Here is a 57,531-nt window from a genome sequence, read left to right as displayed (position 1 = left end):
CTAGCGCGTTCGGTAACCGCCCCACGGCGTGGGCTGCGAAGATTGCCAGGCTGAATAGTGCGAGAGTCGCTGTAGAGGCGGCGATCATGGCTGCGCTTCTGCTCGCCGATTTCGGCGAGGGTAGTTGCCGCGCGACTGCATCCAAATCGGATCGAAGATGAATTGCATTTTTGGCCATCCCACGTGGCTCACCAGTTGAAAAAGGGATTTCCGAAAGGCGAGCGCCCGAAAGGCTGGCTGCGTGGGTATGCGTAGCGGAAGTCGCTCCCCGGACTGCGCCGCCGCCGCTTGATGCCGCCTTGCGGCTCGCCGCTCAACAGCACCACGAATTCCGTTCCCTTGCCGGTTTCAGAACTCATCGGCTCGTCGGTGACGATCAGAGAGGATCGCGGCGCAATGCCGGCGATGCGATTCACTGCGTCCTGCGGAATGACGATGCGGTCGAGCGCGGCCTTTGCACTGTCCGGGTCCGTCGGCACCGGCTCAACGCCGCGACCGCTATTCCCGCGCGGCCGGTCCTCTGGCTCAGCCGAGCCGCTTGGCGCACCTCCGCTGCGCAATGAGACGACGCTCCATCGCAAACTGGCGTCGTCGGCCGTGCGCCCGATGGCGGTGAAGACATGCGTGCCGATCGCACGATCGGGGTCTGCGATCGTGACCGGACTTTCAAAGACCGGCTCAAATGCCTGCCGCACATAAAGCCGCTGGGTCTTGCGGCTGATCAACACCGATACCGGCTGGAGTTCGCGCGCGATCTGGCGGGCCGCCTCGGCTGCCGCGGCCCGCGCAGTCTCCGCCGCGGCGGCGGCTTCACGCGCAGAGGTGACGGCATCGAGCCTCAGTTGCAGATCCACGTTGGCGACGTCCCATTGCAGCTGCAGCTCCGCGATTTTGGCGACGGCCTGCGCCTTGGCGTCCTCAGCCTGCTCCTTTGCCTCCGCGGAGATGTCGGAGCCAAGTTTAGTCTCGGCGGCGGCCAACTGTGCCTCGGCTCTGCGCTTCAGATTTTCCGCCGCGCGAACCGGCGTCCTGGCCTGCGTGGCCTCCCGCAAGGCCGTCCCGGCGGCTATTCGCGCCTCGGCTGCTTTCCTCGCCGCCTCTTGCGCCTCCGTGGTCCGGGCGGCGGCCAGGGCGGCCGCACCGGGCTTCGGTTGGAACAGAAGCGGATGGGCGAACTCGACAGGCGCCACATCGCCTGGCGCCACGATCACCCGCATGCCCATCGCGGTCGCGCCGAACAGCTGTTCGGCAAAGTCGAACGGCAGTCTGATACAGCCATGGGACGCCGGACGCCCCGGCAGCACGCCGCCATGGAGGGCGATGCCCGACCAGGTGATGCGTTGCATGTGCGGCATGAAGGCGTCGTCATACAGGTTCGAGTAATGCTCCTCGACTTTCTGGATGACGCTGAAGATCCCTGCGGGTGTCTCGCGTCCCTTCGTGCCGCTCGACACCGGCGCCCGCAGGATCCACCCCGTGGCGTCGTAGACGGTGATCCGCTGGCTGCGAAGCGAAACGATGGCCATGGTCGGCTCGCCGGCGCTGCGCGACTGAATGGACTCGATCGGGCGTTGGCTCTGGCCGCTTCTGGCGGGCGCATCGTTCCCCGCCGCGATCAGCAAGGCCAGACCCGCAACGGCCAGACATGCGGGCCGCAGCCGCTTCTGCCTGCACACTGGATTTACGCAACGAGACGTCATCCGCGTCCCAACTGATCGATCGGGTCAACGCCGGCTTCCACGCAAATACATTCAACGCCATTCGGTCGGACTTGCCAACCTGGAACTGCGTCAGCGCTACTTCGCCGCGTGGCCGCCCTTCGCCCCGCCGACCACGACGCCTGCCGCCTTTTCGATCGGCTTGATGGCAGCGGTAAAATCCGACTCCGCGCCCTCGTCGCGGATGACGACTTCCCACAGGCGCCCGACCGCTTCGGCGACTTCCATCGACAGCCCCAGCGATTTCATCTCCTCCAGCGCCAGCCGCACGTCCTTCACCATCAACCCGGTGGCAAAGCCGAAATCGAAGCTGCGCGGCAGCACGGCACGGGGAAACTTGTCGCGGCTTGCGGTGTTAAGGCCGGAACCGGCGTTGATGACGTCGATCATCACGGCCGGATCGAGCCCCGCCTTGACGCCCATCACCACGGCTTCCGACGTCGCCACCATGGCGGTGGCCGACAGGAAGTTGTTGGCGAGTTTCATGGTCTGCGCCGACCCGGGCTTTTCGCCGATGAAGAACACTTTTCCGATCACGTCGAGCGCGGGTTTTGTCACTTCGAAATCGGCACGCGGGCCGGACACCATCACCGCCAGCGTTCCTTTCTCGGCGCCGCCGACGCCGCCGCTGACGGGGCTGTCGATCTGCACGATGTTGTTCTTCGCCAGCAGGCCGTGAATTCTGGCCGCCATCTGCGAGCCGACGGTGGAGAGATCGACGAAGCGCTTTACCCGCTTGCCCTCGATTACGCCGCCCGAGCCGGTCGCAACGTCGAGCGAGGCCTGCAGCGACGGCAGGCTTGCCAGCACGGTCTCGCAGCGATCGGCAATTTCCTTCGGTGACGATGCGGCCTGCGCGCCGAGCGCTGTGAGTTTGTCGACGGCTTCCTTGCGCGTATCGAATACCGTGAGCTGATGCCTGGCCTCAATCAGGCGGCGCGCCATCGGGAAGCCCATCTTCCCGAGGCCGATAAATCCGATTTCCATGGTGATGTTTCCTCTTGCTCCGTCATTGCTCGCAATGACGGATGAAATGTCGACTGGTCTCTACGCCTTGTCCAATTCCGCAAACACTTCGCGCGCGATGCGAAAGCTGTCGACGCCGGCGGGCACGCCGGCATAGATCGCGACCTGCATGAAGATCTCGCGGATCTCGTCGCGGCTGACGCCGTTGGTCAGTGCGCCCTTGATGTGCGCCTTCAATTCGTGCGGCCGGTTGAGGATCGAGATCATGGCGAGGTTGAGCATGCTGCGCGTCTTGTGCGGCAATTCCTCGCGGCCCCACACCGCGCCCCAGCAATATTCGGTGACCAGTTCCTGGAACGGCTTGTTGAAACTGTCGGCGTTCTTCAGGGCGTTGTTGACATAGGCCTCGCCGAGCACGGCTTTGCGAATTTCCAGGCCCTTGTCGTGTGTCTTCTGGTCCATGAACGCTTTCCTTACGTATTTTTACGGGTTCGAAACCGACGCTACGGGGCTAAAGCCCGGCAGTCACGCCTTCGTGTTATGCGTAATTCCGGGTGTGGGAACCCTCTGGACGCGGGGTGCCTCAATGCCGCCGCCGTGCTAGGGTGATTTGTCGGCAACCCGGAGAATTTTGTTGAACGAAGCCTCCCCCGACCCCACGAAAACCCCGCGCGAGCCGGATGCTGTCGCGCGGCTTCAACTGACGCAGGCCCTGCAACGGGCTCAGTATGCGATTGCGTGGGAGCGCGCCTGGCCGGGCTTCGCCCGGATTTTAAACGTGGTCGGGCTGTTTCTGGTGGCATCCTGGGCCGGATTATGGCTGGCACTGCCATTTCTAGCACGCGCAATCGGCATCGGTCTGTTTATCGTGCTGGCGCTGGCGGCGTTGTACCCGCTTGCGCGGTTTCGCTGGCCGACCCGCGAAGAGGCGTTGAGCAGGCTCGACCGTGGCACCGGCATTCGCCACCGCCCGGCGACCGCGCTGACCGATACGCTCTCAAACAAGGACCCGATCGCGCAGGCGCTGTGGCGGGAACAACGCGAGCGCACGCTGGCCTCGATCAAGCGGATTCGCGCCGGGCTGCCGTCGCCGCGGCTTCCGATCCACGATCCCTGGGCGCTGCGCGCGCTGGTCATGGTGATGCTGGCGGCCGCCTATGTCGCCGCCGGCGACGAGCGCGCGCTGCGGATTGCCGCGGCGTTCGACTGGAACGGCGTGCTGGCGCCGGCCAACGTCCGGGTCGATGCCTGGGTGACCCCGCCGGTCTATACCGGCAAGCCGCCGGTGATTCTGTCCGCCGCCAGGGATGCGGCTTCGCCCGATAGCGGCGCACCGCTGTCGGTGCCGTCAGGCAGTACGCTGCTGGTGCGCTCCAGCGGCGGCACCATCGATGTCGTGGTCGGCGGCGGCGTGACCGAGGTCGCGCCGGGCGAGCAGGCGCCGAAGGGCACCAACGAACGGCACTTCAAGATCACGGGCGACGGCAGCGCGCATGTCCGCGCGCCGTCCGGCCAGCCGCTGTGGCGCTTCGCGGCCACGCCCGACCGCGCGCCGACCATTTCATTGGTCAAGGATCCGGAACGCCAGGCCCGCGGTTCGCTGCAGATGTCCTACAAACTCGAGGACGATTACGGCGTCACCGAAGCCCGCGCGCAATTCGCTGCCCGCAACGCGGATGCGGCCAAGACCTCCGATGCCAAGACTCCCGACGCCAAGACTCCCGATGCCAAGACTCCCGATGCCAAGACCCCCGATGTGAAGGACGGCAAGAACAAGGAGGCCGACAAGGCCGAGCGGCGGCCGCTGTTCGAGCCGCCGCAGTTTCCGCTGGTGCTGCCGAATGCGCGCACCCGCAACGGCGTCGGCCAGACGGCGAAGGATCTTAGCGAAGATCCCTACGCCGGCGCCGACGTGACGCTGACGCTGACTGCCAAGGACGAGGCCGGCAACGAGGGCAAGAGCGAGGCCTTCAACATGCGGCTGCCGGAGCGGCTGTTCACAAAACCGCTGGCGCGCGCCCTGATCGAGCAGCGCCGCATCCTGGCGCTGGACGCCAACCAGAATGCGCAGGTCTATACCGCGCTCGATGCGCTGATGATCGCGCCGGAATTGTTCACGCCGGAGGCGGGACACTATCTCGGCCTCTACAGCGTGTCGCGGCAGCTGGAGGCGGCGCGCACTGACGATTCGCTGCGCGAGGTCGTCGCCAGCCTGTGGGCGCTCGCCGTCACCATCGAGGATGGCAACATCTCTGATGTCGACAAGGCGCTGCGCGCGGCGCAGGAAGCGCTCAAGCAGGCGCTGGAACGCGGCGCCACCGACGAGGAGATCAAGAAGCTCACGGACAATCTGCGCGCCGCGCTGGACAATTTCCTGCGCCAGCTCGTCGAGCAGCAGCGAAACAACCCGCAGCAGCTGGCGCGCCCGCTCGATCCTAACACCAAGATGCTGAGCCAGCAGGATCTCAAGAGCATGCTCGACCGGTTGGAGCGGCTGTCGAAGTCCGGCGACAAGGATGCCGCCAAGCAGCTATTGGAACAGCTGCAGCAGATGCTGGAAAATCTGCAGATGGCGCAGCCCGGCCAGGGCGGCGACGATATGGAGCAGGCGCTGAACGAACTCGGCGACATGATCCGCAAGCAGCAGCAATTGCGCGACAAGACCTACAAGCAGGGCCAGGATTCCAGGCGCGACCGCATGCGCGGCAAGCAGGGAGACAAGCAGGGCGACCAGAGCATGGGCGACCTGCAGCAGGATCAGCAGGGCCTGCGCGATCGGCTCAAGAAATTGCAGGAAGAACTCGCCAAGCGTGGCATGGGGCCGGGCCAGCGCGGCCAGCAAGGCCAACAGGGTCAGCGCGGCGAACGGGGGCAGGGTCAGCAGGGTCAGGGCCAACAGGGTCAAGGCGGCGACCAGGGCGACGGCGAGGACGGGCTCGATCAGGCCGATTCGGCGATGGGCGACGCCACCGGCCGGCTCGGCGAGGGCAATGCCGACGGTGCGGTGGACTCGCAAGGCCGCGCGCTGGACGCGTTGCGCAAGGGTGCCCAGAGCCTGGCGGAAGCCATGCAGCAGGGTGACGGCGACCAGCCGGGCGACGGCCCCGGCAATCCCAGAGGCCGCCAGCAGGGCGCGGCCAACTCGACCGATCCGCTGGGACGGCCGATGCGCCACAACGAATTCAGCGATGATTATACTGTGAAGATCCCCGGCGAGATCGACGTGCAGCGGGTGCGCCGGATCCTCGAAGAACTGCGGCGCCGTCTCGCCGATCCGTCCCGTCCGCAGATCGAACTCGATTACATCGAGCGGCTGTTGAAGGATTATTGAGCGCTCGCGCTGACGTCGTCACCGGGCGCAATTGTCATAATACGCGGGCTTGACCCGCGTATCCATCTTCTTTGCGAAAGCTCTTGTGAAGCGATGGATTGCCGGGTCATAGGCGAGCGGAAGCGACGCCGTCCTTCAGACGGCTACGCCCGGCAATGACGAGCGGAGGCTACCCAGCCTTCCTCGCCGCCAGCGCATCCGCGACCGCGGTACGGATGTCGTGCACCGAGAACGGCTTCGTCACCACGTCGTGCACGATGGCGTTGAGGCCGGAGGCGCGTTCGCGCTGATCGGCGAAGCCTGTCATCAGCAAAATCTTCAGGTCCGGAAAATCGCGCGCCGCCGTCAGCGCCAATGCGATGCCGTCCATCACGGGCATCTGGATGTCGGTCAGCAGCAGGTCGAACGTGCCGCGTTCGCGGGTCAGGATATCGAGCGCTTCGGCGCCGTCCTCGGCGGTGACGGTCTCGTGGCCGTCCATGGCGATCGCACGCGCCACCAGCGAGCGCATGGAATCCTCGTCATCGGCAATCAGCACGCGTGGCATAAAGTCGTCTCTCTCGCCCCAGCGGGATGGGCAGCCTGGTTCAGGCCTGACCGGCCAGATCCCGCTTGTTGAAAAAGCGTACGTCAATATTGCGGCCTTCGGGCGGCGGCGAAGCCAGCCGCGACTTGAAGTAGGCGCGCTCGCCGGGCTTGAGCGCCGGCTGCTCGAGCACCGCGTTCCAGGCGTAGATCTCGGTGCCTTGCTCGTCGCGGACGGAAAAGCGCAGCCGCGGCAATTCGACCGGGTTTTTGGTCTGGCCTATGATCGTGCCTTCGATGACCAGGACCGGCTTGCCGTCCACGGTCTCGTTGCTGACCTTGATGTCCTTGAACGCCAGCCCGCGCAAGTTCACTTCCAGCCCGACCATCTTGTAGAATGTCGCGGTTTGCGGCAGCAGCCGCACGACATCGGCGCGCCAGATCATCAGCGCCAGGATCAGCGCGCCCATCGCGGCGCAGGCGGTCGGCAGGCCAACAGACGGCATAAAGGGGATGCGGGGCAGGGACGGCGGCCGGAAGAGGCGGGCCAGCCGCTGGCGGTGCGTGGTGATCGGGATCTCTTCATGGTCCTGCGCATCCAGCCGGGCGGCCGACGGCCAGTCGCTGTCGCCGCCTGGTGGCGAACCTTCACCCTCGGCCGGCCAGCCGGCCGAAATCGAGGGGCTGTCGACCACCGGGGCGTCCTGCCCCTCTTCCTCGCGCGCCAGCGCCTCCCATTCGGCTGCGGCATCGTTTTCAGCCGGCGGGGCCGATTGTGCCGAAGCTGGCATGGCGGCCGGCATGGCGTCCGCCATTTCGATCGCGTCTTCGGGCCGCGCCAGCCAGGTTTCCTTGCAGCGCGAGCAGCGGACAGTACGTCCTGCGGGTCCCAAGGCGGTCGGATTGATGGCGTAAGATGTTGTACAATGAGGGCAAACGATATGCATGGAGCCCATCTCTACCGTGTCTTTGTCCGGATGCTACATAGCGACCGTTAACGAATCGGAAACCATAACGGTCGCAAAACCGTTTTGTCCGGTTGGTTCCCAAACCAGCGGGCCACGAGCCCAAAGTTCGGGTTCGGGTCCAGGTTCAGGCTCAAGTCCGGGGTTTACGGCCGCGGCCCACACCGAGCAGAGCTCGGCCACTGTCCACGCCGAGCGGAGCTCGGCAACTGCCCACGCCGAGCGGAGCTCGGCAACTGCCCATGCCGAGCGGAGCTCGGCCACGGCTCATGTCGAGCGGAGCTGAGCTTGGTTCGGTTCGAAAATGTCGGTTTGCGGTACGGGCTCGGCCCGGAGATTCTGCGCGACCTTACCTTCCTGATTCCGGCGCATTCCTTCCAGTTTCTCACCGGTCCCTCGGGCGCCGGCAAGACCTCGCTGCTGCGGCTGTTGTTTCTGTCGATTCGGCCGACGCGCGGCCTCGTCAACCTGTTCGGCCAGGACGTCTCGCTGCTCGGCAAGGATCAGGTCGCGAACATGCGCCAGAAGATCGGCATCGTGCTGCAGGATTTTCGCCTGCTCGACCACATGACGACCTATGAGAACGTGGCGCTGCCGTTCCGCGTGATGGGCCGCGAAGAATCCAGCTATCGCCGGGAGGTGATCGACCTGCTGCGGTGGGTCGGCCTCGGCGAGCGGATGGATGCGCTGCCGCCGATCCTGTCGGGCGGCGAGAAGCAGCGCGCCGCGATCGCGCGCGCGGTGATCTCGCGGCCGCAATTGCTATTGGCGGACGAACCGACCGGCAGCGTCGACCCGACGCTCGGCCGGCGCCTGCTGCGGCTGTTCATCGAATTGAACAGGCTGGGCACCGCGGTGATCATCGCGACCCACGACATCACGCTGATGGACCAGTACGAGGCGCGGCGAATGGTGCTGCACCAGGGACGGTTGCACATCTATGAGTAGGATGGGTGACGAGCATGGGCCGCTGGTGGATCTCGGGACGGAGCGCCCGCAGGTGCCGGCGCGCGCGCGCAACATGTCGCCGATCGTGCCGCGGGCGTCGATCTCCGGCCGCGCGCTGGTCGCCGTCGTCGCCATCATGACGTTCCTCGCTTCCATCACCACCGGCACCGTGCTGCTCGTCAGCGCATCGGCTGCGGAATGGCAGTCCGAAGTCGCCAGCGAAATCACCATGCAGGTGCGCCCGCAGGCAGGGCGCGATCTCGAGCGCGACGTGACCGCGGCGGCGGAGGCGATGCGGACGCAGCCCGGCATCGTCCAGGTCAAGCCGTTCAGCAAGGACGAGTCGGCCAGGTTGCTGGAGCCGTGGCTCGGCAGCGGGTTGTCGATCGAGCAGCTCCCGGTGCCGCGGGTCATCGTCGCGCGCGTGCAGCCCGGCACCACGCTCGATCTCGCAGGCCTGCGCTCCAGGGTGACCCAGGTGGCGCCGTCGGCGAGCGTCGACGATCACCGCGCCTGGATCGAGCGCATGCGCTCGATGACCGGCGCGACCGTATTTGCCGGCATCGGCATCCTGGTGCTGGTGATCGCGGCGACGATCATTTCGGTTTCGTTCGCGACCCGCGGCGCGATGGCGGCGAACCGCCCGATCGTCGAGGTGCTGCATTTCGTCGGCGCCGGCGACCGCTATATCGCCAACCATTTCCTGCGGCATTTTCTGAGATTAGGGCTGGAGGGCGGGGTGATCGGCGGCGGCGCTGCAATGCTGGGTTTCGGCTTCTCCGAATCGATCGCCGCCTGGTTCTCGGGCACCCCCGTCGGCGATCAATTCGCGGCGCTGCTGGGGACGTTTTCGCTGCCGCCCTCGGGCTATCTGGCGCTCGCGGTACAGGCGGTGGCGATCGCCGCCATTACCGCCTGGGCCTCGCGGCGAACGCTGTTCGCCACGCTGGATGACATCGATTGACGCAGGGCCGGGACTCCACTTCGTCTGAAAACGTTCTAGAATTGGGCTAAAGTTTTCCAAGTAAAGTGGGGACCGGTTCGCGTCAGGAAAACGCGTCAAATCGGGAATCTGGAGCCGGGTTTCGATTCCATCGAAACGCGGCTCAAGGGAAGAGGATCGCCGGACCAGATGGGTTTGCAGTACGACGACAGCATGCCGAGAGCGCCGGCCGCGCGGCCGCGCGGATGGCTGCGCGCGGTCGTCGTCGGCGCCATGGCGATCCTGTTCGTCGGCGCGGCGGTGGGCTTCATCGCCTTTCTTTCGCAATTGCGCGGCGTCGAAATCAGGCCGGCGCGCAACGCCGACGGGATCGTGGTGTTGACCGGCGGCTCGTCGCGGGTGTCGGACGCGATGGAATTGCTGGCCGGCGGTTACGGCAAGCGGCTGTTGATCTCGGGCGTGCATCCGACCAATGCCCTGAGCGACATTTCGCGCTCGCTGCCCGACAACCAGTCACTGCTGTTGCGTTGTTGCGTCGATCTCGACCGTTCGGCCGTCAATACCAGGAGCAACGCCGCGGAGACGCGGCGCTGGCTCCGCGAGCGCGGCTTCAAGTCGCTGATCGTGGTGACGTCGAACTATCACATGCCGCGCGCCATCCTGGAGTTGTCGCATGCGATGCCCGACGTCACGCTGATTCCGTTCGCGGTGGTCGGCGACCGCTGGCGCGACGAGCCGTGGTGGACCAGCGGTGCGACGCTGCGCCTGTTGCTGTCGGAATACGCGAAATATGTCGCCGCCGAAGTGCGCGTGCGGCTGGCGGATGCAGGTGTCGACCTGGCGCCCGAACTTTCCGATCAGCCCGCGCCGGCGCCGCGCCGGCCGGCGACGGCGCAAGCCAACTGAGCAGGCTTTTGATTGTCGACACATCGCGCCGGCACGCGGTGTCTCCAACCTGCCGCGCAGTGAATCATTCCGGCGTGATCATGAACGCGTCCGTCGGTGCAAACTGAACGGCGTTAGTGAAATCCCGGCAACCTGCACAAGTCGCGAACTGGCGTCGTCTACGCATCAAGCAAGCGGCGTGGACGAATCTGGAACCAGCACGGGTACCCGGGATGACCGCGGTTCCATGTTGTGTCGATCCGGACTCGCCTGTAGGTTGTTTATCTATGGGTTGGCGACTTAAAGCCATGGCGTTCCGGGTGCTCGAAATGCCGGGCGGGAAGCACGCGCACTATTTCCTGCAACGGCATGTGACGCGGACCTGGCCCCGGCCCGCTGCTACACTTGTTTCACTTCAGAATATTGCCCGCCGTGTCCTCGAGGATTATGCGCGACATGTCGGTGGAACCCCGTCGTCGGTGCTCGAAATCGGCGCCGGCCGGGATCTCGCTGTCCCTTTGGCGCTGCGGCGGCTCGGGGTCGCGAAGGTCATAGCCTCGGACGTCGACCGTCTGGCGCGGCTCGACCTGATCCAGCATGCGGCGCGGCGAATCCTCACCGGTGATGTCACGCTGGAAAGCTGGGACCATCTGGAACGTTTTGGCGTCTGCTACCGTGCGCCGCACGACGTCACTGATACTGATCAGAAGGTCGACTGCTCCTGCTCGAACGAGGTGCTGGAGCACATCCCGCCGGACCAGCTTGTGCGGTTGCTCGCGGGACTGCGGGCGGTGACCATCGGAATCACGACGCATTCGATCGACTACAGCGACCATTATGCCCGTTCGGACAGTAGTCTCTCGCGGTTCAATTTCCTGAAATACGACGACGCGCAGTGGCGCCCGTTCAACAGTGGCTTGCAATACGTCAACCGGCTTCGGCACAGCGATTATGTCAGGCTGTTCCGCGAGGCCGGGTTCGCGATTCTTGAAGAAAGCTCGGTGCCGGGCGAACCATCGGCCGAGATCGTGGACAACGTCGCGCCGCGATTCCGCCAATATGAGCCGGCCGATTTGTTCGCGCTAAGGGGACGGATCGTTGCACAATAGCCTGCCGCCGGTGCTGATCGTGATCTTTGCTCTTTCCGTGGGGCTCCGGCTTTGGGCGGACTTCCATCTCACGCACTGATGGTGCGTTGACGTCGAGCGACGGATCGAGGAGTCACAGCGCACCAGATACAGGCGCAGCATGCCGCGGGTGAACAAACCAATCTATGACGCGTCTTGCGCATCCCCTTTGGCAGGATGAAGCGGATGCGCGTCGTGCAGCATCGCCGCGAGCCGGTGCAATTGGGGATCGCGAAAACCTTCCGCCTCGATCGCCTTCACGGTGGCGAGAACATAGTCGCGGTTGACGCCGGACTGGCCGTGCCCTTGCAGCACATGGCGCAACTGTTCTGCCGGCGACAGCCGTCCGGCATATTGCACATGGCCGCGGTCGACCACGTAGACGAGTGCGCTGACGCGCTGGCGCGCCTCGTTTTCCAGCCACACCGAGCGCTTCACCTCTCGGTAGACCGAGGTGACCTGCTCGCGCTCGCGCAAATAGGCGATGGTGGCGGTGCGGTTCTTCTCCGCGACCCGGAACGCGACGCCGCGGCAGGCGCCGCCGCGGTCGAGCCCGAGCACGAGGCCCGGTTTCTCCGGCGTGCCGCGATGGACGAAGGAATAGACGCAGAGCGCGCGGTGTTCGCCGATCAGCCGCGCCGGAAGGCGCTCGATGAATTCGAAGCCCGGGCGCCACATAAGGGAGCCGTAACCGAACACCCAGAGGTCGCCTGTCGAGAATTCCGTATCGTTGAGATCAGTCGCGGACATACCCTCGCACCGCTACCAGAACCGAACGACAAAGCGAAGTAAAATCAATGCCTTTTGTTGTGATCGGTGGATGCTTACATTTGACAAAATCGCTAGCCAAAGGACGCCGCATGCCTGACACGACCCCCGCGCCGCGCCGGCGCCCGCTGTGGCGCCTCTTCATCATGCCCGCTTTGCTCGTCGTCGCCGCTGCGGCATGGAGCGCATTCTGGTTCTATGCCGCGTCCGAAGTCGGCGTCCGCGCCGACGCGTGGGCCGCGCAGGAGGCCAAATCCGGCCGGGTCTATGCGTGCGCCAAGCGCGAGGTTGCGGGCTTTCCGTTCCGCTTCGAAGTCCGCTGCGACGACGCCAGCGTTGCGCTGGTCTCGCAGACGGCCGATGCGAAGGCGCTGTTCACCGCGCGGCTCGGCGAAATCATGGTGATCGCGCAAATCTACCAGCCGAAACTGCTGATCGCCGAATTCAAGGCGCCGGCCACGCTGGCCGATCGCGGGCAGCCGCCGTCGATGAAGGTGAATTGGACCAGCGGCCGCAGCAGCGTCAGCGGACTGCCTGACATTCCGCAGCGCGCCTCCATCGTGTTCGAGAATCCCTCGATCGATCGTATCAACGGACCGGTGCAGACGCCGCTCGCGCGCGCCGGCCAGGCCCAGCTGCACGGCCGGTTCGCCGAAGGCTCGGCGCAGGACAATCCCGTGATCGAGACCGTGTTGCAGATATCGGGCGGCAGCGTGCAGGAAGTGCACCCGCTGCTGGCTGCGCCGTTCGATGTCGACGTGCAAACCAGGCTGAGCGGCTTGAAGGATTTCAAGCCAAAGCCCTGGCCGGAACGGTTCAGGGAGTTGCAGGCGGCAGGCGGCCGTGTCGAAGTCGTGCGCTCGCGGGTTCAGCAGGGCGATCTGGTCTCGGTCGCCGCGGGCACGTTGAGCCTCAACGCCCAGGGCCGGATCGACGGCGAATTGCAGATGACGGTGGCGGGCATCGAGAAAGTGATTCCGGCGCTGGGAATCGAAAAGATGCTGGAGGAGGGCGTGCCGCAGGCAACGCTCGATCGCGTAGCACCTGGCGTGAAATCGCAAGACCTCAACAATTTGTTCGGCGCGCTCGACCGGGCGATCCCGGGGCTCGGCAAGGTCGTCAAGCAGAACGCCAATACCGGCGTCGCCGCGGGCATCAATGCGCTCGGCAAGGAGGCGGAGCTCGAAGGCAAGAAGGCCCGCGCGTTCCCGCTGCGCTTCGTCGACGGCGCGGTGTTTTTAGGCCCGCTGAAGGTGGGGCAGATACCGCCACTGTTCTAGGACGTCAGGCCAATTCAGGATGGTCGATGGAGGTCCGCTTTGGTTTCGATTCCGGACTTTAGGTCGGACAGCGACCTGCTGAATTACAGCGCTTGGCCGGAACGTTTTTCGAGCCTGGATGCTTGAGTCCGGTTGTATCGTGCGGGCAGTGACAAATAGAGAGGCGAGAATGTTCCTGATGGGACTTGGCGCGCTCCTCGTTATCGGCGGATTCCTGTACATGGCACGCACCGCTATTTGGCGGGGACCGCTTAGTGGCCGGGATTCCTCCCGGCCCGCTCGCGATACTTTGGAGCCGCCACGGCGCAGCTTGCGATTCCTGGGGCTCGGAACGAATTGGCCGGGCCTTTTCCTTATGGCACTCGGTGCAGTTCTGTTGCTATCGGGGGCCGGTTTCTAGCTAGCCTCGACCAGCCGAGCCGATGTGCAGACGGCAGCAGCCAATCCGGGAGGAGGGCATCGGCTATGTCAAGCCGCACTGCGCGGTCCCAGTTGCTGGGGCCACGAGCACGTAACTGGATTCACCCATTGCCGATGCGAGGCGTCCGTCGCTGATCCGGTAGCGCGGCCGATACGAATCGGCGGCGCTGCTCCGGGATCCATTCGATCATTACGAGCTAGCGCTCGCGGCTCCACGGGAAGAGATTGGCCGGGAAATCCGCCGCGTAGCGGTGTCCTTTCCGCAGGTGGGGTTCCTCCTGTGGAGGGTTGGGATCCGGCTCCACCACTTTCCGGTACAGATGCCAGGTGGCATGACCGAGCACCGGCAGAACGACGGCGAGACCGACGAAGAGCGGTATCGAACCGATCACCAGCAGCGCCGCGACGATCAGCCCCCACCCGGCCATCGGAATCGGATTCATCATCACGGCCCGCAGCGACGTCCGGATGGCGTCGATCGCCGTGGCATGCCGATCGAGCATCAACGGAAACGACACGACGCTGACGCACAGCGAAATGACCGCGAACAGAAAACCAACGCCGCAACCGACGATGATGAGCGACCATCCTTCCGGGGTCGTCAGCACGCGCGTTGCAAAATCGGGGATGCTCGCAGCCGGTGCGTGGCCGAAGATTGAGACGTAGATCGCATTCGCTACGCCGATCCAGGCTCCGAACAGAACAAGCAGGAGCACGCCGAGTTCGATCATGGCGCCGAAGGCCGGAGCGCGCAGCACGTGAAGCGCATCCCAGACGCCGACCTCCTCGCCGCGCTCGCGGCGGCGGCTGAGCTCGTAGAGACCGATCGCGGCAAAGGGTCCAAGCAAGGCAAACCCGGCCGCCAGCGGAAACAGCAGCGGCAGTATCGAATAGCCAAGGACCATCCTGAACAGCGCAATACCGAGAACGGGATAAATCACGCACACCACAACCGCGTGACTTGGCATTGCCTTGAAATCTTCCCAGCCCAGGCGCAGCGCCTCGCCCAGGTCGGATAGCTCGATCTTGCGAATCGGATATGTGGCGGCGTCACCGAAAACGTGCCGTCCAAACTTTGCGATGCTGTCAGAATACGTGGTGGCCATAGGCGCAACCTCCCGTGCTCGCAGTAGCGGCGGTCAAACGACGCCGCAACCCGCGTGTCTCCGCATTGATGTGCGAGAGTCGCGGCCGAGCCGAGTACGGCAAACCCTGGTCCAACGAAAGGAGCTTAGCCGGACGAAACTTGTCGCGACCTGCCCGGCGAGCTTAGCGCTATGCGACCCGCACAGCGCTCACGGTTTGGTGAACTATGCACGTTCACGGTCATTTGGTGCGTTGCGTCATCGTCGAACGATTGTGCTGGCTCGTTAGCTTGCTGCATCTGCGCAGCGTGTCGACGCTCAAGTGATCTATTGACGCCAGCGCCGACGCGTACCATCCTCAATTTCTGACGCCCTGGATTCCGACGAAAGCGGTCGTAACGTGTGCCCGGTGCCACGTTTGGATGTCGCGACCGGTCAAAGTGGGCGAGGCAAGACGCACTGCGATGGCGCATGTGAAGTCGGCCATCGAGACAGATGCGGGCTCCGCCCTCTGATTCGACTCCGTTGCCTTTACTGGCAAGAAGGAGCGAGGGATGGTTGTTGCGCTCATATTGCTTCTGGTCGCAGTCGGCTCGGTGCTGTTTCACATCTACAGCCCGTGGTGGTGGACGCCGATCGCCACCAACTGGCGCTACATTGACGACACCATCAACATCACCTTCTGGATCACCGGCGCGGTTTTCTTCGCGGTGATCGCGTTCATGGCCTATTGCGTCTTCCGCTTCCATCACAAGGAGGGAAGGCAGGCGGCCTACAATCCCGAAAACAAAAAGCTCGAATGGTGGCTCACCATCGGGACCGCGGTCGGCGTTGGCGCCATGTTGGCGCCCGGCCTCGTGGTCTGGCACCAGTTCGTCACGGTTCCGGCCGACGCCACCGAGATCGAAGTCATGGGCCAGCAATGGAACTGGAGCTTCCGCCTCCCCGGCAAGGATGGCCGGATGGGTACAACCGATGTTCGCTACGTCAGCTCCGACAACCCCATGGGCTTGAACCCCGACGATAAGCATGGGCAGGACGACGTTGTCATCGCAAGCGACGACTTGCACCTCCCCGTCGGCAAGCCAGTCAAGGTTTTGCTTCGCTCCCTCGATGTCCTGCACGATTTCTATGTGCCCGAGTTCCGCGCCAAGATGGACATGGTCCCGGGTTCGGTCACCTATTTCTGGATGACCCCGATCCGAACCGGAACGTTTGATGTTCTCTGCGCTGAGCTGTGCGGCGCTGCGCACGCGCAGATGCGCGCCAAGGTTTTCGTCGACGAAGCGAGCGACTATCGGACCTGGCTGGAGAAGCAGAAGACGTTTGCGGAATTGTCAGGCCGAAGCGCCATTAAGAGGGCGACGTACGAATCCGGCGGCAAATAAGAAATGCTGCTGCTGCGAAGATAAATTGGGCGCGCAAGACGCTCTCATCGCGCCGTGATGGAGAAACGACCGGGAGGTAAGTCGATGGTCGATGTCCCGTATGACAGAATCGCAGACGTTCCGCCTGCCGAAGTGCCGGAGGTTGAGCTCTATCACCCCAAAAGCTGGTGGACGCAGTACGTCTTTTCGCAGGACGCCAAAGTCATCGCCATCCAGTACTCGCTGACGGCGACGGCAATCGGGCTGGTGGCGCTGGTGCTGTCGTGGCTGATGCGGCTGCAATTGGGATTTCCTGGCACATTCTCCTTCATTGATGCGAACCAATACCTTCAATTCATCACCATGCACGGCATGATCATGGTGATCTACCTGCTCACGGCACTGTTCCTTGGAGGCTTCGGCAACTACCTGATCCCGCTGATGGTCGGCGCCCGGGACATGGTCTTCCCCTATGTGAACATGCTGAGCTACTGGGTTTACCTGCTTGCGGTCCTGGTGCTGGCCTCGGCGTTTTTCGTGCCCGGCGGGCCGACCGGTGCAGGCTGGACGCTGTACCCGCCGCAGGCGATTCTCTCCGGCACCCCCGGGCAGGATTGGGGCATCGTTCTGATGCTGGCGTCGCTGATCCTGTTCATTATCGGCTTCACCATGGGCGGGCTGAACTACGTAGTGACCGTGCTGCAGGCGCGCACGCGCGGCATGACGTTGATGCGTTTGCCCCTGACGGTGTGGGGCATTTTCACGGCCACCGTGATGGCGCTACTGGCTTTCCCGGCGCTGTTCGTCGCCTCTGTCATGATGCTGTTCGACCGCTTGCTGGGAACCAGCTTCTTCATGCCCGCCCTCGTCGAGATGGGCCAGCAGATGAAGTATGGCGGCGGCAGTCCGATCCTGTTCCAGCACCTGTTCTGGTTCTTCGGTCATCCTGAGGTCTATATCGTCGCCCTGCCTGCCTTCGGCATCGTTTCCGATCTGATCAGCACTCACGCGCGAAAGAACATCTTCGGCTATCGCATGATGGTCTGGGCTATCGTGGGAATCGGCGCGCTCAGTTTCATCGTATGGGCGCACCACATGTATGTGAGCGGCATGCACCCGCATTTCGGGTTCTTCTTCGCCACGACGACGCTCATCATCGCCATCCCAACCGCCATCAAGGTCTACAACTGGGTGCTGACCCTGTGGCGCGGCGACATTCATCTCACGGTCCCGATGTTGTTCGCCCTCGGCTTCATCATCACATTCGTGAACGGCGGACTCACCGGCCTCTTCCTCGGCAACGTCGTCGTGGACGTCCCGCTGTCGGATACCATGTTCGTCGTCGCGCATTTCCACATGGTGATGGGCGTGGCGCCGATCATGGTCGTGCTGGGCGCGATCTATCATTGGTACCCCAAGGTAACGGGGCGGATGCTGGATGACTGGATGGGCAAGTTTCATTTCTGGGTCACGTTCCTCGGCGCCTATCTGATCTTCTTTCCCATGCATTATCTCGGGCTGCAGGGAATTCCGCGGCGGTATCACGACATTGGCGAAGCGGCATTCATCACGCCGAACGTCCACACGCTCAATGCCTTCATCACCGTGGTGGCCTTGATCGTAGGCCTCGCCCAGATGGTGTTCCTGTTCAATCTTGTCTGGAGCCTGTTCAAGGGTAAGGCTTCAGGTGGCAATCCATGGCGGGCGACAACTCTGGAGTGGCAGACGCCGGAGACCCCGCCCGGGCACGGCAACTGGGGCAAGGAGCTCCCGGTGGTCTATCGATGGGCGTATGACTACAGCGTGCCCGGTGCTGCCCAGGACTTCATTCCGCAGAACCAGCCACGTGCGACGCCGGCCCTCCAGGGAGCTGCTCCGTGAGCGCCATCATCCTGTTCATGGCTGTAATAGCGGTCATCGTCGGATGGTGGCTCTCGCAGCAACGGCTGACAGCCAAGCCCTGGCTGGAAGAAGGTTCGATCGACGACTTCCCGGGCACGGGAGCAATGACCCTGCCGGCAGCGAAGATCGGACTGGGAGTGTTTCTCGCCGTCGCCACCTCGTTGTTCGCACTCTTCATCAGCGCTTACTCCATGCGCATGAACATGGTGGACTGGCGGGCACTGCCCGTGCCGGGGCTGCTGTGGCTCAACACCGGCGTGCTGGTCGTGAGCAGTGTCGCGTTGCAATGGGCATACGTGGCCGCGCGCCGGGATAACATGGACGGTGTCATCGTCGGCCTGTGCGCAGGGGGGGCGTCCGCAGTTACGTTCCTGATTGGGCAATTGCTGGCGTGGCAACAGCTGAGGGCCGCGGGCTATTTCGTGGCGTCCAATCCAGCCAATTCCTTCTTCTACATGATCACCGCCGCGCACGGGCTGCACCTGATGGGTGGCCTGGTGGCGCTCGGCAGAACGACGGCCAAGGTGTGGCGTGGCGCCGAGATGCCCCAGGTGCGCCTGAGCGTGGAGCTCTGCACGATCTACTGGCATTTCCTGCTGTTGGTCTGGCTGGTCTTGCTTGGTCTGCTGACGGGCTGGACGGACGATTTCGTCGACATCTGTCGGCGGTTGCTCAGCTAGGAGAGACCAGATGGCAGAGACTGCGCTGACAAACCCGGGAGAATCGGCCGTGCGAGCTACCGGCTGGCGGGGCATTGCTGACGACTGGTCCTCGGACCAGCGCGCATTCAAGAATGTCTCCTGGGGGAAGGCCATGATGTGGATCTTCCTCCTGAGCGACACCTTTATCTTCAGCTGTTTTCTGCTGTCCTACATGACCGCGCGAATGTCCACGACCGTGCCGTGGCCGAATCCGAGCGAGGTATTCGCTCTCACCATTGGCGGGCATCATATCCCTCTGATCCTGATCGCCATCATGACCTTCGTCCTGATCAGCAGCAGCGGGACCATGGCGATGGCCGTCAATTTCGGTTACCGCCGTGATCGCACCAAGACCGCGGTATTGATGCTGGTCACAGCGGCACTTGGCGCAACCTTCGTCGGAATGCAGGCGTTCGAATGGACCAAGCTGATCATGGAGGGCGTCCGGCCATGGGAAAACCCGTGGGGCGCGGCGCAGTTTGGTTCAAGCTTTTTCATGATCACCGGCTTCCACGGCACCCACGTGACGATCGGCGTGATTTTCCTGATTGCGATTGCGCGAAAGGTCTGGCGGGGCGACTTCGATGTCGAAAGGCGCGGCTTTTTCACAAGCAGGAAAGGCCATTACGAGATCGTCGAAATCACCGGCCTGTACTGGCACTTCGTCGATCTGGTGTGGGTGTTCATCTTTGCCTTCTTTTATCTTTGGTGAGGTCGGCGCATGACAAGTACAGCGGTAATAGACGGACAACAACCTTCGCTACGCACTCATGTGCATGACGCAATCCCAGCTGGAGCTGTGCACGCAAAGGGGCAGCAGCACCCCATCAAGCTCTATCTCGTGGTCTGGGGATGGCTTTTCGTCCTCAGCGCCTGCTCCTATCTCGTCGACTACTTCGGCTTGCACGGCTATCTCAGATGGTCGCTGATCCTGCTGTTCATGGTGCTGAAGGCCGGCTTGATCGTCGCCGTATTCATGCACATGGCCTGGGAGCGGCTGGCGCTCGCCTATGCCATCCTGCTGCCGCCGGTGCTGGTGCTGGTATTCGTGGCCATCATGGTGTTCGAATCCGAGTACACGCATCTCATCCGGGTCCTGTTCTTCGCGTCGCCGACTTAGATACTGCCGCCTCGCATCAGAAGGGGGAGGATCACTCGCTGGGCTAGTCGGCACGAGGCTATGCTTGCCAATTGGCAAGATAGTCGCTGCGGTTTGCGCGACCATATTCCTTGTCGGCCATGGAGACAGTCGGATGCGCCGTTTCATTCTCGTGCTCGGAGCCGGAATCTTCGCAATCGTTCCTGGGTATGCCCAGGATGCGGCTTCCGGCGAGAAGGTTTTCGTCCAATGCAAGGTGTGTCACCAGATCGGGGAGAACGCAAAGAACGCCGTTGGCCCGGTTCTCAACGGGCTCTTCGGGCGAAAGTCCGGGACCATTGAAGGCTACAGCTATTCACCCGCGAACAAGAATTCCGGAATCATCTGGGATGAAGCAACCTTCCGGGAATACATCAAGGATCCGAAAGCCAAGATACCCGGCACCAAAATGATTTTTCCAGGCTTGAAAGATCCAAAGCAGATTGACGACATCGTCGCCTACCTCAAGCAGTTCGATGCGACGGGAAAGAAGGCGGGAATTGTCCCGGCGGAAAGCAAACTCGCAAAGCTGCAGTAGCAGCCGCAGTCGGTGAAACCGGCCTGCGCATTTCGGAGACTGCCTGACAAGAGCGTTCTACAACCGATGGCTTTCTTGAGTACCGGACTGAAAGACGCCGCCATGTCGGCGGCAAGGGGAGGCATTAATCTCATGCAAATCAATCGTTCAATTCTCGTTCGCAGGAGCTATGCCAACATCGGGGACTATGTCGCGCTGACGAAACCGCGCGTTATGTCGCTGGTCGTCTTTACCGCACTGGTCGGTCTCATGGTCGCGCCAGGCGGCATCGATCCCTTCGCCGGTGTCGTGGCTCTTCTTTGCATAGCTGCTGGAGCCGGTGCGGCAGGTGCGCTCAATATGTGGTACGACGCCGACATCGATGCGTTGATGGCGCGCACCGCCATGCGTCCAATTCCCAGCGGCCGTGTATCGCGCTCGGAAGCATTGGTTTTCGGACTGATGCTCGGCACGTGCGCCGTTCTAGGCCTCGGCACTTTCCTGAACATGGCTGCGGCTGCGCTGCTTGTTTTCACAATTTTCTTCTATGTCGTCATCTACACGATGTGGCTCAAGCGCCGAACACCGCAAAATATCGTCATTGGCGGTGCGGCTGGCGCACTCCCTCCGGTGATCGGCTGGGTCGCGGCCGCCGGAAATGTTGGGCTCGAACCGCTCGTCCTGTTCCTGATCATCTTCCTTTGGACTCCACCCCATTTCTGGGCACTGTCGCTCAATCTTGCCGGTGAGTATGCCCGCGCCGGGGTGCCGATGTTGCCGGTCGTAGCCGGCCGGGCCGAAACAAAGCGCCAGATTCTTCTCTATAGCGTTGTTCTGGCTCCTGTCTCACTGCTGCCCTGGGCATTGGGGTTCGCGGGGGCGATCTATGGCGCGGCCGCGGCGATGCTTGGAGCGATCATGATTTTTCTCTCATGGCAGGTACGTCGGAGCAACGACGAGGAAAGGCAGCCTGCGCGTCGCCTGTTCGCGTTTTCCATGCTCTATCTGGTTCTTCTTTTTGGTGTGCTGTTGATGAATGCTGTACCCTATGTTCAGCCGCTCTAATCCAGCGCGAAGTCCGTCGCTCTTTAACACCGCCCCGGATATCGCTCGCAATCACGGCGTGGAGAAGCTGAAGATAGGTAATCGCTCCGCGCCGCTACACCGCTCGAAGCAATGACGGGATGGTCGTCACAATGCGTACCGAACCCATACGTTGGGTTCGACGTAAACCGCGTAGTCCTGTTCAAGTGAAATCATGACCGGCACGAGTGCACCCGCAATCGAGACCTCGCCCGATCGCTCGAACGACATTCCGGTCCAACGCGACCAGTCGGCAATACTGCCAACAATCGTCATGGAATAGGGCGCAATCTTCACGAGCCTTGCCCCGGTGCGAAGGTGAGTACGCAGCCAGGGGTCGGTCGGGAAGCCGTCGGCACCCACTGTGTCAACGTAATCGCGCATCGGCACGAACGGACGAAGATGCTTCTGGTTTGGCCGCACCGGAGCGAACATTTCCGCAAACCCATGGGCTTTCGCGCAGGCTTTCATGGCGTCCAGCAACGCCAGCGAATTGCCGCCGCCTCGCGCTTCGGGAAGCAAACTGATTTCCAGGGCGCTCAGCGCATTCGGCGCGCGCCCTGCCATCTGATCATCGTGAGCCCAACGGATGACCTCGTCCCAGCCGCCATCGGGAAGTTCGGCGCGGCCGTCGATGTTGAAAGCGAACGGTACGCTGAATGCCCGGGCGACGACCTTGCCCCCGGCGACGCCGACAAACGCATAGTCGAGGTACCGATCGAATCTCGATGGTGCAAAGTAGAGCTGCGCTACCGCGTCATGCCGCATGAATTCCGGCCAGACCGATTGCAGATCGGTAGAGAAGATCAACGGCCGCAGATCGGGTCGCTCCCGCAATGTAAAGATTTCCAGAGCCATGATGCCCGCCCAACCCTGTCGTCGAATATCAACCCTTTACGCTGCCGAACCGGCGCGCGTAAGGGGAGCAACGAACAGCATATCAGCCGATCGCGAGGTTCAGCGTGTTGACTTGTGCCAATAGCGGTCATTCCGGCACGCCAGCTATTCGATAAGCTTGCCCCAATTTTTCGATATCTTCGAGCCGGCGAAATGGAGTTCTACTTCTGATGCCGGAAATGCGCAAAGTGGGGTCAAGTTGCAGGACTGCGTCGCAAGCCCGACGCGCTTCAGCGATACGTCCGGCCAAAGCCAGGTTCGCCATCAGACTTCGCTGAGCCCCTGGAAAACCTGACTGGTGCTGGATGGCGATCGTCGCACAGGAGATACCTTCTTCATACCGTCCGGCAAAGAAATGAGCGTATCCCATCCCGGCTTGAGACAAAAAGGAGCGAGGATCGAGAGGACTTAGGCGAATTGCCGCCGAGAAATGCTCGATTGCTGCATCGGCATTCCCGAGATAGACATGTGCCCAACCCATCCAATTGCGCGCTAATGCCAGGTTGGGGTCGAGTGCTATGGCTCTTGCCAGAAGAGCCACCCCAGTTTCCGGTTCTTCGAGCACGAATGAGTACGCTTGTCCCGACCACGCAAGAACCAAAGGATCATCCTTGTCGAGCTGTATCGCTTGTCCGACAAGCTGCCGGGTTTCGATCCTGTCTTGGTCCACATCGGCCGTCCACCATGCTTTCTTCGCTCCAAAAGTATTGGCTGCGAAAGCGTAAGCGCGGGCAAACGCGGGATCGAGCGAGATTGCAATTTTCGCTAGTCTGAGAGCCTCAACATTGCTCTCTCGGGTGAACTGGTAATTGGCTAACCTCGCGCGAAGATAGTAGTCATATGCCTGCAAATTCTCCGTTGGTTTGCGCTGGGCGCGCTCCATTTCGGCCCGCTCGAGCTGCGGAGAAATCGCGCCGATCACGCTGCCCGTCAAGTGATCCTGCAAATCGAAAATGTCTTCGAGATGCCCCTCAAACCGATCCGCCCAGACATTCCCCCCGTCGGCGGCATCGATAAGCTGCGCGGTTACACGAACTTGCTTTCCAGCCTTGCGTACGCTGCCTTCCAGCACATAGCGGACGCCGAGCTCGCGGCCGATCTGCTTGATGTCGACGGCTTTTCCTTTGTAGGTGAAGCTCGAATTGCGCGCGATCACGAACAGCGATTTCGAGCGCGATAGTCCAGTAATGATGTCTTCGACCATGCCGTCGGCAAAGTACTCCTGCTCCGGATCGGAGCTCAAATTGGTGAAGGGAAGAACGGCGACCGAGGGTTTATCGGGAAGCGGGAGGGCGGGTTTCGACGCTTGCGCAGGGGGATCGGTGGCCGCCATGCTCGCGGGCCTCTGCGCTTCCCGCACGCTGCCGACGAAGCGGAAGCCCTTGCGTGGCAGTGTTTTGATGAGGCGTTGTCCCTGACCGGAATCGCCGATCGCGCTCCGGGCGGCATTGACGCGGGTCGTCAGCGCCGCATCGGACACGCTACGCCCGTGCCAAATGGCATTGATGAGGTCGTCTTTACTGACGACGCGCTCCCGGTTGCGGATCAGGTAATCAAGCAGGTCGAATACCTGTGGCGTGACGGAGACGACGTTCGCTCCGCGATACAGCTCGCGCCGGTCAGTGTCGAATGCGTAGTCGTCAAACAGATAGCGCAAGCTGCCGTTCCCTCAGGTGGCCTCCGATCGTCAAGGCTCCAGCATTGGTTGCAACGCAAAGAATAAGCTGCCGGTAAGAAAAATGTAAGCCGGCTGTCAAGCGTGCCTGCCCGTGCCTTGGCACTCTCCCCTGGCCGGAAACGAAGTCTTCAGGAGATGCCGCCATGAACACGGCCTACGGCAGAGCTGAATTGGAGCAGACGACCGCATCGACGCGGCGTTTCTCCAACTTCTTCAGGAGTTGTTGGGGTGCGTTTCAGGAATGGCACGAGCGGAAGAGATTGCCCGCCGATTTGTGCGGTCTGAGTGACAGCGAGCTAATGGACATGGGTATCACCCGCGGGGAGATCGACTACATCGCCTCGAAGCGCTAGCTTCCGTCACCGAAACGAAAGTTATAACGGATTTCGGAGGGCTGATATGTGGATCTGGGAGCGTCTGTTTCTTATCGCTCTGGTGGCGGTCCTCCCGGATTTGGCGCTTTCGCAGCCGTTGCAGAGGTGGCCCGAGCGCACAGTTCGGCTCATCTCCCCAAGTTCTCCCGGTGGTTCGCCCGACATCGTCGCCCGGCTGTTTGCTGAAAAGCTTTCAGTGCGCTGGAAGGTTGGTGTCATCGTCGAAAATCGTCCTGGGGCCGACGGCATGATCGCAATTCAGGCCGTGCTCGGAGCAACCGACGGGCATACCTTGCTCGCTACTCATTCCGGAGCCGTCACCGTGACGCCGGCAATCCGGAAATTGCCATACAACGAGGAAGACCTGCGTCCGCTTTCGACCGCCGCAATCGACTTCCTGGCAGTTGCGGTTCCCGCAACATCCTCGGTCCGGTCGCTTGCCGATCTCATCGCCGCCGCCAGGGAAAAACCCGGTGCGCTCAACTGGTACGCAGCCCCTGGTGGGCCTGTGATGGTCTTTGGCGAGTTCGTGCGCAACAATCGGCTCGACATGGTCTTCGTACCTTACAAGGCAGGGTCCGAAGCTGTTCGCGATCTAAGCGAGAGCCGCATTCAGGTTTCTTTGGTCCCATTGGCCACAGCTCTGCCCCTTGCGCAAGCCGGAAGGCTACGACTGATCGCGATCACTAACCCCGAAGCTGCGCCGATCGCGCCGGACGTGCCGACTGCATTGGGCGCCGGCCATCCGGAATTGGCGCTTCAAGGCTTTCTCGGCTTCTTCGCGCCGAAGTCGATGCCCGACTTCGTACGGCAGCAGATTTCCGGAGAGATTCAAGCGGTCGCAAACGATCCCGAAATTCACAGCCGCCTTGGAAAAGTGGGAATGATCGCCAGGGGCAGTACGCCCGGCTATTATGCACAATATCTGGACGAACAGCGCCGGCACTGGGATCGGATTGCCCGATCTCAGAAGATCGTGCCGGCTGATTGATTCTGCTCGGAGTTGGTTTTGAAGGCCAATCCGAGTCAATTCGATCAGTTTGGCCAAGAGTGCAACATTTTCGGAGTTGGGGAAATGACCGATCCACTGCCGCCATCAAGCCCAGCCGTCCAGATCATGCGGCTTATCAACGGTTACCAGGTGTCACAGGCTTTGCATGTCGCAGCCACTTTGGGTATCGCCGATTTACTAGAGGACGGGCCGCGCAGCAACGACGCCCTGGCAGATCGCGTTGGAGCAAATCGGGACGCGCTGTACAGGCTGTTGCGCGCGCTTAGCGCCGCCGGCGTGTTTCATGAAGATGTGGACCGGGGTCTTCAGCCTGGCGGAATTGGGAGCGTGCTTGCGCTCCGACGCGCCCCAGCCCGTGGGGCCGTGGGCCGCGCACATCGGCCGACCATATTACTGGCAGGAGTGGTCGCACCTTCTCTACAGCGTGCGTACGGGAGAGTGCGCGTACCCTTATGTGCAGGCCGATAAGCTGCTACAAGGGATGGGCGTCCGCGAGAGGTGCGAGATCTGTGAGGGTGACTTCTTTATCAGCGTGCCATCGGGCGACTTGCATATGCTGAAAAGTGTGTTGCACGATTGGAACGACGAGCAGGCGCTGGCGATCCTGCGAAGCTGCCGGGCTGCCGTCACACCAAATGGCCGGATATTGGTGTTAGAGCGCATCATCGGTGCCCCGAATGTTGCGCCCGCCGAGAAGTTTGGCGACCTCAACATGATGGTCGCTGCGGGCGGGCGGGAACGCAGTCACGAGGAATTTGTCGACCTGTTCGCCGCAGCGGGATATGCCCTCAAGCGAGTGCTACCGACGGGCACACAATTGCATTTGATCGAGGGGGCCTGCGTCTGAGCGTGCAATGCCCTGGTGGCTGCGGGGTATGACGACCTTGTGCAATTCGTTGGCTGTCGTCCCGGCCAACCGAAGCGCGAGCCGGGACCCATACGCCGCGGCGGCTGTTGTGTTTCGAGATGGTGGCCGGCTTTCTTTCAAAAATTGCCGACGGTGGTCATCGTCCCTGCTCCCGTGCGCAATTGCGCACTAGGCAGGGACGACCATAGAATCATTCCTTCTTCACCAGCGGCGGATGCGGCCGGCCGAAATCCGGCGCGGCCGAATCCTGGCCAATTTCGACGATGCCACGGCGGATGGCGCGAGTGCGCGTAAAATGCTCGAACAGCGCTTCGCCGTCGTTGCGGCGGATCGCGCGGGTGAGCTTTGAGAGATCCTCGTTGAAGGTGCCGAGCATTTCCAGCACGGCTTCCTTGTTGTTGAGGAACACGTCGCGCCACATCGTCGGGTCCGACGCCGCGATGCGGGTGAAATCGCGAAAGCCGCCGGCGGAGAACTTTATCACTTCCGACGACGTCACCTGCGCCAGTTCATCCGCCGTGCCGACGATGGTGTAGGCGATCAGATGCGGCAGGTGGCTCGTGATCGCCAGCACCAGATCGTGGTGGTCGGGCGTCATGATCTCGACTTTGGCGCCCATGCCGGTCCAGAATGCACGCAGCGTTTCAACGGCCATCGGATCGGCGCCATCGGGCGGCGTGAGGATGCACCAGCGGTTGATGAAGAGTTCGGCGAAGCCGGAATCGGGCCCGGAATGCTCGGTGCCCGCGACCGGATGGGCCGGAACGAAATGAACATTCGCCGGCAGATGCGGCGCCATCTCGCGGACGATCGCGCCCTTGACCGAGCCGACGTCGGACACGATCGCGCCCGCTTTAAGGAACGGTGCAATCTCCTGCGCGACCGGGCCACAGGCGCCGACCGGGATGCAGAGGATCACGAGGTCGGCGTCTTTGACGGCTTCCGCGTTGGTCTCCAGCACCTCGTCGACGACAGAAAGTTCGGTCACCCTCGCGCGGGTCTTCTCCGAGCGCGCGGTGGTAACGATTTCGCTGGCGAGCCCCTGGGCCCGCGCGGCGCGCGCGATCGAGCCGCCGATCAGGCCGAAGCCGATCAGCGCGACGCGTCGGAAGATCGGCGTTGCGTTCATTTGGCCGCCATAAAGTCGCGCAAGGCCTCGACGACGAGGCGATTGGCCTCCTCGGTGCCGATGGTCATGCGCAGGGCGTGGGGGAGGCCGTAATTGTTGAGCGCCCGCAGCACCAGGCCTCGTTTAGTTAGAAACACGTCCGCGTCCGCCGACGTCTTGCCTTTCTCCTGCGGGAAGTGGATCAGCACGAAATTCGCCACGCTCGGCGTCACCTTGAGCCCCAGCTTGCCGATTTCTTCGGTCAGCCAGTTGCGCCACTGCTCGGTGAACGCCTTCGACATCTGGACATGCGCAGTGTCCTCGATCGCGGCCACCGCCGCCAGCATCGCCGGCGTCGAGACGTTGAACGGCCCGCGAATCCGGTTGACGGCGTCGATGATGTTGGCAGGGCCGAACATCCAGCCGATCCGTAAGCTGGCCAGCCCGTGGATCTTGGAGAAGGTGTGCGTCATCACGGTGTTTTCGGTGGTCGCCACCAACTCCAGTCCGAGCTCGTAATCGTTGCGCGACACGTAGTCGGAATAGGCGGCGTCCAGCACCAGCAGCACATTCTGCGGCAGGCTGGCGCGCAGCCGCTTGACCTCGTCGAACGGCACGTAGGTGCCGGTCGGATTGTTCGGGTTGGCCAGCCACACCAGTTTCGTGCGCGGCGTCACGCGCGCGAGAATGGCGTCGACGTCGGCGGTGAAGTCGGTCTCGGGCGCGACGACGTTTTTCGCGCCGTTCGCCATCGTGGCGATCGGGTACACCAGAAAACCGTGGGCGGTGGAGATCGCTTCATCGCCGTGGCTGAGATAGGTGTGCGCCAGCAGGTTGAGGATTTCGTCCGAGCCGGCACCGCAGATGATGCGGTTGGGATCGAGCCCATAGGCGCGGCCGATCGCCTCGCGCAGCACCCGCGAGGTGCCTTCCGGATAGTCCTCCAGATGTGCCGCCGCGGCCTTATAGACTTCGATCGCCTTCGGCGACGGCCCGAACGGGGTCTCGTTGGCGGACAGCTTGAACACCTTGCGGCCCGGCTCCGGCACCGGCGTCTTGCCGGGCGTGTAGGGCGCAATATCGAGAATGCCGGGATTCGGCACGGGACGGTTCATCTTCTGGCTCCGGATATTCAGGACGGCTTAGGACTCGGCTGCCCCGTTCGGGGGCACCGTATAGCGCGTTGCGTGGCTGCCGACGAGGGCCGACGAGCGCACCGAGGCGCCGGCCTGGACCAGGGCTTTCTTGATCTTCTCGAAGCCGGCGCCGGCATCCGACACCAGGAGCGCCGCGCCGTCGAAGGCGGTGTCGGGCACCGCGACGATTTCAGCGAGCGGAGCCACGGCGCGCGCGATATCGGCGTTCCAGCCAGAGACGCGCACGCTCCACATCTGGACCTCGGTCACCATGGCATCGTCGGCGACCCGTGAGATCACGAAGACGGGGAGCGCCGCCGGATGGTCGGCGCGTTCGAGGAACGGCAGCCGCGCGATGATCTTTGGCGCGCCGTCCGCTTCCAGCGCGATCCACCACGGCGTGCGGCTCGAGATTGCCGAGACCAGCGCCAGGTCGCCCTTCGATTTCGCCACCGCTTCGACCGCGGCCTGCGCGCTGAAATGGCCCACATAAGGCACGACGAAGCCGAAATGAAACCGCGCCGAATCCCGCATCGCGGGCTCGCCGACCGAGACGTCCGCATGCACCGCGAACGGCGCCTGGACATAGGTGAAGGTCGAGATGATGACGCGCCAGATGCTCTCGATGGTGTCGAGCGGCAGGATGCCGCGATGACGCTGCACCAGTTGCCGCATCATGCTGGCCTCGCGCGCCGGGCGGAACGCGGAGCCGACTTCCTGGGTCTGCTTCACCTGGATCAGCCGGTCGATGATGTCGCCGCGGGCCATCAGGAGGCGATGGACCTGCTCGTCGATCGCATCGATCTCCTTGCGCAATTCCTGCAGCGAGGGCGGGGCCGGGGGTGCCTTGGACGGTGCCTTGGACATCTTCGAGAAACCTTGGTGCCGAACAGCCCGATGCGCCCGGCAGACAGTCGCATTGATTAGGAAAGACGGGCGCTGAAAGCAAAGAGAAACGTCACGGGCCAGCCCTGCACGATCGGGTTAACCATGCGGTCCGGCCCCCGCCTGCTTGACGAAATGCCTGGGCGGGACTAGCTTTGTTCCATTCCGTGGTCATTTGAGCCGGCCGGCTTGCAGCCACGTTAAACAACTCGCTAAACAGGCCGGGGACAGAGTTGATCCCGGCCGAACCTTTGTTCAGGCCGGGTTTTTTATGGCCTGATTCTGTCTGTAGAGCCTCCGTAAGGAGGTCGGTGCCGAAATGACAAACGTGCATTCGATATCTAGTCCCTCGATCCTCAACGAGGATCGCGCCCATGAGGCCGATCATCCGACCTCGCCGGTGGCGACGTTCGGCATGGATCAGCCCTTGAGGCTCGATTGCGGCATCGATCTCGCGCCGTTCCAGATCGCCTATCAGACCTATGGCGAACTGAACGCCGATCGCTCCAACGCCATTCTGATCTGCCACGCGCTGACGCTGGATCAGCACGTCGCCAATTTGCATCCCCTGACGGGCAAGGCCGGCTGGTGGGAAATCATGGTCGGTCCCGGCCGTCCGCTCGATACCGACCGATACTTCATCATCTGTTCGAATGTGATCGGCGGCTGTATGGGATCGACCGGTCCGGCCTCGACCGATCCGGCCACCGGCAAGGCCTGGGGGCTGGATTTTCCCGTGATCACCATCCCCGACATGGTCCGAGCGCAGGCCATGCTGCTCGACCGGCTGGGGATCGAAACCTTGTTTTGCGTGATCGGCGGATCGATGGGCGGCATGCAGGTGCTGCAATGGACCGCCGCCTATCCGGAGCGCGTGTTCTCGGCGCTGCCGGTCGCCTGCTCGACGCGCCACTCCGCACAGAACATCGCGTTTCATGAACTCGGCCGACAGGCCGTGATGGCTGATCCGGACTGGCACCATGGGCGCTATTTCGAACGCAGCACCCATCCGCATCGTGGATTGGCAGTGGCGCGGATGGCCGGGCACATCACCTATCTCTCCGACGCCGCGCTGCATCGCAAGTTCGGACGGCGGATGCAGGACCGCGAGTTGCCGACCTTCTCGTTCGACGCGGATTTCCAGGTCGAAAGCTATCTGCGCTATCAAGGCTCGTCCTTTGTCGAGCGTTTTGACGCCAACAGCTATCTCTATCTGACGCGGGCGATGGACTATTTCGATATCGCCGCCGACCACAGCGGCGTGCTGGCGCAGGCGTTTCTCGGCATCAAGACCCGCTTCTGCGTGGTGTCGTTCACCTCGGACTGGCTGTTCCCGACCTCGGAATCGCGGGCGCTGGTGCATGCGCTGAACGCTTCCAGCGCGCGGGTGTCGTTCGCCGAGATCGAGACCGATCGCGGCCATGACGCCTTCCTGCTCGATGTGCCGGAGTTCTTCGACATTTCCCGCGCCTTCCTGGAATCGGCCGGCAAGGCGCGTGGGCTCTCCAATGGTGCGGGTGGTTGATATGGCGGTTCAGGAACCGGCCCTGCCGCTCGGCGGCGTAGCGCCCGACCGCACCGGCAAGTATCGCACCGATCATCTCATGGTCGCCGAAATGATTCCGGCCGGCTCAAAAGTGCTCGACGTCGGCTGCGGCGATGGCGAATTGCTGCAACTCCTGGAGAGCCGCGGCATCGACGGCCGCGGCATCGAGCTGTCGCGCGAGGGCGTCAACCGCTGCGTCGCCAAGGGGCTCGCGGTGGTGCAGGGCGATGCGGACACCGACCTCGTCAATTATCCCGACGATGCCTTCGATTACGTGATCCTGTCGCAGACGCTGCAGGCGACGCGGCAGCCGAAGCCGGTGCTGGAGAATCTCCTGCGCATCGGCCGCCGCGCCATCGTCTCGTTCCCGAATTTCGGATTCTGGAAGATGCGGCTGCAGCTGCTCGTCGGCGGACACATGCCGCGCACCGAAAATCTCCCCGCCACCTGGTACGACACGCCGAACATCCATTTCTGCACCATCAAGGATTTCGTGCAGCTCTGCGACGAGATCAACGTCAAGATGGAGCGCGCGGTGGCGCTCGATCTCTACGGCCGCCCGGTGCCGCTGAATCTGCCCTGGTGGGTCTGGAACATGTTCGGCGAGCAGGGCGTGTTTTTGCTGAGCCGGGGTGGGGCGGGGAAGTGACGCCACCGCCGTCATTCCGGGATGGTCCGAAGGACCAGACCTCAGATGCGCAATTGCGCATCGGGGAATCTCGAGATTCTCAGGTGCGCAATTGCGCACCATAGTTCGATGCTTCGCATCGCTCCGGAATGACGGCCTACACCGCCACCTTCACCATCGACCGCGCATCCCGCACCGGCCATCGGCCCGCCTCGACCAGCGCGATGAACCGCTCCACCATCTCGTTGAACAGCGCCGGCTCTTCCAGATTGAGCACGTGGCCCGACTTCGGAAAGAACGAAAGCCCCGCCGCCGGCAGGTGCTGCTTCAGGAACAGGCTCGGCCCGATGCAATTGTCGTCCTCGTCGCCGCACAGGATCAGCGCCGGCGTCGGCACGCGCCGGATCGCATCGGTCATGGTGTAGATCGACGGCCGTCCGCCCTGAAAGCTGCGCATGGTGTTGGCCGAACCCTTGGCGTCATGCCGCGCCAACGCGGCGTAGAAATCGGCATGGCCGCGCGGGTCTTTCAGCAAAAATGGAATCCGGCTCGGCGCCTCGCGCGTCACCTTGGCGACTTCCACCGAGCCGATCGCCTCATACTGCTCGGCATTGGCCCGGCACTGCGCGCGGAAGGCATCGAGATGCTCGATGGCAGAGCCTGAGCCGACGGCGGCGAGCGTCATCGACAGCGCCCGGTCGGCTGCATTGAGGCCGACCTGCAGCGAGGAATAGGAGCCCATCGACAGGCCGACGAAATGTGCTTTGGCGATGCCGAGGTGATCGAGCACCGCGAGCGCATCGGTGTAGAAATGCTTGTAGGTGTAGACATCGGCGTCAGGCGGCACGTCGGAGGGCGTATAGCCGCGCGCCGAATAGGCGATGCAGCGGTGGCCGCGCGAGAAGTAGCGCATCTGCGGCTCCCAGTTGGTGTGGTCGGCCGCGAACTCGTGCAGGAAGATGATCGGCGTCCCGCTTCCCGCCTCTTCGTAGTGCAGACGAACGCTGTCTTTGGCGACGGCATAGGGCATTTCGGATTCTTCTCCATTTTCTTGTTTTCACGCAACATCCTTGCGTGGCCGAGCAGCAAAATTGCAATTAATTCTCGCGGCCGCAATACGGCAATTTAGTTTCATTTCCGCCATCGAAAGATCGCGGAATCACCCCGGAATTGTTTCCGCAGCGCCACATGAAATCTTCGTCTCGTCACATCGCAACGCAAAACGCCGCCCGCGGTCGTTCGTGGACGAACGCAAAGGGGAAGTGGGGGTGCTACAGAGGGCTTAGTATGCGTCAGTTGTTTGCGTTTCGCCGGTTGCTTCGTTTCATCGCGCTGGCACTATGTTCGGTTTCCATCGTTGCATTCGTCACTCCAGCTTCGGCACGGCCTCACCACGGCGCAGGGCGACACGCTCGCGCTTATCACGCCGGCCATCATGCCAAGCATCATTACGCCTATCGCCACCATCGCCATGCTATCAGGACGTCGCGCTGGGATCGCAGCGCGCAGCGAATGCAGGCCGGCGGCTTTGCCGATACCAACCCGAGCTTCATGGAAAGCAGCCCCCAGATGGTTGCGCCCGGCGGCTTCGGCTCGCCCAGCGTCGTCACTGAGGCGCGCGCCGACCGCGGCCGTCGCGGCGCCCGGCTGCGGCAGGTCGAGCGCACATCACGCTGGGAGCGTGGGGTCGCGCAGATGCAGGCGCGCGGCCTTGCCAACGTCAACGCAAGCGTCGCAACGGATGCAAGCGTCGCGACAAATGCAAGCGCCGGAGCGAATTCAACCGTGACGCCGGCCGGCGGCGCGATGGCGTCCAGCTTCAGCTCGTCGAACGTCGTCGCCACAGCGCGCCGTTATCTCGGCGGCAACCCGACGGGACGCGGCAGGCTGTGGTGCGCGCGGTTCATGAACATGGTGCTGCAGCACTCCGGCTATCGCGGCACGGGCTCGGACATGGCGAGCTCGTTCTCGAAATACGGCCAGCGCGTTTCCGGTCCGCAGGTCGGCGCGATTGCGGTGATGACGCGCGGCCGCCGCGGCGGCCATGTCGGCGTCATCACCGGCATCGATGCCAAGGGCAATCCGATCATGATCTCCGGCAATAACGGCAACCGCGTCCGCGAAGCGCCGGTCTCGCGCGGCCGGATCTACGCCTACGTCATGCCGACGAGCTGAGGCGGATTGCGCTGCGTCCTCTCCCGGTTGTTGGCGGGGAGAGGACGCTTTCATCCGTTCGGATGATTCAAGTCGGCTTTGGATTGGCCGCTCGGCACCGCTTCGTCTCCGACGACGTGCAGCACGAACGGTTTGGGAGCGCGCTCATGTCCGCTACCGGCCGGAGCCAACGCCTTTCGGCTTGCACGCTTCGGCCGTGGGGCAGTCTGGCTTTCGGAAGAACGAAATAGCGTGTAGTCGCGGGCAAACAGCCAGCACGAAATCTGAAAGACGCCGTGGGTGATGAACAGGGCGGCAAGCACGTCGATCGAATAGTGATAGTGACCGAGCAGCACGACCGAGCCGAAGAAGGCAGTCAGCGCGAGATAGAACATTCGCCATTGCGGGATGTACCAGAAGGCAAGCGCGGCGAGAAACGGCAGGCCTGTGTGGCCGGAGAAGAATAGATCGCTGCCGTAGAAGATCGAGTTGAAGAACGGCGCCGGCTTCTGCGGATCGATAGGCGATGGCGCCATGTGGGTGAGCGCCACGAACACGGCGCGGACCAGCAGGAACAGCGCCACGGCCTTGAGCGCGAACGGCACCCGGTTCGGTCGCCAGGCCAGCAGGCTCGCCGTAATCACGAACGCTGCGAACGTCCCGTAAATGAAGAGAAAGCGCACGTTGAAGGGGCCAACGCGGCTCAGCACAAAATCGGTGACGTAATTGCTGGCGTGAACCGTGGCATAGGTGACCGCGGCGAATATCGCGATGGTGCTGGCGGCGAGGAAAGCTGCGCCCTCGGCGAGCGAGCGCAGATACGCGCGATTGCCCAGCAGCGTCCGGTAGAGCCGTAGGGTATCTTCCATGACCAATGCTCCGCGCAAATTTCCGCTGGGGCCAAGCCAATTGTCAACCGGGAGCGCGCAACTGTAATCTTGCGCGCGATAGCCGCGTGTGAAGCATGCCACATCTCGGAAATCCGTCTCGCTGAGCGGTATGATGAGGCCTATCCCGATGCCGCCGGGCTCTCACGGCCGTGATGATGCTTCGTGGGACGTCCGGCACGTAACAGTAGAACCATCAGATGAAGTCATTTTCTGAGTGCGACGAAGACATCCTGAAATGAATTGATGGTTTGATGATCTTTGCCTGATTGAGGCATAGGTGTCGTCATGCGCGAAGATATTACTTCTTCCAGTTTCCTTGCGGTTATCATTGTCGGCTTGATTGTGGTTTGTACCGGCTTTCTCGCGCTTGGAATGTGAAGTCCAGTCCCGGGTCGACCTTGTCGCGGCGCAGGCAAATGCGCGCCAGTTGAAGCCTGCTCGGCTGCACGGCTGGATGTACCCGGCGGTGAGGCCTGCCGGTCAACCGATCGAGGCATGAGGCGGCCAAGCGTGGCGCTGTCGCGGATATCCGACGAGGCCTGCTTCCAGCCAATTCATTCACGGGAGCGGTTCGACCTTCGCCGCCATGTCGGGCGCGCGCGTGACGCGGTATGTCGCGTTGCTGCATTTGAGGACCCAGACGGCGCGGTCCGGCTGCGAGCGCTTTTTGTCCCTCGTGGCGCCGAGCGCCTTGTCACAGGCAAACCCCTGCGTGCGAATCTGAGCCGCCAGCATGGTCTGCGGCGTTTCCGCCGCAACCTGTTGCGCCCGCGCCTGCGGGCTGAGAAGAACAGCAGCGATAGTCAGGGGTAATGATCGGAGCAATGATCCAGGTGCTTTGTACATGACGTCAACCCTCAAGGCAGGCATCCCGCTCATCTGAATGCCGAACTATACCGCAAAAACACCGGCGTTGTCCGCTTTGGCTCGGAAGGCCCGGTTGTGACCTCCGTGCTTCTCCCGATCGCGGAAATCGCCGGCCGCGAGCGTTAGATCCGCTTCGTGCCAGGACCCGGAACTTCGTCGCCGGATGGCCTTATCAATGAAGCTCGCCGAGCAGCGCCCTGGCCGTTCGAAGGTCGCTTGTGTCAAAACCTTCGGTGAACCAATCGTAGACGGGGGCGAGAAGGTCACGTGCCGTTTGCCGTTTTCCCTGATCGCTCAAGAGCCGCGCCAGGCTCATGGCCGCGCGCAATTCCCACGACTTTGCCTGCTGTGCCCGCGCAACGGTCAGGGAATGCTCGAAATGCGCTTGCGCTTTCGCCACGTCTCGCTGCGGCGACTTGAGCGCGATTTCACCGGCAACGCGATGCGCCTCAGCCTCGCACCATCTTTCCTTGGTTGCGTGCATCGCCGTCATTGCTTTGTCGATACAGCGCCAGGCATCATCGAATTGGCCCGAATTGGCATGGGCGATTGCCAACATGAACTCGTGCTCCGGCGTAAATATTGTCGATCCGGCCGACCGCCATAAATCAATGCCCGCCGTGACGATCTCGGCTGCTTTCGCGGCCTCCGTGAGTGTCAGGATATAACCCCGCCGTAACACGCCTTCCGCTTTTCGGAACGGGGCACCTTTCTCCTCGGCCAACACGACAAGCTCTTTGAGACGCTCGTCTGCCGCGTGGTAATTCCCGCAGTAAGTATTGATAAGAATAGGGAAATTCAGCGTAAACATCAAAGTCGCGGCGTGCTCGATCTGGCGCGCTTCCGTCAGCGCGCATTCTGCATCCTTGAGCGCAGCCTCGGGGTAACCGAGCAGCCACGAAGCCATCGAACGAAAGGCCAGGCACGTTACCCGGAGGTCCTGGCCAAATCGCGTCATCAATCGCTGGTGCTCGGCGGGGCGGTAAAGGGCGAGGGCTTCATTGTAGTGCGCCTTGGCATCAACGAGGTCTCCCATAAGCGCAAGCGTACTCGCCATGGTACGGTGTCCAATCATGCGCGGTGCCGCCGTTCCCTCCTTCTCGCCAAGGGCCAGAAATCGCGCTGCAAGCTCTCGCGCAACGTCACCATTGAAGTTTATGAAGTTGACGATCCACTGGCCAAACAGAGCCGAGAGCAGCAACGAAGGGTCATCGGGAGGTTCTCCGAGCCGCTCCGCTTGCTCGATCAGCGCTCTCACTTGAGCGACGGCAGCCTTCGTTTCGGGCGCGCCATATCCTTTGACATGCATGAGCGTGTTCAAGAGCGCGACGTGTAAAACGATCTGCTCGCGCCGCAGGTCGGGCGTAGAGGGCAAGGTTGCGATTTGTTCCAGGGCGTGGCCGAGTTGTTCAGCGGCTTCGACCAGCGCCGAACGCTCCTGTGAGCGCTGTCCCGCCTTGCCCCACAGGCGCGCTGACTTCTCGATCAGGTCGGCCTTAGCGTAGTGACGCGCCAGCAGCTCGGGCTGGCTCTCGGCGATTTCTGCGAACTGACTTTCGAGGATTTCGGCGATGCGCGCATGCAGCACGCGCCTTTGCTCCCGCAGCAGCGTACTGTAGGCTGCGTCCTGCACCAGCGCATGCTTGAACAGGTAGCTCGCATACGGCGGGGTGCCGTGCCGAAACAACAAACCCGCCGCAATGAGCCGGTCGAGGTCGGCGTCCAGTTCTTCCTTTGGTTTTCGCACGAGCGCGGCCAGCAACATGTGGGGAAATGCCCGGCCGATCGCTGCGCCGACCTGCGCCACGTTCTTCGCCGGGCCGAGCCGATCGAGCCGCGACATCAGCGAAGCCTGCAGGCTTGCCGGAACCGCCACAACAGGCGTTGGGCCCCCTGCGAAGGCCCGCTGCGCATCACTCTCACCCTCCGCGTCCAGCACCGCCTTGGTCATCTCCTCGGCGAACAGCGGAATGCCGTCGGTGCGCTCGATGATGTCCTGGCGGATGCCCGCCGGCAACGATCGGTTGCCGACGACGCGCTCGATCAGGAGATCGATGTCGCGCGGCGCCAGCCGATGGAGGGTCAGCTCAGTCACGTGCGGCCGTCCGATCCCGGGCGGACTGAATTCCGGCCTGAAAGTGACAAGTAACAGGAGCCGGTGACTCACGGCCCAGTCCACCGCCCGGGCGAACAATTCGAGGCTGGTTGGATCGGCCCAATGCGCATCTTCGAAAATCATCAGCACGGGATTGATCCGCACCAGCACCTCGATTTGCGAACCAAGCGCTTTCAGCGTTTTCTGACGACGGAGCTGCGGCTCGACTTCAACCGGAGGGTAGCGTCCGTCGTTGGGCAGCGACAGCATTTCGGCAAACAGCGCCGCGTCCTCTGAAGGCGTCGAGCTTTGCGCCAGCAGCGCGTCAAGCTTGTCCATTTTCGCTTGCTGGCTGTCATCGTGAGCAAAGCCGGCGGCGCGCAACATCTCGCCGATCACCGGATAGAGCGGGCTGTCGGTATGCTGCGGCGAGCAGAAGAACCGCAGGCGTATGTGCGGCTCGCGAGCAAGCTGTTCCAGCAGCGCGATGGTGAGCCGTGATTTGCCGATCCCCGCTTCACCGGAAAGCAGCACCACCTGACCTTCGCCACTCTTGGCCCGCTCCCATCGGCGCAGAAGTAGCTCGATTTCTTCATCACGACCGATCAGCGGCAGCAAATCGCTACTTTGGAGAGCATGCGATCGGCTGGTCACTGCTGTCTTGCCTGCGACTTGCCAGGCCGCGACTGGCTTTACGAATCCCTTGAACTCGACTTTACCGAGATCGAGATACTCGAATTGCGGTCCAGCGATCGTCTTTGTGCGACCCGAGATAATGACGGCGCCGGGTTGCGCGAGCGATTGCAGCCGGGCGGCAAGATTCGGGGTATCGCCGAGGATGCCATGCTCCTCGGAAATCGCGCTTTCCGACATATCGCCGACCAGCGCGACGCCTGTTGCGACACCGACGCGCGCGCTCAACTTTTCTTTCGCGGGCAGGGCGGCGACCGCCTGCACCAAGGCGAGGCTGGCGTGAACTGCGCGCTCCGCGTCGTCCTCGTGTGCGTGAGGATAGCCAAAATATGCCACCGCACCGTCGCCATGATGTCGCGCGACAAAGCCGTCGAAGCTGGCAACGGTTTCAGTAATACAGCGCCGGTAGTCGGCGATGATTGCGCCGAAGTCTTCGGGATCGAGCCGCGCGGAGAGCGCAGTCGATCCGACCAGGTCACAAAACAGTACCGTAAGCTGCCGGCGCTCGATCGGGCGCGAGTCCCGCGCCGTTGGTGCCGCTGAGGGAGAATCCACGCGCAATTTGGTCCCGCAGTCGCCGCAAAACTTGTTCAGGGCAGGGTTTGCCGCGCCGCAGGTCGGACAGCGCCGCACCACCGCCGCTCCGCACTGTCCGCAAAATTTTCTTTGCTCCGGGACTTCGGCTGCGCAATTCGTGCAGTGCATCCGGACCTCAACGGATATCAATAACGGCGCTACAATGCGCCAGAAGTCGAGCTATCCATGTGATCGTAGTCACAACTCCGGTTGATCCGTATCGAGGTTCCGTTCGCGCTCAAAAGTGCAGTCGGCTCGCTGAGGCGGACCGCCCGTTTCTGTCCCGAAGGAAGACGTCGTCGGGCTGCCCGCTCAGGTCTGCAGGGGCCAATTCCAGACGCGTGCTCCCGGAGAGCACCGTAGTCCGGACTTGGCCGGGACTTGGCAATGGCTCTCCTGAACGGATCATTGCTTCCGTTCATCAAGCACGGGCGTTGCCGTGCGCAGGGCCTGTTCGTACCGCTTCAGTTGGTCTTGCGGAAATTTCTGATTGGCCAGAAGTTCGTCAATCGTCTTGTTCTTCAAATGAATGATGCCGGACGACGTCAAGATGTCATCATCCACCGGTGCCGCGCTGCGTCGAAGTGCAAGCATTCGCTCGATACGCTGCAAGGCGAGACGATGGCGTTGCTCTCCCTTCCTCGCGTGTTCGACATAATGCGACAGCCGCTCGGTGGACATCGCCCGGGCACTCTCCTCATCGCCTTCGATAAGCCGGAGCAGTTGCTCGTCGATGATGTCGCTGCACACATCGATGCATTCGTCGCAAATAAACACGGCCGGGCCGGAAACCAGCTTGTTCACTTCATGCTGGTTCTTGCCGCAGAAAGAACAATAGAGCACCGCTTGCGGCGTTGGGCCCTGGTGCCCGGCCGTCGAACCGGCACGCGGTTGCGCCGTATCGATCCTGGCGGACAGGATGTTCCAGTTGTCGTAGCCGAACGTCTTCGCGATCAGCTCCAGGGATTCGCTATGGGTGATCTCCATAGCCTTGGCCTTCAAGGCATCGCGCAGGGAATGCGCCATGACTTTCGCATCGCGGAAATCGCGCATGAGGGCACCTCTCTATCGACGAACGGAGGAGATCGGTGCCTGCCTTGCCGACCCGTTCGCCAATGGCGAGGGCGCGGAGATAGATTGATACGTTCACCATCCCCGTAGGGCGCAGGCGGCGGGTGTATCGACCCGGTCATGATGATGGCGCGGCAACGCGCGTTGTCAACTCAAAATGATCGGGGGGCGACGCCGAGGACCTACGAGCTTTTAATCCCAATAAAGAGTCGCCCGTCGGGTAAGTCGGCTGCATTCCGCTTCGCTCCTGCATGCGATCGCCCAAAAACCCGCTGCGCGCAAAATCTAATTTGCTGAACAGTTTCAATCTGATTTGGGTCGTCCAGTTTCCTTGGCAAAAATAATTCGCTTCCCCGTCGCCCCAAATCAGTGGCTATTTCCGCGCTGTCCCGTCTCGACAAGAGGGGCGTATCGCGATCGTCACGAACGCGGGATGGGATGCGGTGGACGCGATGGCGCCGGCGCGCAGATGGAATCGCAGGGCAAGTTATCTTGTGAGCGAAATCCGGCGCGCAGGACGTACGGCGCTGATGCGTACGGCAAAACCGTGTGGTCCCGACACCCGTGGCTGGTGCCAAGCTGCCGGTGGCGAATTTGATCCAACCGGATCGATTGAGCCATCAAGCCGGCAGCGATGGAGGCAAGACGAATTCGTCTCCAGGGAGAGCGCGGCATAAGCCGTCAACCCATTGCGCAGGGAATGCCGGCGTGCTCCGGCTGTACCTGTATGCTCGTGTGCGCACTTCCTTGTGCCCATTGCACACGAGACCGCGGGTGCAGCAAGCACCCGGCATTCCCTGCTCCCTCTCAGGAGGGAAAAGGTTCAGGCAAACCTCGGGCGCAAGTCGCGCCGCGAGAACGCGAGACTGTATCCAGCCGTCAGTGCGAGCGAAGCGAAGCAATCCATGGCGCCACAAAAAGGAAGAATGGATTGCTTCGCTTCGCTCGCAATGACGTGAATAGGTCCGGGAGTCGAACTACAACAATTCCGGCTGTTCCGCCGCGATCACCTCGCCGTCGCTGATCGTGCCGCCCGTGATCACCTCGGCATAGATCCCGCAATCGGCGTGAGAGAGCCTGCGCTGCAGCGCCTGGGGGATGGCGAGGTCGCGCTGGGCCGTATCCGGATCGACATTGACGGCGGCGCAGCGGACGATGCGCTTCACCACCTTGAGTCTCACGTCGCCGATCGCCAGCGTTTGGTCGAGGAGGTCGAATTCGTGCCAGGCCGGCCAGCCCTCGACATAGAGATTGGCGCGGAAGCGAAGCGGATGGACCGGCGCACCCACCATGTTCTCGATGGCGCGGACGCTGGCGAGATTGATGATGGAGACGACCTTGCGGGCGAGATCCGAAAAGCTGTGTCCCGGGCTTTCGAGCACCTTTGGCGGACCCTTGATCTGGCCGGCATAGGCGGTGGCGAAGAAGTTCTCGATTGTCCGCCGGCCCTCCGGCGTTGCCAGATTGCCTTGGGCCACGATCCGGCCGTTGTGGTTAATCGAGAGGACGTTGCTCGCATCGTCGAACTGGGTGCGCAGGCCGGCCAGCCATTCGTCCCGCATCAGCATCAGGAAGTGCGGTTTCGGCAACCATTTCGGCTCGGCCGGATCGAAGCCGGAGGGACCATTTTCGATCGCGTAGCGGCGGTCGGCCAGAAGCGTCTGACCGGGGCTGAGCTCGGCGCGGGTAAGCTGTTCGGGGGTCAGGCCCTTGACGGGGTAGCGATAGATTCCGGTGATCCGGGCAGGCGGGGCTGTGGCAGGCATGCCGCTTATTAAGGGATTCCGTTGTCGTGCGCCACCGCTCCCGAATTTGTGACCGGGCCTCTTCCGTTTTGCGCCATGATGCCCACATTTGCGTCAAGCCTGAAAAGCGGGCGACGAACCGCGGCCGGTTGAGAAATGTCAATGCGGTTCGCGGATACCCCAATGAAGATGCCGTAATCATGCCTCAGGGGTGGGGACGGCAGGCCGAGGGAAGTAAACGACATGAATATTGAAAAATACACCGAGCGGGCGCGCGGCTTCGTCCAGTCTGCGCAATCGCTGGCGGTGCGCGACGGACATCAGCAGTTCTCGTCGCTGCATATGCTCAAAGTACTGCTTGATGATAGTGAGGGGCTGGCTAGCGGTCTGATCGACCGCGCCGGCGGTAACTCCCGCGCGATCCTCAAGGCGACCGAGGATGCGCTGAAGAAGCTGCCGAAAGTCTCGGGAAGCGGCGCCGGACAGATCTATCTTGCGCCCGATATGGCGCGCGCCTTCGGTGCGGCGGAAAAGGCCGCCGAGAAGGCCGGCGACGGCTTTGTCACGGTCGAACGGCTGCTGCTGGGCCTGACGCTCGAGAAGGGCAGCGAGGCCGGTGCGATTCTCGGCAAGGGCGGCGTCACACCCCAAAACCTCAATTCGGCGATCGAAGCGCTGCGCAAGGGCCGGACCGCCGATAGCGCGACGGCCGAAAATGCCTATGACGCGCTGAAGAAATATGCCCGCGACCTGACGCAGGCCGCGCGCGACGGCAAGCTCGATCCCGTGATCGGCCGCGACGAGGAAATCCGCCGCACCATCCAGGTGCTCTCCCGCCGTACCAAGAACAATCCCGTGCTGATCGGCGAGCCCGGCGTCGGCAAGACCGCCATCGTCGAGGGCCTGGCGCTGCGCATCCTCAACGGCGACGTGCCGGAAAGCCTGAAGGACAAGAAGCTGCTCTCGCTCGACATGGGAGCGCTGATTGCGGGCGCCAAATACCGCGGCGAGTTCGAGGAGCGGCTGAAGGCCGTGCTGCAGGAAGTCACCACGGCCGAAGGCTCGATCGTCCTGTTCATCGACGAGATGCATACGCTGGTCGGCGCCGGCAAGGCCGATGGCGCGATGGATGCGTCCAACCTGTTGAAGCCCGCATTGGCGCGCGGCGAACTGCATTGCATCGGCGCCACCACGCTCGACGAATACCGCAAGCATGTCGAAAAGGACGCGGCGCTGGCGCGCCGGTTCCAGCCGGTGTTCGTTTCCGAGCCGACGGTCGAGGATACCATCTCGATCCTGCGCGGGCTGAAGGACAAGTATGAGCAGCACCACGGCGTTCGCATCGCCGATTCCGCGCTGGTTGCCGCGACCACGCTGTCAAACCGCTACATCACCGACCGTTTCCTGCCCGACAAAGCGATCGACCTGATGGATGAGGCTTCGGCGCGGCTGAAGATGCAGGTCGATTCCAAGCCGGAAGAACTCGATCTGATGGACCGGGAAATCATCCGGCTGAAGATCGAGCAGGAGGCGCTGAAGAAGGAAACCGATATCGGCTCCAAGAGCCGCCTGCAGGCGCTGGAAAAGGAACTGGCCGATCTCGAGGACAAATCGGCGGCGCTGACGGCGCGCTGGAGCGCGGAGAAGAACAAGCTCTCCGACGCGCAGAAGCTGAAGAGCGAGCTCGACGCCTTGCGCATCGAACTGGCGAACGCGCAACGCCGCGGTGAATTCCAGCGCGCGGGCGAGCTCGCCTATGGCAAGATTCCGGAACTGGAAAAGAAGCTAGCAGACATCGAAGAAGAAGATGCCGGCGAGATGATGGAAGAGGCGGTGACCGCCAACCACATCGCGCAGGTGGTGTCGCGCTGGACCGGTGTTCCCGTCGACAAGATGCTGGAAGGCGAAAAGGACAAGCTCCTGAAGATGGAGGGTTCACTCGGCAAGCGCGTGGTCGGCCAGGCCGAAGCCGTGCGTGCGGTGGCGACCGCCGTGCGCCGTTCGCGCGCTGGCCTGCAGGATCCGAACCGCCCGATGGGCTCGTTCATGTTCTTAGGGCCCACCGGCGTCGGCAAGACCGAGCTGACAAAGGCGCTGGCGGAGTACCTGTTCAACGACGAGACCGCGATGGTCCGCCTCGACATGTCGGAATACATGGAGAAGCACTCGGTCTCGCGCCTGATCGGCGCGCCTCCCGGCTATGTCGGCTATGACGAGGGCGGGGCGCTCACCGAAGCGGTGCGGCGCAGGCCCTATCAGGTCGTCTTGTTCGACGAGATCGAAAAGGCGCACCCCGACGTCTTCAACGTGCTGCTGCAGGTGCTCGACGACGGTCGCCTGACCGATGGCCAGGGCCGCACCGTCGACTTCCGCAACACGCTGATCATCATGACCTCGAACCTCGGTTCGGAGTTTTTGGTCAACCAGCCGGAGGGCGAGGATACGATGGCTGTGCGCGAGCAGGTGATGGGCATGGTGCGGGCGCATTTCCGGCCCGAATTCCTCAACCGTGTCGACGAGATCATCCTGTTCCACCGCCTGCAGAAGAGCGAGATGGGCCGGATCGTCGAGATCCAGTTCGCCCGCCTGCAGAAGCTACTGGAGGATCGCAAGATCACGCTGACGCTCGATGCCGCGGCGCGCGACTGGCTGGCCGCCAAGGGCTGGGACCCCGCCTATGGCGCAAGGCCGCTAAAGCGGGTGATCCAGCGCAACCTGCAGGATCCGCTGGCTGAGATGATCCTCGCCGGCGAGATCGCCGACGGCGACCGCGTCGTGATCTCGAGCGAAGGCAACGTGCTGACCTTCAACGGCCACGCGCCGCAGACCGCCGAGATCGCGCAGTTCGAAGCGCCGGTGTCGAAGCGTAAGCTGAACTGACGCTAGAAGTGTAAGTCGGCCTGACCTAAATGAGATGCTCCGACGCGCGACGCGCGCCGGGGCATCTCAGCCTTGCGTGATGGAAGGTCCGGTGGAAGGCCCGGGGTCGTCATCATCGTCAGGCTCAAGCTCGGAGAGAATATCGACGAGCTCGCGAACCCGCCCCGTCGCCAGCGGCCGGCCTGCATTCATCATCGGCTCGTCATTCGCGAGCCATGCTTGGGCCTCAGCCAGCTCCTCAACCGTCGCACCGGTCGCGATCATTTGGGCGATGGTCACGTCGTCGGCGGAGCCGATCGCCTTGATGACGTCGTCCCGGGTAATGCGCTCTGATCCCGACAGGCTTGCCATGACATTCCTCCATCGAGGGCTCGCCGATCAAAATCAAACAGTCCACTCCCATTCAGTTCCCCGGCCGCCGATGAAAATTGGGGCGGTGGGAAGAAAAAACGAACGCGCTCACGCCCGCACAAAGCACCTCCTGATACCGCGACGTCACGGAATGTCGGGCCCTTGCACGAAAAGAGGGTGTTGTTGAAAAGACGCACGTATCGCGTCATCTCGTAAGGGCTGTGAGATTCTCCTTGAACAACTTCATGCCGGGTCCCCACAATCCCTGACGGGGGGCGTGCGATGCGTGGCGTGGGTATCGTAGGAGCCGGCGTTGGTTTGGACTGTTGGGGAAGCCTTGGACTTCGCGCGCTTTTTGAGAATCGACAATTTTAAATTGAGGCTGCAATTTTGAACTGGAATGGCTGAAAGCCAGGACGACATTTTTAGGTGTGCTCTTTAGTCGTGTTCGCGCGGGGAGGGACGGCCGTGTTGAGCGTTAGTTTGTTCGGCGCCAGTCGAGTTACCCGTAGTAGCGAACAGATTTGGTCGGATCTCGGTCCAGCCGGGCGGCGATTGGCTGGATTCCTCTTCACGTTTCCGGATCGTCCGCATCGCCGCGAGCGGCTTATCGACTTGTTTTGGCCGGAGCTGGATACCGAGAGGGGGCGCCGAGCCATGAACTCTGCGGTCTGGCGGCTGCGGAAGCTGCTTGCGTCGTCTCCCGAATACCAGGACGGCCACGGTTTGAGGACCGTTGGCCCCGAGACCATTCTTGAGAAGACACCGTGGCTGGACGTTGACACTTGGGCGTTGCTTCACGCCGCACGGAGCACGCTCAGCGGGCTCGAGGCCCAGCCGGAACCATCGAGAATGAAGGAGGTTCTCGCGGTTTTGTATCGGTACGAGGGGCCATTTCTGGACGGCGAAGATGCCGAATGGATCCTGGAAGAACGCGAGCGGCTTCACTCCCTTTTCATCCAGTCGGCCATGATCATGGTTCGTCATCTCGGGCTTTGTGGTTACTACCACGACGCGATCCAGCTCGCCCGTCATTCGCTGCGCTTCGATCCCTATCGTGAAGAGCTGGTTCGGCATCTCCTGACCCTGCTCGCGCTCGACGAAAGACGAATCGATGCCATCAGGTACTACGATCATTGGATCGGCCTGATCCGGAAGGAGCTCGGCATTTCGCCGCTTCCGGCGACACGTGCGATCATCGAAGAGATCAGGAACCTGCATAATGCCGAAAACGCTCAGCGCCTGCGCGCGCGCCTGATCGGTCGGGACGAAAAGCAGATTTTTGCAATTTGAGCGCCAGCCGCCCGGCCTCGGACGGCAGCTTTACCCACCAAACTCCGCACTCACACCGTCGACCAAGTCCGGGCAGGGCGAAACCCGCGGCTTTCCAGGGCACGCCGTGACCTTGCCGTGATCCGCAGCCGATCCGCCGGGCAGCGGATCGTGGACCGGCCGTGAGCGGACGACGACAACTCCCGAACGATCGCAGGATTGTCCCGAGTTCAGGCCATGCGACCGTCGGCGCATGGACTCACAGCGACCACTGCTCGATCAGGTTTTCATTCTGCGCTTCTGGCGTGAAAGCGCCGATGCCAGCGAAGACGCGCGTTGGCGGGTCCTGGTCCGCAACATCAACACCCGCCGGCGCGACGTGGTCGACGATGTGCAGCGCGCCTTTGCGATTGTCGCCTCCAATTTGAATGCAGCCGCTGGCGAGCATGAGGGGCAGAAGCATTTGGACATTGAACCGTCAAAACCTGAGCATTGAGAGATATTGCGTGCGCGTAGCCGATCACCCAACCAGTAAAGGCCAACCGCCGCGAGCGAAAGCCCGGCGGGGCCGCGACTTCGCTCGTGCTTGTCACGATGGGCCGATTGCCATCATGCGCCACACGGCAGTTTTTTTTGCTTTTGCCGCCGCACTCTCGCTCACGAATTGCAAGGGATTTGTGCGGGAGATGTGGGAGCGTGCGATGCGTGCGGGTATTGTTGCGGGCTGCGTTGCGTTGGCGCTGCTTGTGGGTGGATGCGACACCCTTGATGGGCGCTATACGAGGGAGGGCGTCGGAACTGAGCTTTATACTCCGGAAATCGTAAATCAGGCGCGTCTTCAGGAAATATATGTTGGGTATATCTGCCAACAGGCAGGTCTTTCATATGAGCAGAGCGGCGATATCCTCTATTGTCTTGAGCCGGCAGTCTCTCGAAATTGGCAGGTTTTCGTTCAGGCGGGCCTGAACGACATCGACCGTCGATGTGACGGCTATCTCACTTGGCTCGACAATAGACGCCGTTCGGTTGGCCCGATACATCAGCAAATTCTGGACACGGAAGCGGCAACTCTCTTGATCCTCGGCGCCACGGCCGCGGATCCTACCAAAGCCATTGCCGTTGTAGGCGCAGCTTTTGGTCTGGCCGCCCATTCGTTCACCAATTTCAACAACCGTTTCCTTTTCGAAGTCGAGAAATCTACGGTGCAAACGGTCGTTTTGACGCGGCAACAACAGTATCGAGAAGCTCTTCCGAAACTTATCGATAACAGGCCAGCAGCCATTTACGCGCTTCGTCAATATCTGCGGCTCTGCATGCCGATGACGATCGAGACCCAGATCAACACGACAGTGAAACTGTTCGAACGCGGTGGAACGGTGGCCCTGCAGCAATCCGCGGCCCGCCCGATGATCGATGCCGGTACGGTCAGTACGGCGACGACACGCGTCGCTTTTACGCCGTTGACTGACATCACAACCAGAATTCGGAAATTTTCGAATGCCAATTCGAAGAATCAGGCAGCAGTAGAAGCTTGGTTGAGCAAGAACAACGTTGACATGCCGATCGCGTTTTTTCTGCGATCTCCCAATCGCGAACTCCAGCAGAAGATGGTTCGGGAGCTCGGAATTCCGTAACCCACAAGGGGAGGGCAAGGATGGCTATGTTCACTATGCCTGACATCCCGGAAAACGAGCTTCCGGACATCCTATCTGATCTTGCGAGGCAGCCCCAATTTCGGGTGGTTAAAAAGATAAAGCAGCCGAACGGCCTTTTTACATTGGAAGTCGAAAAGGTACCTGTACCCGTTCTCGGTCAAGATGGTGGTTCCGGTACTCCGGGAGGTACTACCGGTCAATTGCCCACGGGTGCGACTACGCCACCGATTGGCATCGATGGTGCAATTCTTCGTCTTGCCTCGGGGTCGTTTCGCCGGCCCAACGGACCCATCGTGATGGCTCTCCAACTGGCCCTTATCAAAGCGGGACAGGCGATGGAGCCGGACGGTGATTTCGGAAAAATTACGTGCGACGCATTGCGTCGCTGGCAGAACGGGCAGGGTCTACCTCAGAGCAATTCTATTGATGCGGAGCAATGGCAGAAGTTAACGGGACTGCCGCCGCCCTCGCTATTCGATGTTTGCGTCAACGTGGTTGCGGATTTTGAGGGCACTGGATTTGATCGCGTCGTCGGCAATTTTGACGGCGCCGGAATTACCTTCGGTCTAATCGGCTTCACGCTCGTCAACGGCGAGATTCGACGGATATTGTCGGCGATAGAGGCGCTTCGTCCAGGCATCGTCGCGACGACCTTCGGTGCGCTCCATCCCGAGCTTATGTCTATTCTGGAATCTTCCAAAAGCGCGCAACTAAATTGGGCTGATGGAATTTCTCTTGGCGCATCAAAAATGGAAGTTGCCAAACCCTGGAAGGACGCGTTTCGGCGAATTGGACAATTTCCAGAGGTACGGCGAGCACAATTGGAGCGAGCCTACACCATCTATTGGAAGGCCGCGCAGCAGCATATCGTGGACTTCATGACGGGCAAATCCGTAGTGGATCAGGACGCTGCGCTTTGGTTCGACATTGCGGTGCAAAACTCCGTCAGTCAGAGCGAACGGAATAGCCTGAAAAACGTAGCTTCGTCGATCGCGGGCGGTGAACCTCTGCGCGAAGCCTTTGCGACAGTGATTGCAGACGGAAGCTCACCAAGGTTTCGAAAGGATGTGCTCTCGCGAAAAATGACTTACGCAACCGGGCGTGGTGTTGTTCACGGCTCGGAATATCAGCTTTCTGACTGGGGTCTTACGGGAACGAAGGTGAGCGCTCAACAACTCGCCTCGACATCGTCAATTATCCAGATTCTGGGAGCAGGCGTCTCTGCAGCACACGAAGTAATATTTGCGCCGGACGATGAGGCTGGAGAAGCGGCCAGCATGACCGGTCCGACTGTAATTCCAGTCGTGCCGGAGGGCACCGCGGCTGCCGTGGTGAGCCCGCACGCGGGCTGGGCGCTCTACACCAAGTTCGTCGACTTCGTGGCCACTCTGGGATTGCGGCACTTTGTTGCTGACGAACTCTTGTTCCTCGGAAACCAAAACGGGGCAGGATCTTGCAAGGGGTTAAACGACTACCCGCCAGAAATCCTTTGGCGCAATATCGCACCAACCGTAGCGGTACTTGATAAGTTACGCGAAGAACTCGGGGCGCCGATGCATTTTCTTAGCCTTTATCGCGCGCCCGCGTACAATCGATGCATCGACGGGTCAGCCACAAATAGTTTTCATATGCGCTACCAGGCCATTGACTTCGTCTGTGATGTCGGCCGGCCCAGCGTTTGGGCCGGAAAGCTGAGAGAATACAGGAGTAGGGGTGTGTTCTCTGGAGGTATTGGTGTCTACAATTCGTTCGTGCATTGCGACACAAGGGGGGTGAACAGGGATTGGACGGGATAAGAGCGCATTTGCGGTGCGCGCTTCGTTGCCTCGCCCCTACTTCTTCGTGACCCCCTACTTCTTCGTGACCTTGTAAATCGCGTTCTCTATATCCGACGAGAAGTAGATCACCCCCGTTGCCCCAACGCCCACGCCGGTCGGAATGTTACTCGGCAGTCCTCCAGGTGCGGCCGGCAATCCGATCGGCAGGTTGGCGGCGATCTCGCTGACGGCTCCGCTGGCCGGGTCGATCGATACGATAGACCGCGCCCCGCTCCGGCGGCGAGGCCGACCGGTCCTTCGAGGCCGTGAACCACCACGGTGCGGTCCTTGCCGTGCTCGCCGCTGGCGCGGACCAGCGATTTGCTGCCGAGCTGCCGTTGCCGAGCTTGACCGCGTCGTGCGGCGCCTTGAAGCCGCTCAGCATCTCCTCCGTCTTGCCGCTCAGTTGCACCATACCGATGAACCAGTTCGTGTGCGGGCCGTCATCGCCTTTACGGTCGGACCGGGATCGGTAGCAACAGGTGCAATATTGAATTCCGGAGCGGTGACGCACAAACCACTGTCGCCGCACCGTTCGAGTTCATTCACCAACCCGGCGCCGGGCAGACTTGTCCAACGCCGGGCCGGCTTATCCAAAAAGTTTGGCCTCAGCGGCCTGTCGTCAGCCGAGGCGGGATCTGGGACATCATCCAGAGTTCGATCGCCGCCAGGATCGCCACGGCCGCGCCGATCACCACATGCACGGTCATCGCGGTGGTTCCCTGGAAGCCCAGGACCCAGGGCGAAACCAGCGCCCAAAGTCCGACGACGAGGTTCAACCACTCCTCCCAGACCGCGTATGCCGCCAGTGCCGCCACCGCAAGGACCGCGATAACGAGACCGGTAATATTAGCATTCGCAGAGACCTTTCCGGCGTCGAACCCAAATATCCAGGGCGATAACAGAAGAATCGCACCAAGGACCAGGTTCGCGACGTCACAGAATTTTGCGTTCGTCCAGTTCTCCATGACAGCCTCCATTGGAGGTTTTTCTATGCAAATCAACCGGATAACCCCGTTCCGGTTCCGTTGCGGGCGGAAAATTTGATGAAACTGGAGTGGCCACTGTCGGTTGGTGCCTGAGCAGGGGCGTGCTCCGGTGGAAATTTTCCCGATCCCGAGGCAGGAGGCGCTTTCATGACCAGGGAACTCGTTACCCGCGACGCACCCGTGTTCGATCAGTTTCCCCCGGGCATTTACGGCACCGCGGTCGGTCTTGTCGTTTGGTTCGCCGCCGCGGCCTGGATCTTGTTCGACCGCCAAAGTGACATCGGGCTTCCGCTCGCGATGGTGAGTGTCCTGCTGCTGGTCGCCGTGATGCTGCCTTGGTCGCTGTCCCTGGTCTGGAGCAGGCACCGGATGCCCAACGAGCGGAATCCGAACAGCATTTCACTGCGCGATTGGAGAAGGGGCGACTTCGTGGTCTGGGGCGGCCGGCTTCGTGGCACGCAGGCCGCCATCGACATGCTGCTGCCGCTTGCGGCCGTGGCATTCGGTCTTACGGCGCTGGGAATCGTCTTTCTAATCTGCGCCAACGGCGCTCGCTAGACGGCTGCGGCCCGTTAGCGCGGCTACTTCCTCACCACCTTGTAAATCGCGTTCTCGATATCCGACGAGAAGTAGATCACCCCCGTTGCCCCAACGCCCACGCCGGTCGGAATGTTGCTCGGCAGTCCTCCAGGTGCGGCCGGCAATCCGATCGGCAGGTTGGCGGCGATTTCTGTGACGGCTCCGCTGGCCGGGTCGATCTGAATGATCCGCTTGGCGCCGACTTCGGCGACGATCAGCTTGCCGTCGGGCGCCAGCGCGATGCCTTCAGGCCCCTTCAGATCCTTGGCGATCACGGCTTTCTCGCCGTTGGCTTCCACCTTCGACACCTGGCCGGCAAAGGCTTCGGTCAGATAGACCGCGCCGCCCGATCCGGCAGCGAGCCCGACCGGCCCTTCGAGGTTGCCAAGCACCACGGTGCGGTTCTTGCCGTGCTCGCCGCTGGCGCGGACCAGCGATTTGCTGCCAAGTTCGTTGACGAGAATGCTGCCGTCGCCAAGCTTGACCGCGTCGTGCGGCGCCTTGAAGTCGTGCAGCATCGCCTTGGTTTTGCCGGTCTTGCGGTCGATCAGTTGCACCGTGCCGGTGAACCAGCTTGACAGCAGCACGTCGTCGCCTTTGGCGGTCGCGCTCATCGGATATTCCAGCGTCACGCCGTCGGCATGCATGCGGGCGGGTTCGGAGACTTCGCCGGTCGCGCCATCCACGGTGCGGTAGGCGAAGACGTCGGCGACGTAGATCGTGTCCTTGCCCCCATCGGAGACCACACCGATGCCGCCGGGCAGCGCCAGATTGCCAATGATCACCTGTTTGGCAGCGCCGGTTTCCGGATCGACCTCCTGAATGCCGTTATCGGCCATGTTGGAGACGAAGATGCGATCCTTGTCGTCGATCGCGAGATTGTCGAGCGAGGGCTTGAGCTGGGCTATCATTTTCTTGGCGCCGGTCTTCGGATCGACCCGCACCAACTGGCCGAGCGCGGTGTCGACCACAAAGAGATTGCCCTTGGAATCGAAATTGACCGCGGCCGGAATCTTGAAGCCGTCGGCGACCACGCTTAGTTCGGCCTTGTCGACGTCGACCTTGGCGATCTGGCCCTTGAACCACAGCGGGCCGTACAGCATGTCGTCCGGCCCGAATTCGAAGCCGTTGAGGCCGCCCATCTTTTCCATGATCTTGCGCGGCGGTTTTACGCCTTCGACGTCGATCTCATAGAGCGCATCGCCGAGGAAAACCTGGGTCGCGTACAGCCGTCCATCCTTGCGGAAGGCGAGCGAGTTGATGCCGGGCAGGCTGGAGGCGAGTTTCTTGACCGGGGCGTCGCCCTTGCGCGAATAGAGATCGCCGGTGAGGAAGGCCGTCCACGCCATGGTGCCGTCGGGCGCAAACGCGATGTCGTCGGACATGCCTTCCGGGGAGGGGACCGCAATCTTCGCCGTGCCGTTGTTGCGATCGACCTCATAGAGCGCGGCGCCTGCGACGCTGCCGGCGAACAGGCGGCCGGACTTGTCGATCCCGAGCCCGTGGACGCCATGAAACGCCGAGCCGGGAACGAGCTTGGTGACCTCATAGGTCTGCGCCGAGGCGCCGGCCGTGGTGCCTGCAACGATCGCCGCAACAGTCGCCCAAAGCGCAAGCCTGCTCGTCATGACGCGTCCTCCCAGTGTTTTTATGGGAGGCAGTATTTGTCGCGGCTGGCCGTTTGGCAAACGAAACTGTCGCAAAAAGCGCTGTGCCGCTGCCATAAATCCGACACGGGGCGTGAGAAGCCCCATCCGATTTTCAAGATTTTATCGAAGGCTCAGCGGCTGATCTGACGCGTCTGCTGCGCGGCACCGGCTGCTTCGGAAACGCGGGCCGCGCTGCCGCGGTTGTTCATCTGCACATCGAGGCGGTCGCGCTCTTTTTCGAAGTTCGCCATCATCGCGCCTTCGAGCGAGCGGCCTCGGGGCAGCTTGACGCGCATCGGATCGACGAAGCGGCCGTTGACCAGGATTTCGTAGTGGACATGGGCGCCGGTCGACATGCCCGTCGATCCGACGAAGCCGATCACCTGGCCCTGGCGCACGCGCTTACCGGGCTCCATGCCCTTGGCGAACGCCGACATGTGACCATAGGCGGTCTCGTAGCCGTTGTTGTGTTTCAGGCGGACATATTTGCCGTAGCCGCCTTCCCAGCCGACCTTTTCGACCACGCCGTTGCCGGAGGCGAAAATCGGCGTGCCGTAGGGGGTCGCCCAGTCCACGCCGGTGTGCATCTTGGTATAGCCGAGGATCGGATGGCGGCGGCCGCCGAAGCCCGAACGCATGATCGCGTTGTTGACGGGTTTGCGCACCAGGAACTTCTTCGCGCTCTTGCCGGTCTCGTCGTAAAAGTCGACGACGGAATCGTCGGGCGTCTGGAACCGATAGTATTTCTTGGTCTCGCCGCCGACGGTGAGCGAAGCGAACAGCACTTCCGTCTTTTCGGTGGTGGGTGTGCCTTCGTCGTCGCCGGCGAAGAATACGTCGAAGGAGTCGCCCGGCTGCACCTTGCGCTGGAAGTCGACGTCGTAGGAATAAATCCGGACCATGTCCTCGATCACGGCGGCCGGCACCTTGTTGCGCAGGGCGGTCTCGTAGATGCTCTGGTAGAGCCGGACGCCGCTGCCGTCATCCTCATCGTCGTCGTCGTCATCCTTGCCGGTGGCGGTCTCGGCGACGGTATTCATGCTCTGCACGTCGACGGCGACGTATTTGCCGACGTCCGACAGGGCGGCCACGGCTTCGACGGTGGTGTCGTTGGCGACGATCACGCGATAGGGCTGCAGCCGGGCGGCGGGGCCGAGCCCCGAGGGCACCATCAGGATGCGGACCTTCTGGCCTTCCTTCAGGCCACCGTCGCGGCCGCGGGGGCCAAGGGTCAACGCAACCGCCCTGGCTTCGTCGGGTGTCGCGCCCAGATCGCGCAGGATCGAAGCGATCGTGTCGCCCTTCTTCACGACGTGAACGCGTTCGCCGGACGGATTGCCGCCGGTGATCTGGTCCTTGGTCTTCGGCAGCAACGTGACGTTTTCCGGCACCACGCGGGTTTCAAAGCCGGCATAGGGATCGGAGACGTTGCCTTCGGTGGCGTAGGCGAGCTTGAGATCGGACTGCACGCCGCTGGCGTCGGCTGAGGCATTGGCAAGCGACGTGTAGCGGACGCCGCCCGAGCCGCGCCAGTTCGCGGCATCCCGTACCCGCATCAGGACTTCGTCGAGCGCGACCACGGCGGCGAGTTTCGCCTTCGGCAGCACCGTTGCGAGATCCTTGGTAACGAAGGAAACCTCGGCGTCGGGTTCGACGGCCTCGGGATTGTTCGGATCCTCGGAAGCGGCCTGTGTCGTGGTGCCGACATCGGTCAGCATGCGCTGGGCGTTGAACGGCGGGATTTTTGAGCTGAGATCGCTCGTCGTCATCGACAGATTGCCGGAGATGCGGACGAACGGCCGCACCCGCATCACGTCGCGGTTGCCGACGCGGGTGACGGTCGATACCCGCATCACATTGCGCGAGGCGCTGGATTCGCCGGGAGGCGGCAGGCGGTCGCTCTTGTGCAGGGTGGCGGTGCGATCGTTGGCGCCGAACGCCCCGCGCAGCGCGCCCTCAACCCGCTCGGGAACCTTGGCAAAGGTCATTTCGCCATCGAGGGACGCAAAAACGGCGCCGCCGATGAGAGCCGCGCCGCACAGACCGGTCAGGATAGTCCCGCTAAACCATTGTACGGAGACACGGCGGCGATCGATCACCGCGGCCTCGGAGCCATCGACGGAAAGCGGCGGCTCGTGACCGAGATCGATGATCCCGGTCTCGCGTCCATAGCCGCTCCCGCGTGGCGCCCTCTGGCTCAACCCTGTATCCCCCCAAATTCCAACCACATCCGACAAGACCCTCGCCCGATCCGACCCCACGTTTTCGCCCTTTAAAGGGCGCTAGTCCGGAGCATGGCGTGCCGCACGCATATTGATTCGTGAATCAGAGGCCAGAAGAAGACCGGCCAGAGTCTCGAACGTCAACGGTTGTGCAGATCTCTCGAAGTTGCTCGGCCGCATGGGAAAGGCAACGGGTTCATCGAAATTGCCTGTCCCGGGTAGATGACCACCGGCAGCCCCCACTGGCATCCGGTGATTCAATGCATACCTTATAGTCAGAACGTCGCAGGATTGTGGCTCTAGTGCGGCCAAAGCCCCCAAATATAGGGACTTCTTGGCGTCGCAAATTTCTTCGACGTGATGCGACAATTTGTTGACGATGGCCGTTGACAACCCCGATCGGGCGGGCCTATAACCCGGCCACTGAGCGCGGCGATGCATTGGCCCCCGAGGCCAACGCATCTATTCGCGCCCCGTAAGCTCCTCATTACGATGAGTGACTCAACAGCCGATAACAGTCGGTTGTTATTTGTCGTCGGATGAGGTCTGCGGGAACCTTCCAGAAGTGGAAGGATGGGATCCCAGCGATCCCGGGCTGTTTGACAAGTGAAGATGAAGAAAGAGAAACGTGGACGGCGGAGTCCTTGCGTAGTCTCGAATACTTGAAAACTTCGGTTTTCATCTTTCGAGGCTGGACGAAAGACTTCGGCGGTACACGTTTACATAGGTTACACCATCGTCGTCCGCGATGTGAATCGCAGGCGATAAATATGGTGGGACCTCGTCAAACGTTGTGATCAGCCGGTTTAAAGTTTCAAGTCCAACTTGAGAGTTTGATCCTGGCTCAGAGCGAACGCTGGCGGCAGGCTTAACACATGCAAGTCGAGCGGGCGTAGCAATACGTCAGCGGCAGACGGGTGAGTAACGCGTGGGAACGTACCTTTTGGTTCGGAACAACACAGGGAAACTTGTGCTAATACCGGATAAGCCCTTACGGGGAAAGATTTATCGCCGAAAGATCGGCCCGCGTCTGATTAGCTAGTTGGTGAGGTAATGGCTCACCAAGGCGACGATCAGTAGCTGGTCTGAGAGGATGATCAGCCACATTGGGACTGAGACACGGCCCAAACTCCTACGGGAGGCAGCAGTGGGGAATATTGGACAATGGGCGCAAGCCTGATCCAGCCATGCCGCGTGAGTGATGAAGGCCCTAGGGTTGTAAAGCTCTTTTGTGCGGGAAGATAATGACGGTACCGCAAGAATAAGCCCCGGCTAACTTCGTGCCAGCAGCCGCGGTAATACGAAGGGGGCTAGCGTTGCTCGGAATCACTGGGCGTAAAGGGTGCGTAGGCGGGTCTTTAAGTCAGGGGTGAAATCCTGGAGCTCAACTCCAGAACTGCCTTTGATACTGAAGATCTTGAGTTCGGGAGAGGTGAGTGGAACTGCGAGTGTAGAGGTGAAATTCGTAGATATTCGCAAGAACACCAGTGGCGAAGGCGGCTCACTGGCCCGATACTGACGCTGAGGCACGAAAGCGTGGGGAGCAAACAGGATTAGATACCCTGGTAGTCCACGCCGTAAACGATGAATGCCAGCCGTTAGTGGGTTTACTCACTAGTGGCGCAGCTAACGCTTTAAGCATTCCGCCTGGGGAGTACGGTCGCAAGATTAAAACTCAAAGGAATTGACGGGGGCCCGCACAAGCGGTGGAGCATGTGGTTTAATTCGACGCAACGCGCAGAACCTTACCAGCCCTTGACATCCCGGTCGCGGACTTCAGAGATGGAGTTCTTCAGTTCGGCTGGACCGGAGACAGGTGCTGCATGGCTGTCGTCAGCTCGTGTCGTGAGATGTTGGGTTAAGTCCCGCAACGAGCGCAACCCCCGTCCTTAGTTGCTACCATTTAGTTGAGCACTCTAAGGAGACTGCCGGTGATAAGCCGCGAGGAAGGTGGGGATGACGTCAAGTCCTCATGGCCCTTACGGGCTGGGCTACACACGTGCTACAATGGCGGTGACAATGGGATGCTAAGGGGCGACCCTTCGCAAATCTCAAAAAGCCGTCTCAGTTCGGATTGGGCTCTGCAACTCGAGCCCATGAAGTTGGAATCGCTAGTAATCGTGGATCAGCACGCCACGGTGAATACGTTCCCGGGCCTTGTACACACCGCCCGTCACACCATGGGAGTTGGTTTTACCTGAAGACGGTGCGCTAACCCGCAAGGG

47 protein-coding genes, 1 rRNA gene, 3 pseudogenes and 1 riboswitch (1 of these 52 running past the window's edge) are annotated in these 57,531 nt (G+C 61.9%); of the genes and pseudogenes, 26 read left to right on the top strand and 25 right to left on the bottom strand.

Features of this window, described 5'->3' with window-relative positions:
• Positions 1 to 188 precede the first annotated feature (188 nt).
• From V1286_RS30255 to V1286_RS30245, 3 genes are all read right to left on the bottom strand, one after another.
• Positions 189 to 1,700, bottom strand: coding sequence for a L,D-transpeptidase family protein (locus V1286_RS30255; RefSeq protein ID WP_334485845.1), 1,512 nt, complete (start codon positions 1,698 to 1,700; stop codon positions 189 to 191).
• Positions 1,701 to 1,796: 96 nt separating this feature from the next.
• Positions 1,797 to 2,705: an NAD(P)-dependent oxidoreductase gene (locus V1286_RS30250; RefSeq protein ID WP_334485843.1), complete on the bottom strand. Its 909-nt coding sequence runs from the start codon at positions 2,703 to 2,705 to the stop codon at positions 1,797 to 1,799.
• Positions 2,706 to 2,765: 60 nt separating this feature from the next.
• Positions 2,766 to 3,146 (bottom strand): carboxymuconolactone decarboxylase family protein, encoded by a 381-nt coding sequence (locus tag V1286_RS30245; RefSeq protein ID WP_108512105.1) that lies wholly within the window; start codon positions 3,144 to 3,146, stop codon positions 2,766 to 2,768.
• 172 nt (positions 3,147 to 3,318) lie between these two features.
• On the opposite strand from V1286_RS30245, the gene V1286_RS30240 reads away from it, so the two are divergent.
• Positions 3,319 to 6,015, top strand: a complete 2,697-nt coding sequence (locus V1286_RS30240; RefSeq protein WP_334485840.1) for a TIGR02302 family protein — start codon at positions 3,319 to 3,321, stop codon at positions 6,013 to 6,015.
• A 169-nt stretch (positions 6,016 to 6,184) separates the two neighbouring features.
• Here V1286_RS30240 and V1286_RS30235 read toward each other — a convergent pair whose 3' ends face one another.
• Positions 6,185 to 6,562 (bottom strand): response regulator, encoded by a 378-nt coding sequence (locus tag V1286_RS30235; RefSeq protein ID WP_334485838.1) that lies wholly within the window; start codon positions 6,560 to 6,562, stop codon positions 6,185 to 6,187.
• A gap of 40 nt (positions 6,563 to 6,602) precedes the next feature.
• Complete coding sequence (locus V1286_RS30230) at positions 6,603 to 7,487, bottom strand: MJ0042-type zinc finger domain-containing protein (RefSeq protein WP_334485836.1); 885 nt, start codon at positions 7,485 to 7,487, stop codon at positions 6,603 to 6,605.
• Positions 7,488 to 7,793: 306 nt separating this feature from the next.
• Here V1286_RS30230 and ftsE point away from each other — a divergent pair, with 306 nt between their 5' ends.
• The 4 genes from ftsE (at position 7,794) to V1286_RS30210 (ending at position 11,390) form a co-directional block, all read left to right on the top strand.
• A complete protein-coding gene (gene ftsE, locus V1286_RS30225; protein WP_108512102.1) occupies positions 7,794 to 8,453 on the top strand; it encodes a cell division ATP-binding protein FtsE in 660 nt (219 codons plus the stop codon).
• On the top strand, positions 8,446 to 9,417 hold the full coding sequence (locus tag V1286_RS30220) for a cell division protein FtsX (protein ID WP_108512101.1): 972 nt from the start codon (positions 8,446 to 8,448) through the stop codon (positions 9,415 to 9,417). The genes ftsE and V1286_RS30220 overlap by 8 nt, the downstream gene beginning before the upstream one ends.
• Positions 9,418 to 9,585: 168 nt before the next feature.
• On the top strand, positions 9,586 to 10,302 hold the full coding sequence (locus tag V1286_RS30215; protein ID WP_417021195.1) for a YdcF family protein: 717 nt from the start codon (positions 9,586 to 9,588) through the stop codon (positions 10,300 to 10,302).
• A 212-nt stretch (positions 10,303 to 10,514) separates the two neighbouring features.
• Complete coding sequence (locus tag V1286_RS30210; protein WP_334485825.1) at positions 10,515 to 11,390, top strand: class I SAM-dependent methyltransferase; 876 nt, start codon at positions 10,515 to 10,517, stop codon at positions 11,388 to 11,390.
• A 162-nt stretch (positions 11,391 to 11,552) separates the two neighbouring features.
• On the opposite strand, the gene V1286_RS30205 is transcribed toward V1286_RS30210, so the two are convergent.
• Positions 11,553 to 12,158 (bottom strand): gamma-glutamylcyclotransferase, encoded by a 606-nt coding sequence (locus V1286_RS30205; protein WP_334485823.1) that lies wholly within the window; start codon positions 12,156 to 12,158, stop codon positions 11,553 to 11,555.
• A gap of 110 nt (positions 12,159 to 12,268) precedes the next feature.
• On the opposite strand from V1286_RS30205, the gene V1286_RS30200 reads away from it, so the two are divergent.
• The gene (locus tag V1286_RS30200; RefSeq protein ID WP_334485821.1) at positions 12,269 to 13,456 is read left to right on the top strand and encodes a DUF2125 domain-containing protein; all 1,188 of its coding nucleotides are present in this window, start codon (positions 12,269 to 12,271) and stop codon (positions 13,454 to 13,456) included.
• Positions 13,457 to 14,073: 617 nt separating this feature from the next.
• Here V1286_RS30200 and V1286_RS30195 read toward each other — a convergent pair.
• Entirely contained in the window at positions 14,074 to 14,982 is a 909-nt protein-coding gene (locus V1286_RS30195; RefSeq protein WP_334485819.1) for a DUF2189 domain-containing protein, read from the bottom strand.
• A 533-nt stretch (positions 14,983 to 15,515) separates the two neighbouring features.
• On the opposite strand from V1286_RS30195, the gene V1286_RS30190 reads away from it, so the two are divergent.
• From V1286_RS30190 to V1286_RS30160, 7 genes are all read left to right on the top strand, one after another.
• The gene (locus V1286_RS30190; RefSeq protein WP_334485817.1) at positions 15,516 to 16,349 is read left to right on the top strand and encodes a cytochrome c oxidase subunit II; all 834 of its coding nucleotides are present in this window, start codon (positions 15,516 to 15,518) and stop codon (positions 16,347 to 16,349) included.
• Between the two features lie 84 nt (positions 16,350 to 16,433).
• Positions 16,434 to 18,209 carry a cbb3-type cytochrome c oxidase subunit I gene (locus tag V1286_RS30185; protein WP_334485815.1) on the top strand — a complete coding sequence of 592 codons (1,776 nt, stop codon included), beginning with the start codon at positions 16,434 to 16,436 and terminating at the stop codon, positions 18,207 to 18,209.
• Entirely contained in the window at positions 18,206 to 18,910 is a 705-nt protein-coding gene (locus V1286_RS30180) for a cytochrome c oxidase subunit 3 (RefSeq protein ID WP_334485813.1), read from the top strand. The genes V1286_RS30185 and V1286_RS30180 overlap by 4 nt, the downstream gene beginning before the upstream one ends.
• Positions 18,911 to 18,920: 10 nt before the next feature.
• Complete coding sequence (locus V1286_RS30175) at positions 18,921 to 19,643, top strand: heme-copper oxidase subunit III family protein (protein WP_334485811.1); 723 nt, start codon at positions 18,921 to 18,923, stop codon at positions 19,641 to 19,643.
• 9 nt (positions 19,644 to 19,652) lie between these two features.
• A complete protein-coding gene (locus tag V1286_RS30170) occupies positions 19,653 to 20,051 on the top strand; it encodes a cytochrome C oxidase subunit IV family protein (RefSeq protein ID WP_334485809.1) in 399 nt (132 codons plus the stop codon).
• 133 nt (positions 20,052 to 20,184) lie between these two features.
• A complete protein-coding gene (locus V1286_RS30165; protein ID WP_334485807.1) occupies positions 20,185 to 20,607 on the top strand; it encodes a c-type cytochrome in 423 nt (140 codons plus the stop codon).
• Between the two features lie 132 nt (positions 20,608 to 20,739).
• On the top strand, positions 20,740 to 21,651 hold the full coding sequence (locus tag V1286_RS30160) for a heme o synthase (RefSeq protein ID WP_334489999.1): 912 nt from the start codon (positions 20,740 to 20,742) through the stop codon (positions 21,649 to 21,651).
• Positions 21,652 to 21,777: 126 nt separating this feature from the next.
• Here the strand turns inward: V1286_RS30160 and V1286_RS30155 are convergent, their stop codons facing one another.
• Entirely contained in the window at positions 21,778 to 22,437 is a 660-nt protein-coding gene (locus V1286_RS30155; RefSeq protein WP_334485806.1) for a hypothetical protein, read from the bottom strand.
• A 217-nt stretch (positions 22,438 to 22,654) separates the two neighbouring features.
• Positions 22,655 to 24,223 (bottom strand): winged helix-turn-helix domain-containing tetratricopeptide repeat protein, encoded by a 1,569-nt coding sequence (locus tag V1286_RS30150; RefSeq protein WP_334485804.1) that lies wholly within the window; start codon positions 24,221 to 24,223, stop codon positions 22,655 to 22,657.
• A gap of 164 nt (positions 24,224 to 24,387) precedes the next feature.
• Between V1286_RS30150 and V1286_RS30145 the strand changes: the two genes are divergently transcribed.
• The 4 genes and pseudogenes from V1286_RS30145 to V1286_RS30130 all read left to right on the top strand — a co-directional run bounded on the left by V1286_RS30145 (position 24,388) and on the right by V1286_RS30130 (position 26,477).
• Positions 24,388 to 24,597, top strand: coding sequence for a DUF1127 domain-containing protein (locus V1286_RS30145; RefSeq protein WP_334485802.1), 210 nt, complete (start codon positions 24,388 to 24,390; stop codon positions 24,595 to 24,597).
• A gap of 46 nt (positions 24,598 to 24,643) precedes the next feature.
• A complete protein-coding gene (locus tag V1286_RS30140; RefSeq protein WP_334485800.1) occupies positions 24,644 to 25,609 on the top strand; it encodes a Bug family tripartite tricarboxylate transporter substrate binding protein in 966 nt (321 codons plus the stop codon).
• A gap of 84 nt (positions 25,610 to 25,693) precedes the next feature.
• Positions 25,694 to 25,873, top strand: a pseudogene (locus tag V1286_RS39165) (methyltransferase family protein); the annotation flags it as partial.
• A gap of 40 nt (positions 25,874 to 25,913) precedes the next feature.
• Positions 25,914 to 26,477 carry a methyltransferase gene (locus V1286_RS30130; protein ID WP_334485798.1) on the top strand — a complete coding sequence of 188 codons (564 nt, stop codon included), beginning with the start codon at positions 25,914 to 25,916 and terminating at the stop codon, positions 26,475 to 26,477.
• Between the two features lie 211 nt (positions 26,478 to 26,688).
• Here the strand turns inward: V1286_RS30130 and V1286_RS30125 are convergent, their stop codons facing one another.
• Genes V1286_RS30125 through V1286_RS30115 form a run of 3 tightly spaced genes read right to left on the bottom strand, consistent with a single transcriptional unit; the run spans position 26,689 to position 29,609 of the window.
• Entirely contained in the window at positions 26,689 to 27,627 is a 939-nt protein-coding gene (locus V1286_RS30125) for a prephenate/arogenate dehydrogenase family protein (protein WP_334485796.1), read from the bottom strand.
• Positions 27,624 to 28,721, bottom strand: a complete 1,098-nt coding sequence (gene hisC, locus V1286_RS30120; protein WP_334485794.1) for a histidinol-phosphate transaminase — start codon at positions 28,719 to 28,721, stop codon at positions 27,624 to 27,626. Before hisC ends, V1286_RS30125 begins: the two co-directional genes overlap by 4 nt.
• Before the next feature lie 27 nt (positions 28,722 to 28,748).
• Positions 28,749 to 29,609, bottom strand: coding sequence for a chorismate mutase (locus V1286_RS30115; protein ID WP_334485792.1), 861 nt, complete (start codon positions 29,607 to 29,609; stop codon positions 28,749 to 28,751).
• A 175-nt stretch (positions 29,610 to 29,784) separates the two neighbouring features.
• Positions 29,785 to 29,864, top strand: a riboswitch (SAM riboswitch).
• Between the two features lie 82 nt (positions 29,865 to 29,946).
• Between V1286_RS30115 and metX the strand changes: the two genes are divergently transcribed.
• Together metX and metW are read left to right on the top strand one after the other, a co-directional pair.
• Entirely contained in the window at positions 29,947 to 31,152 is a 1,206-nt protein-coding gene (metX, locus tag V1286_RS30110) for a homoserine O-acetyltransferase MetX (protein ID WP_334485790.1), read from the top strand.
• Between the two features lies 1 nt (position 31,153).
• Positions 31,154 to 31,822, top strand: a complete 669-nt coding sequence (gene metW, locus V1286_RS30105; protein ID WP_334485788.1) for a methionine biosynthesis protein MetW — start codon at positions 31,154 to 31,156, stop codon at positions 31,820 to 31,822.
• 136 nt (positions 31,823 to 31,958) lie between these two features.
• Here metW and V1286_RS30100 read toward each other — a convergent pair whose 3' ends face one another.
• Entirely contained in the window at positions 31,959 to 32,831 is an 873-nt protein-coding gene (locus V1286_RS30100; RefSeq protein ID WP_334485786.1) for an alpha/beta fold hydrolase, read from the bottom strand.
• 257 nt (positions 32,832 to 33,088) lie between these two features.
• Here V1286_RS30100 and V1286_RS30095 point away from each other — a divergent pair, with 257 nt between their 5' ends.
• Positions 33,089 to 33,976 carry a TIGR02594 family protein gene (locus tag V1286_RS30095; protein WP_334485784.1) on the top strand — a complete coding sequence of 296 codons (888 nt, stop codon included), beginning with the start codon at positions 33,089 to 33,091 and terminating at the stop codon, positions 33,974 to 33,976.
• Positions 33,977 to 34,026: 50 nt separating this feature from the next.
• On the opposite strand, the gene V1286_RS30090 is transcribed toward V1286_RS30095, so the two are convergent.
• From V1286_RS30090 to V1286_RS30065, 6 genes and pseudogenes are all read right to left on the bottom strand, one after another.
• A complete protein-coding gene (locus V1286_RS30090) occupies positions 34,027 to 34,824 on the bottom strand; it encodes a phosphatase PAP2-related protein (RefSeq protein ID WP_334485782.1) in 798 nt (265 codons plus the stop codon).
• A gap of 579 nt (positions 34,825 to 35,403) precedes the next feature.
• Positions 35,404 to 35,691, bottom strand: a complete 288-nt coding sequence (locus V1286_RS30085) for a hypothetical protein (protein WP_334485780.1) — start codon at positions 35,689 to 35,691, stop codon at positions 35,404 to 35,406.
• A gap of 193 nt (positions 35,692 to 35,884) precedes the next feature.
• Positions 35,885 to 39,205, bottom strand: coding sequence for an adenylate/guanylate cyclase domain-containing protein (locus V1286_RS30080; protein WP_334485778.1), 3,321 nt, complete (start codon positions 39,203 to 39,205; stop codon positions 35,885 to 35,887).
• A gap of 594 nt (positions 39,206 to 39,799) precedes the next feature.
• Positions 39,800 to 39,919: pseudogene (locus tag V1286_RS30075) on the bottom strand (ClpX C4-type zinc finger protein); the annotation flags it as partial.
• A 51-nt stretch (positions 39,920 to 39,970) separates the two neighbouring features.
• Positions 39,971 to 40,129: pseudogene (locus V1286_RS30070) on the bottom strand (glyoxalase superfamily protein); the annotation flags it as partial.
• 995 nt (positions 40,130 to 41,124) lie between these two features.
• On the bottom strand, positions 41,125 to 41,913 hold the full coding sequence (locus tag V1286_RS30065) for an MOSC domain-containing protein (protein ID WP_334485776.1): 789 nt from the start codon (positions 41,911 to 41,913) through the stop codon (positions 41,125 to 41,127).
• A gap of 222 nt (positions 41,914 to 42,135) precedes the next feature.
• Here V1286_RS30065 and clpB point away from each other — a divergent pair, with 222 nt between their 5' ends.
• The gene (gene clpB / locus V1286_RS30060; RefSeq protein WP_334485774.1) at positions 42,136 to 44,772 is read left to right on the top strand and encodes an ATP-dependent chaperone ClpB; all 2,637 of its coding nucleotides are present in this window, start codon (positions 42,136 to 42,138) and stop codon (positions 44,770 to 44,772) included.
• Positions 44,773 to 44,838: 66 nt separating this feature from the next.
• On the opposite strand, the gene V1286_RS30055 is transcribed toward clpB, so the two are convergent.
• Entirely contained in the window at positions 44,839 to 45,123 is a 285-nt protein-coding gene (locus V1286_RS30055) for a hypothetical protein (protein ID WP_334485772.1), read from the bottom strand.
• 468 nt (positions 45,124 to 45,591) lie between these two features.
• On the opposite strand from V1286_RS30055, the gene V1286_RS30050 reads away from it, so the two are divergent.
• Positions 45,592 to 46,416, top strand: a complete 825-nt coding sequence (locus tag V1286_RS30050) for an AfsR/SARP family transcriptional regulator (RefSeq protein ID WP_334485770.1) — start codon at positions 45,592 to 45,594, stop codon at positions 46,414 to 46,416.
• A gap of 238 nt (positions 46,417 to 46,654) precedes the next feature.
• On the opposite strand, the gene V1286_RS30045 is transcribed toward V1286_RS30050, so the two are convergent.
• On the bottom strand, positions 46,655 to 46,858 hold the full coding sequence (locus V1286_RS30045) for a hypothetical protein (RefSeq protein ID WP_334485768.1): 204 nt from the start codon (positions 46,856 to 46,858) through the stop codon (positions 46,655 to 46,657).
• 43 nt (positions 46,859 to 46,901) lie between these two features.
• On the opposite strand from V1286_RS30045, the gene V1286_RS30040 reads away from it, so the two are divergent.
• On the top strand, positions 46,902 to 48,029 hold the full coding sequence (locus V1286_RS30040; RefSeq protein WP_334485766.1) for a hypothetical protein: 1,128 nt from the start codon (positions 46,902 to 46,904) through the stop codon (positions 48,027 to 48,029).
• A gap of 20 nt (positions 48,030 to 48,049) precedes the next feature.
• On the top strand, positions 48,050 to 49,846 hold the full coding sequence (locus tag V1286_RS30035) for a D-Ala-D-Ala carboxypeptidase family metallohydrolase (RefSeq protein WP_334485764.1): 1,797 nt from the start codon (positions 48,050 to 48,052) through the stop codon (positions 49,844 to 49,846).
• A 145-nt stretch (positions 49,847 to 49,991) separates the two neighbouring features.
• On the opposite strand, the gene V1286_RS30030 is transcribed toward V1286_RS30035, so the two are convergent.
• Together V1286_RS30030 and V1286_RS30025 are read right to left on the bottom strand one after the other, a co-directional pair.
• Positions 49,992 to 50,282: a hypothetical protein gene (locus V1286_RS30030; protein ID WP_417021194.1), complete on the bottom strand. Its 291-nt coding sequence runs from the start codon at positions 50,280 to 50,282 to the stop codon at positions 49,992 to 49,994.
• Positions 50,283 to 50,475: 193 nt separating this feature from the next.
• Positions 50,476 to 50,835: an SPW repeat protein gene (locus V1286_RS30025; RefSeq protein WP_334485762.1), complete on the bottom strand. Its 360-nt coding sequence runs from the start codon at positions 50,833 to 50,835 to the stop codon at positions 50,476 to 50,478.
• Between the two features lie 168 nt (positions 50,836 to 51,003).
• Between V1286_RS30025 and V1286_RS30020 the strand changes: the two genes are divergently transcribed.
• Positions 51,004 to 51,414, top strand: a complete 411-nt coding sequence (locus V1286_RS30020) for a hypothetical protein (RefSeq protein ID WP_334485761.1) — start codon at positions 51,004 to 51,006, stop codon at positions 51,412 to 51,414.
• 23 nt (positions 51,415 to 51,437) lie between these two features.
• On the opposite strand, the gene V1286_RS30015 is transcribed toward V1286_RS30020, so the two are convergent.
• Together V1286_RS30015 and V1286_RS30010 are read right to left on the bottom strand one after the other, a co-directional pair.
• Positions 51,438 to 53,063, bottom strand: coding sequence for a Vgb family protein (locus V1286_RS30015; RefSeq protein ID WP_334485759.1), 1,626 nt, complete (start codon positions 53,061 to 53,063; stop codon positions 51,438 to 51,440).
• Between the two features lie 152 nt (positions 53,064 to 53,215).
• The gene (locus V1286_RS30010; protein WP_334485757.1) at positions 53,216 to 55,285 is read right to left on the bottom strand and encodes a M23 family metallopeptidase; all 2,070 of its coding nucleotides are present in this window, start codon (positions 55,283 to 55,285) and stop codon (positions 53,216 to 53,218) included.
• A gap of 842 nt (positions 55,286 to 56,127) precedes the next feature.
• On the opposite strand from V1286_RS30010, the gene V1286_RS30005 reads away from it, so the two are divergent.
• A 16S ribosomal RNA gene (locus tag V1286_RS30005) occupies positions 56,128 to 57,531 on the top strand; it runs 87 nt beyond the window's last position.

The sequence above is a fragment of the Bradyrhizobium algeriense genome (assembly GCF_036924595.1).
In the GTDB taxonomy this organism is placed as follows: domain Bacteria; phylum Pseudomonadota; class Alphaproteobacteria; order Rhizobiales; family Xanthobacteraceae; genus Bradyrhizobium; species Bradyrhizobium algeriense.
The sequence above is the reverse complement of the archived record's forward strand: the minus strand, read 5'-3'. Positions and strand labels throughout refer to the sequence as shown.

Excerpts from the sequence above, each read along its gene's own strand:
- V1286_RS30255 (WP_334485845.1), bottom strand. The coding sequence starts at position 1,700 with ATGACGTCTCGTTGCGTAAATCCAGTGTGCAGGCAGAAGCGGCTGCGG.
- V1286_RS30250 (WP_334485843.1), bottom strand. The coding sequence starts at position 2,705 with ATGGAAATCGGATTTATCGGCCTCGGGAAGATGGGCTTCCCGATGGCG.
- V1286_RS30245 (WP_108512105.1), bottom strand. The coding sequence starts at position 3,146 with ATGGACCAGAAGACACACGACAAGGGCCTGGAAATTCGCAAAGCCGTG.
- V1286_RS30235 (WP_334485838.1), bottom strand. The coding sequence starts at position 6,562 with ATGCCACGCGTGCTGATTGCCGATGACGAGGATTCCATGCGCTCGCTG.
- V1286_RS30230 (WP_334485836.1), bottom strand. The coding sequence starts at position 7,487 with ATGCATATCGTTTGCCCTCATTGTACAACATCTTACGCCATCAATCCG.
- V1286_RS30220 (WP_108512101.1), top strand. The coding sequence starts at position 8,446 with ATGAGTAGGATGGGTGACGAGCATGGGCCGCTGGTGGATCTCGGGACG.
- V1286_RS30215 (WP_417021195.1), top strand. The coding sequence starts at position 9,586 with ATGGGTTTGCAGTACGACGACAGCATGCCGAGAGCGCCGGCCGCGCGG.
- V1286_RS30210 (WP_334485825.1), top strand. The coding sequence starts at position 10,515 with ATGACCGCGGTTCCATGTTGTGTCGATCCGGACTCGCCTGTAGGTTGT.
- V1286_RS30205 (WP_334485823.1), bottom strand. The coding sequence starts at position 12,158 with ATGTCCGCGACTGATCTCAACGATACGGAATTCTCGACAGGCGACCTC.
- V1286_RS30200 (WP_334485821.1), top strand. The coding sequence starts at position 12,269 with ATGCCTGACACGACCCCCGCGCCGCGCCGGCGCCCGCTGTGGCGCCTC.
- V1286_RS30195 (WP_334485819.1), bottom strand. The coding sequence starts at position 14,982 with ATGGCCACCACGTATTCTGACAGCATCGCAAAGTTTGGACGGCACGTT.
- V1286_RS30190 (WP_334485817.1), top strand. The coding sequence starts at position 15,516 with ATGGTTGTTGCGCTCATATTGCTTCTGGTCGCAGTCGGCTCGGTGCTG.
- V1286_RS30185 (WP_334485815.1), top strand. The coding sequence starts at position 16,434 with ATGGTCGATGTCCCGTATGACAGAATCGCAGACGTTCCGCCTGCCGAA.
- V1286_RS30175 (WP_334485811.1), top strand. The coding sequence starts at position 18,921 with ATGGCAGAGACTGCGCTGACAAACCCGGGAGAATCGGCCGTGCGAGCT.
- V1286_RS30170 (WP_334485809.1), top strand. The coding sequence starts at position 19,653 with ATGACAAGTACAGCGGTAATAGACGGACAACAACCTTCGCTACGCACT.
- V1286_RS30165 (WP_334485807.1), top strand. The coding sequence starts at position 20,185 with ATGCGCCGTTTCATTCTCGTGCTCGGAGCCGGAATCTTCGCAATCGTT.
- V1286_RS30160 (WP_334489999.1), top strand. The coding sequence starts at position 20,740 with ATGCAAATCAATCGTTCAATTCTCGTTCGCAGGAGCTATGCCAACATC.
- V1286_RS30155 (WP_334485806.1), bottom strand. The coding sequence starts at position 22,437 with ATGCGGCATGACGCGGTAGCGCAGCTCTACTTTGCACCATCGAGATTC.
- V1286_RS30145 (WP_334485802.1), top strand. The coding sequence starts at position 24,388 with ATGAACACGGCCTACGGCAGAGCTGAATTGGAGCAGACGACCGCATCG.
- V1286_RS30140 (WP_334485800.1), top strand. The coding sequence starts at position 24,644 with ATGTGGATCTGGGAGCGTCTGTTTCTTATCGCTCTGGTGGCGGTCCTC.
- V1286_RS30130 (WP_334485798.1), top strand. The coding sequence starts at position 25,914 with ATGAAGATGTGGACCGGGGTCTTCAGCCTGGCGGAATTGGGAGCGTGC.
- V1286_RS30125 (WP_334485796.1), bottom strand. The coding sequence starts at position 27,627 with ATGAACGCAACGCCGATCTTCCGACGCGTCGCGCTGATCGGCTTCGGC.
- hisC (WP_334485794.1), bottom strand. The coding sequence starts at position 28,721 with ATGAACCGTCCCGTGCCGAATCCCGGCATTCTCGATATTGCGCCCTAC.
- V1286_RS30115 (WP_334485792.1), bottom strand. The coding sequence starts at position 29,609 with ATGTCCAAGGCACCGTCCAAGGCACCCCCGGCCCCGCCCTCGCTGCAG.
- metX (WP_334485790.1), top strand. The coding sequence starts at position 29,947 with ATGACAAACGTGCATTCGATATCTAGTCCCTCGATCCTCAACGAGGAT.
- metW (WP_334485788.1), top strand. The coding sequence starts at position 31,154 with ATGGCGGTTCAGGAACCGGCCCTGCCGCTCGGCGGCGTAGCGCCCGAC.
- V1286_RS30100 (WP_334485786.1), bottom strand. The coding sequence starts at position 32,831 with ATGCCCTATGCCGTCGCCAAAGACAGCGTTCGTCTGCACTACGAAGAG.
- V1286_RS30095 (WP_334485784.1), top strand. The coding sequence starts at position 33,089 with ATGCGTCAGTTGTTTGCGTTTCGCCGGTTGCTTCGTTTCATCGCGCTG.
- V1286_RS30090 (WP_334485782.1), bottom strand. The coding sequence starts at position 34,824 with ATGGAAGATACCCTACGGCTCTACCGGACGCTGCTGGGCAATCGCGCG.
- V1286_RS30085 (WP_334485780.1), bottom strand. The coding sequence starts at position 35,691 with ATGTACAAAGCACCTGGATCATTGCTCCGATCATTACCCCTGACTATC.
- V1286_RS30080 (WP_334485778.1), bottom strand. The coding sequence starts at position 39,205 with ATGCACTGCACGAATTGCGCAGCCGAAGTCCCGGAGCAAAGAAAATTT.
- V1286_RS30065 (WP_334485776.1), bottom strand. The coding sequence starts at position 41,913 with ATGCCTGCCACAGCCCCGCCTGCCCGGATCACCGGAATCTATCGCTAC.
- clpB (WP_334485774.1), top strand. The coding sequence starts at position 42,136 with ATGAATATTGAAAAATACACCGAGCGGGCGCGCGGCTTCGTCCAGTCT.
- V1286_RS30055 (WP_334485772.1), bottom strand. The coding sequence starts at position 45,123 with ATGGCAAGCCTGTCGGGATCAGAGCGCATTACCCGGGACGACGTCATC.
- V1286_RS30045 (WP_334485768.1), bottom strand. The coding sequence starts at position 46,858 with ATGCTTCTGCCCCTCATGCTCGCCAGCGGCTGCATTCAAATTGGAGGC.
- V1286_RS30035 (WP_334485764.1), top strand. The coding sequence starts at position 48,050 with ATGGCTATGTTCACTATGCCTGACATCCCGGAAAACGAGCTTCCGGAC.
- V1286_RS30030 (WP_417021194.1), bottom strand. The coding sequence starts at position 50,282 with ATGGTGCAACTGAGCGGCAAGACGGAGGAGATGCTGAGCGGCTTCAAG.
- V1286_RS30025 (WP_334485762.1), bottom strand. The coding sequence starts at position 50,835 with ATGGAGAACTGGACGAACGCAAAATTCTGTGACGTCGCGAACCTGGTC.
- V1286_RS30020 (WP_334485761.1), top strand. The coding sequence starts at position 51,004 with ATGACCAGGGAACTCGTTACCCGCGACGCACCCGTGTTCGATCAGTTT.
- V1286_RS30015 (WP_334485759.1), bottom strand. The coding sequence starts at position 53,063 with ATGACGAGCAGGCTTGCGCTTTGGGCGACTGTTGCGGCGATCGTTGCA.